The organism is Rhodococcus sp. 7Tela_A2, assembly GCF_049311045.1.
Classification (GTDB): Bacteria; Actinomycetota; Actinomycetes; order Mycobacteriales; family Mycobacteriaceae; genus Rhodococcus.
Genome location: NZ_JAXION010000010.1, coordinates 1 through 57,562, shown reverse-complemented (window position 1 = coordinate 57,562; position 57,562 = coordinate 1). Strand labels below are relative to the sequence as shown.

Sequence of the window (57,562 nt, the reverse complement as noted above, 5' to 3'; positions counted from 1 at the left end):
CCCCCCCGCGCGGGGGGGCGGGGGCGGGCCCGCCGCGCCCCCCCCCCCCCCCCCCCCCCCCCCCGCGCCGAACACGTGCTCTGGCCGCTACGCCGCCAAGAAGTCCAGTAACACCTTGTTGACCACCTCGGGACGCTCCAGGTACCCGTAGTGACCCGCGTCCGGAATCTCCTCGTACCGTGCGCCCGGAATCGCTTCCGCCACTTCCCGCGACAGATACGCCGGAATCATGCGGTCGTCGGCGAATCCCACCGCGAGGCATTGCTTCGTGATCGCCCGGTAGGCGGCACGGCGATCGAACTCGCGGTCCATTCCCAACTGGGCCCGCACCCCGGGCGACAGCTTCCCGCCACTGAACTCGAACACGTCGAGCCAGTCGCGTGCGGTGTTCTCGTCGGCGAGCGAGGCGGGCGACAGGTTCATCACCGCAGTCACCGCGGCCTGATACTTGGGCGGCAACTCCACACCGCTGTCGTACAACTGCCGCTCCCCCTCGGTGAGCGTCATCTGGAACCGGTCCATCCGTGCATGGCCGGCGAGGAACACCGCTTTGCGGACGAGTTCCGGACGCGCCAACGTCAGTTCCTGCGCGACGCGCGCACCCATCGACGTGCCGACGACATGCGCCGGGCCGCCGAGCAACTCGATCAGGCCCGCGGTGTCGGCAACGAGATCGTCGAGCGTCATCCCACTCAGGCTCTCCCCCGACGGCGCAATGCCACGGTTGTCGAACGTGGCCACGCGGTAGCCGGCCTGCACGAGCGCGGGCACCTGATGCAGGTCCCACACCCGGCCGGGGCTACCGGTTCCCATGACGAGAACTACGAGGTCGCCGGATCCCTTGACCTGGTAGTTCAGCGGGATTCCGTTGATCGTCGCAATGGGCATGGAGACCTTCCTCGAAGACTGCGGGGGACGAACGCGCACAGATCGACGAGCGCGGCGTTACGAGCCCTACGGTACCGCGAGGGCCCCGGCCATGATCGATCCAGCACCCGGCGGGTGGCGCCCCGGTGTCCCACTCTCCTAGAGTCGAGGCAGATGCATGCTCGCGCCGAGCAGCTACCCGGGAGGAACACATGACCGCGGACCCCACCACGCCCGACGTTCTCGCCGACGACGATCTCGAACCTGTCGCCGACGAGACCGCCCGACAGGCACAGCGCGTCGTCGCCGCCTACGCCGAGACTGCGGACGAGTGCCGCATGCTGCTGTCGATGCTGGGCATCGGCCCGGCCGAAAAGTACTGACGAGATCCATCGGACCGGCACCTCGAGAGGACACGACGTGACAGCAGGCGGCGCGGATGCGACCGAAGAATCCGAGTCGATCACCCCGTCCGATTTCGTCGTCGTCGCGAATCGCCTGCCGGTGGATCTCGAACGCCTGCCGGACGGCACGACCCGGTGGAAGCGCAGCCCCGGCGGTCTCGTCACCGCCCTCGAGCCGATCCTGCGTTCCAACCACGGAGCGTGGGTCGGCTGGGCCGGGGTGGCCGACGCCGATGCCGGCGTCATCGTCGAGGACGACCTCACGCTGTACTCGGTTCCCCTGAGCACTCAGGAGATCGCCGACTACTACGAGGGGTTCTCCAACGCGACGCTGTGGCCGCTCTACCACGACGTCATCGTCCGCCCGGAATACCGGCGCGAATGGTGGAACGTCTACGTCGAGGTCAACCGGCGCTTCGCGGAAGAAGCGGCCAAGGCCGCAGCACCGAACGCCACCGTCTGGATCCAGGACTACCAACTCCAGTTGGTGCCGAAGATGCTGCGGATGCTGCGGCCCGACCTCACGATCGGGTTCTTCCTGCACATTCCGTTCCCGCCGGTCGAGTTGTTCATGCAGATGCCCTGGCGCACCGAGATCGTCGAAGGACTCCTCGGCGCCGACCTCATCGGGTTCCATCTCCCCGGCGGCGCCCAGAACTTCCTCTACCTGGCGGGCAGGCTCGCCGGCCACCAGACCTCGCGCGGCAACATCGGTGTCCGCTCGAAGCTCGGTGTGGTCCAGGTCGGATTCCGCTCGGTGCGCGTCGGGGCCTTCCCCATCTCCATCGCGTCGGGCGAACTCGACGAACAGTCGCGTAGCAAGAAGATTCGCGACCGGGCCAAGGCGATCCGCAAAGAGCTGGGCAACCCGGACCACATCCTGCTCGGGGTCGACCGGCTGGACTACACCAAGGGCATCGACGTCCGGCTCGACGCCCTCAACGAACTCCTCGACGAGGGACGGGTCGATCCGGCCCGCACCGTCATGGTGCAACTCGCGACTCCCAGCCGCGAACGCGTCGAGTCGTATGTGCAGATGCGCGGCGAGATCGAGCGCATGGTCAGTCGCATCAACGGTGAGTACGCCGAGGTCGGCCGCCCGGTGGTCCACTACATCCACCGCCCGGTGCCTCGCGAGGAACTCATCGCCTTCTTCGTCGCCGCCGACGTAATGCTGGTGACGCCGTTGCGCGACGGGATGAACCTCGTCGCCAAGGAATACATCGCGTGCCGCAGCGATCTCGGTGGTTCGCTGGTGCTCAGCGAATTCACCGGCGCAGCAGCCGAACTGCGTCAGTCCTTCCTGTGCAATCCGCACGACCTGGAGGACGTCAAGGACAAGATGCAGGCTGCGATCGAGCAACCCCGCGACGTCGGACGCAAGACGATGCGTGCCCTCCGCCGTCAGGTCCTCACGCACGATGTCGACCGGTGGGCACGCTCGTTCCTCGAAGCGCTGTCGCACACCGGCGCTGCGGGACCTGCGCTGATCACACCGGGTGAAGGCAGCAACGGGAACAGCGGGTAGCGGGTCGGTCCCACTGAGTGGAACTGTGCCGCGGGACACAACCTGCGGGCATAACGTCTTGGTGTGACGACCGGAACCTTCCCCCATCTCCTTTCCCCCGGCACCATCGGGCCCGTGACGCTGCGGAATCGGGTCGTCCTGCCCGCCATGGACATGAATCTGTGTGACGACGGCGAGATCGAGCAGGGCGACATCGACCATTTCGTCGCCCGCGCCGAGGGCGGCACCGGGCTGATCATCACCGGATGCTGCGCTGTCGCCTATCCGCTCGGCTGCGCCAGCACCAAGGAACCCGGGCTGTCGGAGGACAGGTTCATCCCCGGTCTCACCGCACTCGCCGATGCTGTCCACGAGGCCGGTAGTGCTCTGTGCGTGCAGATGACGCACCACGGCAAGGTGGCACGGATCGACACCGTCAACGATCGGCCGCTGCTCGTCCCCTCGACCCCGAACTCGAGCCCCGACCTGAGCGCGCTCGCCGACAACACCGGTGAAGAACTCCAGAAGATGGCTGCGGTCACGAACGGCAAGCAGGCCGAATACCACGAAGCCACGCACGAGGACCTGGCATGGCTCGTGCGCTGCTTCGCGGACGCGGCGGGCCGGGTGAAAGCGGCAGGCGCGGACGCGGTCGAAATCCATTGTGCCCATGGCTATGTGCTCGGCGCCTTCCTCAGCCGCGCCGACAATCGGCGTACCGACGAATACGGTGGTTCGTTCGAGAACCGTGCGCGACTGGCGTGCGAGGTCATCCGCGCGGTGAAGGCCGAAGTCGGCGACTCCCTGGCGATTCTGGTGCGCGTCGCCGGACGCGAATTCGGCGAAGCCGACGGCCTGAGCACAGACGAGGCAGTGCGCGCTTCACAGTTGTTCGAAGCCGCGGGAGCCGACGCGATCCACGTGACCGGCTGGGGCCGAAACCCGTTCTCCAACTTCACCGACGGGCCGCTCCCGAACACTGTCGGCGCCTACACGGGTCTGGCAGCCTCGGTGAAAAAGGCCGTCGGCATCCCGGTGATCGCAGTCGGTCGCGTGCTGCCCGAGGTGGGCGAGAAGACCATCGCCGACGGCGACGCCGATTTCGTCGCGATGGGCCGCCAGTTGCTCGCGGATCCCTCCTTGGTCGGCAAGCTGGCCGCGGGCACACCGGAGCAGGTGCGGCCGTGCATCAACTGCTATGTCTGTGTTCAGGAGAATTTCTGGGACGACACCCCGATCTGCGCGGTGAATCCGGCGCTGGGCAACGAGACCCTGGTGCCGTTCACCCCCACGTCCGCGTCGAAGCACGTCGTCGTGGTCGGTGCCGGGCCGGGCGGGCTCGAAGTCGCGCGCGTCGCCTCCGAGCGAGGACACCGGGTGACGGTGCTCGACAAGTCGGATCGGCTCGGCGGCACACTCTGGTTCTCGACCCTCACCACCCCGGACAACGAGCAGTTGCTGAGGTGGCTCCGCTCCGAGATCGAACGCCTCGGCGTCGATGTCCGCCTGAACACCGAGGCCACCGCCCACTCCGTCGCCGCACTCGCACCCGATGCCGTCGTGATCGCCACCGGCGCGGTGCGCGGCCGACCCGATGTTCCCGGTGGCGATCTGCCACACGTGCACACCGGCGATACGCTGCGAGCCCTGATGACCGGGGCCGGCGACACGTCGGAACAACCGCTGTTCCTCCGCACCATGGGGCGCCTCGGCAAGCTGTCGGGAATCACCAAGAGCCCACAGGCGATTCGCGCCGTCACCCGCAAGTTCCTGCCCATGGGCAAAGACGTGGTCGTAGTCGGGGGCTCGCTCGTCGGTCTCGAACTGGCGGAGTTCCTCGCAGAACGTGGGCGCCGGGTGACCCTGCTCGAAGAGGGCGGACAACTGGGCGTGCCGATGGCCATGCCACGACGCTGGACGGCAGTTCGGCACGCCGGCGAAGTCGGCGTAACCATTCACCGGCGAGCACAGGTGCAGCGCATCACCGCCGACACCGTCGAATTCCGCGTCGGTGACGAAACCCTCACCGCCCCGGCCGATATGGTCGTCGTGGCGTCCGGAGTCTCGGCCGCGGCGCCGCTCGCCGACGAGCTCGAGGGCAGGGTACCGGAGATCCACGTGGTCGGTGACGCCGCGGACGTCGGCTACATCGAAGGAGCGATCCACTCCGCGTGGAACGTCGCCACAGTGCTCTGACAGGAACACGGTGCTCTGACAGAAACACCGTGCTGACGGGAACACGATGCTGTTGAGGGAGCGACCCCCCGGAGCCTAGATCGGTGTCAGCCGGCTGACGAGCCAGCGGTCGTCGTGTTTTTCGAGTTCGACTCGCACACGACTGCCGCTGCTCACGGCTTCCGGATTCTCGGAACTCGTGGTGATCTGGTTGAGGAACAGCAGGGTCACGGCGCTGTCGGCATCGGCGGATACCACCGACGATCCCTGCACGCTCACCTGCACGCTGATGGCCTTCTCCTTGGCCCCCGGCGCGATGACGTTCTTCATCAGATTCGTGTACTCGTCACGGAAGTCCCCGGTGAGACCCTCGCCCGCCACGGCGATCTGATCGTCCACCTCGCCGTGGGTGTAGGCGAGCATCGCGACGGCCTGCTCCTCTGCTGCCACACGGGCTTCGGTACGGGCAGCCTCGGCAGCCGAGTCGGCCCGCGCTCCGTACGCGAGCCAGCCCACGACGACCGCGAACACGAGTACGAGCACCGACAGCCCGATCGCGACGTGCCGCAGGTACGACTGCGAGGACGGTGCTGTGTCCACGGGCGCGGGTGCGGTGTCCGCGGGTGCCGGAGCGGTGTCTGCGGAATTCACGACCGTGTCCGTGGAGTCCGGAGCGGTGTCTGCGGCTGCGGTATCCCCGGGTGAGGAAGCCGTCGCGGCCGCGGTCTCACCGGATGTGGTGTCGCCGGTCGTGTTCGTCTCGCCGGTCGTGTTCGTCTCGCCGGCCGTATCCGTCCGGCTGTTCGTGTCCGCCTGGCTGTCCGTGTTCACTGACGTCACCTGCTTGTCTTTCCGGTCTTCACTCACGGCACGAACTCCACCTTCGACGCCAGCAGTCTGCCGTTCTCGTCACAGATCGTCACGCGCAGACGGAAATCGCGTGGTTCCGGCTCGGTCTGGTCGGCATTGCTCACCATCGCACGCGACGCGACGAGCGACGACGCGCACGTACCGTCCTCGTTCTGGATTCCGGCCTCGAGCACCTCCCCCATCGTCGTGACGCCGGCTTGTTGCACGACCTCGACGAACGGACCTTCCCGCCCTTCGAATTCGGCCTTGAAGTCGCCGGTGGCCCCGTCGATCAGCCGCTGCACGTCGGCGTCTGCGGAGTCGGCGCGGATCGTCGTCAGGTTCAGCACGGTCTGACGCGCAGCCTGGACGAACGCCGCTCGTCGCTCGTCACGCTCGTCGGCCGACCGCTGGTCGATGATCAGCCAGACACCGGCGGCCACAACGGCGATCAGCAGAATCGATGCGACCACGACCACCCGTTTGGGCCATGTCGGCGCCGCCGGTGCCGCGGAGGCAGCCGGTGCCGTGTCGCTGCCCCCGGTATCGGTCGCACTCGTCGGCGTGGTGCTCTCGTCGGGAACCGTATCGGGCTCGACGGTGGGACCGTCTTTGTCGTGTTCGTTCGCCATCAGCCCTGCTGTGCCTTCATGAAAGTCTCCAAACTCCGGTCGTCTCCCAGTTGGGCGTGGGTGTACACGGTGCCGTCGGGACCGATATACGTCCCCGTCTGCGGATCGATCCGGCGCGCGGTGACGCCAGCCGGTGCCGCAGCACCGTTGCCTTCGGTGTATGACGCAGGCGTCGGCACGACATTGTCGGACCCTACCGGCGTAGGTGGACCCTGCCACGGATTGTCGGAGTATTTCGGTGTGTAGCCGGTACGGCACTGATCGGGCGTCGGTGCACGGCGGCCCGGATACTCCATGCACGGCAGGTTCCGGGCACCGCGCTGGGCGTTCGGATAGTCCTGCGGCAACTGGCAGAACACATCCCCCGGCGTGTCGACCATCGTGGTGTCGGCGGGGCTGCGCCACTGATCCGGCGGGACGAACCCGGAAAGACAGGGCGGCGGGTCGTGAAGCTGGAGATGGAAGTCGACGACCGCACCGTCCTCCGGCGGTCCGGACCCGGCCGCCGTGATCAGCGCGGTCGTCATCGGCGGATACAGCACGAGGATCTGCTCGATCCCGGAGTTGTAGATGACACCGACTTCACCGACGCTCACCAGGTTCGCGAGCAGGAGCGGAAGTGTCGGGCGGAGATCCTGCAGCAGCACTTCGGCTTCGGCCGCGGCCGACGGACCGGTCTCCAGCAGTGTCCGCAGATCGGGGTCGCTCTCGCGCAAGCGATCGGTGAAGGTCACCATGTCCCGCGTCCACGACCGGATGGCGTCGCTGGTGACCGTCTGAGTGTCGAGCAGTGGCCCCACCTCGTCGATGAGCCGGCGGGTTTCGGCGCTGTTCCCCGATGCCTCCTGCACGAACAGGCGGGTCGAGTCGATCAGGTCCTGCAATTCGGGACCGGATCCGTTGAACGCCTCGAAGGCTTCGTCCACGAGTGCCTGCAGTCGCGTGTCGCCGATGCTGGCGAGCAACACGTCCGCCTGGTCCAGCAGGGCACCGACCTCTTGCGGGACGGTAGCGCGCTCCACCGGCACCACGTCGCCGTCCGCGAGATACCCACCACTCGAACCCCCTTCGCGGGGAACGAGATCGACATACTGCTCACCTATGGCGGACACGCTCCGAACGGCCGCGTCCACATCGGCAGGAATCTTGTAGTCGCTGCCGATCGACAGCGTCGCGTCGACGCCTGCGGGCGAGAGCGCGACCGACTGGACCGTTCCGACGTTGATACCCCGGTAGGTCACGTTCGAGTGCGGATACAGGCCGCCGGTGGACGGAAGTTCCACGGTGAGCGTGTACTGGCCGACCCCCAGCAGCGCCGGCAGACGCACGTACTGCAGCGTCATCACGACGAGACCGATCACGGTGAGCACAGCGAAGATCGAGAGCTGGATGCGAACGAATCGTGAAAGCATCATGGTCCGAACACCCCCTCGGGAAGTCCGGGAATCGTGATCTCGCCGATTCCGGGGATCGAGAGTGTGCCGGCAGGTCCCGGGGCAGGTTGTGCGGGCGGCGGCGCGAGCGGCGCCTGGAACGGATCGACGGCCTGGGCGGCGAGTCCGGCGTCCCTGCCGAGAATTCCCTCCGGTCCGGCCAATCGGCCCGCCAGTGGGGTTCCGGTCAGGAAGTTCAGGTCGAGCCGATCGAGGGTCAGGTCGATCGTCATGGCGAGGTTCGCGTAATCACCCCGGATGACGTTGTTGATCCCGTTCTGAGGGAAGGGGTACGTCAGGAGTACGCCGAGGACTTCGGTGAGCGCGCTACCCGAGTCGGCCAGCGCCCGCAACGTCGGTGCCAGCCCCTGCAGGTTCGCTTTGAGATCGTCGTTGGAGCTTTCGACGACACGACTCGCCACCGTGCTCATCTCACCGAGCGAGGACATCGCCGACGTGAGGTTCTGCCGCTGGTCCACGAGGACTTCGAGCGCGGGCGGTAGTTCCTCCAGTGCCCGCACGAGGGTCTCGTTCTGGTTGTTCACCGTGACCGCGAGCCGGTCCATCCCTTCGAGCGCGGACACGATATCGCCGCGCTGGGTGTCGAGCGCGGACACGAGTTCGTCGAGACGCGGGAGCAGGTTGCGGACGGAATCCTCCCGCCCGACCAACGCGGCGTTGAGTTCGGTGGTGATGTCGTTGATCTGCGCCAGACCGCCGCCGTTGAGTACCAGCGACAACGACGAGAGCGTCTGCTCCGTCGTCGGATAGACACCCGCACGCTCGAGGGGAATGCGGTCGCCGTCCGCGAGCCGTCCACGCGCGGGTTCGCCGACGGGGGCGAGCAACTCGAGGTGCTGCGAACCGAGCAGGCTCGTCTGGCCGATCTTGGCCGTCGCGTTGGCGGGCACCACGGTGTCCTTGTCGAGCGCCACCGTGACGAGAGCGTGCCATCCGTCCACTTCGATCGCGGCAATCGAACCGACGGTGACATCGTCTACGCGGACCGGTGAGTTCTGGGTCAGCGTCGTGACATTGGGCATCTCGATCTCGACGCGGTAGGCACCTTCACCGCGTCCGGCGGTGCCCGGCATGGGAACCGAGTTGAGCCCGTCCCATTCACAGCCCGTCAGCGCCAGCGTTGCCGCCAGCACGGCCGCGGCCGCGGTGATGCGCCGTCCATTCGACAGGATCATCGTCCCCCTCCCGGCTGCAGCAGTGTTCCCAGGTCCTGCGGGACCGCGACGTTCGGTAATCCGCCCAGCAGTCCGTCGAGCGGCGTGGGTGCGGGCGCCGCCTGCGGCGGTGCGGTCCCTCGTCCCGCGGACGCACCTTCGAGCCATGGTTCGCTGTAGACGATGTCCCCGGGGAACGCCTGCACACTGGCGAGCGGGTTGGCCAGTGCCGGCAGGTAGTTGGCGCTCATCGAGGCCAGGACCGGACCGAGTTGCTGACGGCACAACTCTTCGCTTCGTTCGGATGTCGCGTTCGCGGCGGCAGCGACCGACCCACACATCCACTCCACAGGGTTGGCGAGGTTGTTGATGGCGAGGGCGCCGGTCAGCGACCCCTGTGCCGGCTTGTAGATGTTGTAGAAGTTGGCCAGCGACGTCGGGCCCGAGTGCAGAATCCGCTCGATCTCCGGTCGCTTGCGCGCGAGCACTTCGGTGGCGTCGGCGAGGCGCTCGACCGACTCGGTCAGTCCGGCACGGTTGTCCTCGACGAAACGCTGCACGTCGCCGACCGCGATGCCGAGGTCGGTGAGCGAGACCCCGAGTTGGTCGGAACTCTGTGCGAGCACATTCGAGACGGAGGCCAGCCGTCCACCGAACTGCACGATCTGCTCGTTGCTCGACGACAGCACCGAGACGAAGGTCTGGAGGTTCCGGATCGTCGAGAACAGATCGGTGCGTCCCTCCGACAGCGTATGCATGGTCGCGGACAGCTCTCGCAGTGTGGAGCGGATGGTCTGCCCGTTTCCGTCGAGGTTCTCCGCGGCGGTGTCGATGAACCGGCCGAGCGAGCCCTGTGGATCGAGTTCTTCCGGCCCGAGCGCCTCGGACAGACGCATGAGTTCGGTCTTGATCTGATCCCATTCGACGGGCGACGCGGTGCGCTGCGGAGGAATCGTCGCGCCGTCCTCGAGGGCGGCGCCGCCGGAGTAGACGGGGGTGAGCTGGACGAAGCGGGCAGAGACGAGGCTCTGCGCGATGACGACGGCAGCGGCGTCGGCCGGCACGTCGACCGCGTCGTCGATCGACATGGTCACCCGAACCAGGTCGTCGCCGGGCTCGATATCGGTGATGCGCCCGACCGACACACCCAGCACGCGTACGTCGTCACCTTCGTACAACCCACTGGTCGAGACGAATTCGGCATAGACCGTCCGCTTGCCGAGGCCGGGCAGCACGAACCACACGAAGCCCGCGACCAGCGCAAGGACGACGGCGGCCGCGATACCGATCAGCAACCGGCGCGGAAGTCGGGAGTTCTTCGGAGGCGCCGGTTCGTGGTTGTCCACCGGCATGGTGTCGGTACTCATTCGCCATCCCTCGTGATCGACGGCGGCTCTTGGGGAATCACGTTCTGGAGATCCTCGGGGAGAAGGTCGGGGGCAACCTGGCTGTCCACGATGGCTTTCCACCACGGCGCCGGCAGGATATTCGACACGTAGGCGTTGAAGAACGGCCCGCTGGCCACAGACTCACCGAGAGCGCTGATGTATGGTCCGAGACCGTCGAGCGCCCCAGCGATGTTGTCCTTGTTCGCCTGCAGGTTCGCGGTGACCGCGTTGAGCTTCTCGAGCGTCGGCCCCATCTGGCTCTGGTTGTCCTGGACGAGGCCGGTGAGCTGGCGCGAGACCGCGGAAATGTTCGCGATGAGTTCGGTGATGGCGTCTCGGCGAAGGTTCAGCTCGCCGAACAAGGCGTTGGCGTCGACGATCAGCGCGTTGACCTGATCGCTGCGCTCGGAGAGGATCGCGGTCACGTCCTCGGCCCGGTCGAGCAACTGCAGCAGGGACTCGTCCCGCGAGTTGATCGACTGGGACAACCGGGTCATGCCCTCGAGGGCACCGCGTATCTCCGGCGGAGTGTCCTGCAGCGAATCCGACAGGGCATCGAGCGACTCGTTGATCTGTCCGGTATCGAGTTCGGACACGGTGGTCGTGAGGTCGCCGAGCGCGTCGGTCAGCGAGTACGGCGAGTTGGTTCGGTCGATCTCGATGATCGTGCCCGGACGCATCACGCCGGAGCCTCCCGGACGCACTGCGAGCGACTTGCGGCCCAGCACGGTGTTGGTCTTGATGTCGGCGCCGGTGCCGTCGCCGAGGCCGATGCCGTCCTGGATCGTGAAGTTCACGAGTACGGTCTGGCCGTCGAGCTTCACGTCGGTCACGTCGCCGACCGTGACACCCGAGAGCATCACCTCGTCTCCGGCGACGAGTCCACCCGCGTCCTCGAATCGAGCCGAATAGCTCAGCCCGCCCGAGAGGAACTGGAGCTGGTCGTACTGCAACCCGGCGAGGACGATGGCGGCGGACACACCCAAACCGACGATGCCGATCTGGAGATGACTGCGTTCGCGCGGTGCACTCATTCGACCTTCGCACACCTTCCCGTGTCGTGGTTCGCCGTCGTGTACCTGACGGTGGTGCCGTCGGGTCCGGAGAACTTGAAGGTGTTGGCGCAGAGGAAGAACTGGAAGAAGTTGCCGTAGGCGCCCACCCGGATGAGTTTCTTGTAATCCGACGGGAGACGTTCGAGTGTGCGGTTGATGTCGTCCTCACCCAGATCGAGTTGTGTCATGGACCGATTGGTTTCGGCGATCACGGACTGCAGGTCGGGTCGGTTGTTCTGCAGCAGCGCTGCCAGATCCGCAGTGCCCCCGGCGATCTCCGGGATCGCGGCGCCGATCGGGTCGCGGTCTGCGGCCAGCCCACCGGCGAGGGCACTCAATTGGTCGATGGTCTCGGCGAACTCGCGATCGTGGTCGTCGATGGTGCCGAGAACACCGTTCAGATTGTCGATCACGTCGCCGATCAACCGGTCGCGATCCGCGAGTGAATTGGTGAACGAATTCGTGTTGCCCAGCAAGGAGACCAGCGTCTGGCCCTGCCCCTGGAACACTTGCAGCAACGCGCCGGACAGGTCGTTGACCTGCTGGGAATCGAGCCCTTGCAGCAGTGGCTTGAACCCTCCCAGCAGCAGGTCGAGGTCGAGAGCAGGTTCGGTCTGCTCGATCGGGATGCTTCCGCCCGGCTGGAGAACGTCGACGCTGCCGGCTCCCTCGAGCAGTTCCAGATACCGGTCTCCCACCAGGTTCTCGTAGCGGACGGTCGCGCGAGTGCCGGTGAAGAGCGTGTACTTCGAATCGACGCCGAATTCGATTTCCGCGTGGTTGCCGTCCCCGATGTCGACCCCGTCGACCGACCCCACCTGGACACCGGCGATACGCACCTTGTCGCCGGATTTCAGTCCGGAGACGTCGGTGAAGGCCGCGTGGTAGGTCTCTTTTCCGGTGAACCGGGCCTGGCTGAACACCACTGCGAGGCCGGCGAACACGAGCACCATCGTGAGCGTGAAGATCAGGAATTTGATCGTGGTGGGCCGCATCGTCACTGCCCTGCCGCGAGTTGGTCACCGAACAGGTACTGGAAGATCGTCGGGTAACGCACCCATGCCTCCGTGGCCGGTTTGTACGGCGTGGTCCCGGTATCGGTCACCACGAACTTCGCGTTCCCGTCGCGTCGCGGATCGTAGTCCGGCATGCCCCAGCAGTTCGGGCCGCCGGAGGCCCCGACGACGGGCAGGTCCTGGGCCGCGTTGTACGGCGTGGCACCACCCATGAAGCTCGTGCTCAGCGTGAGCGCGGCATATTCACCCGTTCCGGCCATCGGTTCGAAGGCGATGCGAGCATCGTTGAGACCGATGATGAAGCACGTGAGTTCGGGCGAGTACTCGCCGAGGAGCCCGGTGGTGTACGACAAGCTGTCGAGAGCGGTGACCACTTGGTTCTCGTTCTCCCCCAGAACGTTACGACCGGTATCGGCCAGACCGGTGAGATTCATGAGCAACAGGTCGAGTTGCGACTGTTCGTCGACGATCGTGTTACCGACCTCGGTGACGTTGCCGATCGTGGTCATCAGATCCGGCACGGTGTCCGCATAGAGATTGGCGACGTCGGCAGCAGCTCCCAGGTCGTATTGCAACTGCGGGAGCGAGGGGTTCATCTCGGCCAGGTAGGCGTCCGCGTCCGCGAGGGTGGCCCCGAGCGCATCGCCGCGACCGTTGAGCGCCTCCGAGAGCGCACCGAGCGTGGCGTTGAGCTTCTCGGGCTGCACCTGCGTCAGCACCTCGGACAGATGCTCGAAGACCGTATTGAACTCGACCGTCACACTGTCGGCCGCAATCACCGCGCCCTCTTGCAGCGGTACCGGTGACGGATCCTCCGGGACCACGAGGTTGACGAACTTGGCACCGAACACGGTGGTCGACTCGATCGACACGCGCGTATCGGACGGAATGAGATGCATCTGTCCGGGCTGCATCGCGAGCCGCAGCACGGCACCATCAGGGGTGTGCTCGATGGACGAGACCCTGCCGACCTCGACGCCGCGCAGTTTGACCTTCGCGTCGGGTTCCATCACCAGGCCCGATCGCTGCGCGGTGACGGTGACGGGCGTGGTGGAGGTGAATCCGGCGGCAAACATCGTCAGGGCCACGAAGACGATCACGGCGAGCCCGCCCACCAGCACGAACGCCGCGAGCTTTTTCTTCCACGAGGGAGTGTCCATGTGGCGCCCTATCCCGACAAGTTGAAGTTGCCGGTCGCGCCGTACACGGCGAGAGAGATGAGCAGGGTGACGGTGACGACCGCGACGAGCGACGCGCGCACCGCGTTGCCGACGGCCACGCCGACACCGACGGGTCCGCCGCCGGCGGTGAACCCGTAGTAGGTGTGGATGAGCATGACGGCGATCGCCATCACGATCGCTTGGACGAACGACCAGAGTATGTCGGTGGGTATGAGAAACGTCGTGAAGTAGTGGTCGTAGACGCCGGCCGACTGGCCGTAGATGACGACGGTCGCGAATCGGCTGGCGACGAACGATGCGATCACCGCGAGCGAGTACAGCGGGACGATGGCGATCATTCCCGCCAGGACCCGGGTGGAGACGAGGTACGGGATCGACGGGATGGCCATGGTCTCGAGTGCGTCGATCTCCTCGGACACACGCATCGCACCGAGTTGCGCCGTGGACCCTGCGCCGATGGTGGCGGCCAGGCCGATCCCGGCGATGGTGGGTGCCGCGATGCGGACGTTGATGAACGCCGCGAAGAACCCTGTGAGTGCTTCGACGCCGATGTTGCCGAGGGAACTGAACCCCTGCACCGCGATGATGCCGCCGGTGAACAGGGTGAGGAATCCGACGATGACGACGGTGCCGCCGATCACGGCGAGGGCACCCGTCCCCATGCTGATTTCGGCGACAAGCCGGAGGGTTTCCTTCGGGTACTGCCGGAGCGCGCGAGGGATCGTCGCGAGCGCTTTGCCGTAGAACAGGGCCTGCTCACCCAAACGGTCGATCGACGTCGAGGCGCGGGAGAACCGTCGCACGGCCCTCGGGAATCGCCCGGAGATCACTGCCATGGTGTGTCCTCCGCGTTTCTCATCCGGCCGTCAGCTTGATGCCGACGGCGGTGACGAGGAGGTTGACGACGAACAGGGCCATGAACGCGAAGACGACCGTCTGATTGACGGCGTCCCCGACGCTCTTGGGGCCACCTTTGACGTTGAGTCCGAGGTAGGAGGCGACGAGGCCTGCGATCATGCCGAACAATCCTGCCTTGACCTGGGAGATCATGAGTTCACCGAAGCCGGTGAGAAGCGTGATGCCGTTGATGAAGGCTCCGGGGTTCACGTCCTGGAGGAAGACGGAGAACACGAAGCCACCGAGGATGCCGATCGTGCAGACGAGCCCGTTGAGCAGCAGCGCGACGACGGTGGACGCGAGTACGCGCGGGACGACGAGCCGATGGATCGGGTTGATGCCGAGCACCCGCATCGCATCGATCTCCTCGCGGATGGTGCGGGCTGCAAGATCCGCACAGATCGCGGTGGCTCCGGCACCGGCCACGATCAGCACCGTGACCATCGGCCCGACCTGCGTGACGGCTCCGAGCGCGGCCCCGGCACCGCTGAGGTCCGCCGCACCGATCTCGCGGAGCAGGATGTTCAGGGTGAAGCTCACCAGGACGGTGAAGGGAATGGCCACGAGAACGGTCGGCACGAGAGACACCCGCGCGACGAACCACGCCTGGTCGACGAATTCACGTCTCTGGAAGGGCCTGGTGAACACCGCCCTTGCGGTGTCGCCGGTCATTGCGAAGAGGCCGCCGACGGCGCGCAGTGGAACCTCGAGGAGATCTACCACCGTCTCCCCTTTCGTTCGCCGGCCCGACCGAAATCCGACCGTGCGCAGAAATCTGCTGTGACCCGCGTCATAGTAACTAGAACGTGTTCACGTGTCAAAGAAACATCCTGTAGACAATTCATCCGTGTTTTCCGCGGCCGCACTCTCCGCGCCCCCACTCTCGTTAATACGGACATAAGGCGCATTGATCAGCCGTTTTTCCGTGGATTCGGCACTACTCTCCCGCTCGCCCCAACCGCGGAAGACGATTCAACACAGTTGAATATTGAAATTGAACGGAGATAAAACTAGAACAGGTGTCCTTTGCCGCCGACGCGCGGCGCACTGCCGACGCGGAACCGGCCGGTCGGCGTGATACGTACCCTTCGCCCAGGATACGTGTCACGCAGGGTTGCAGAGAGTTCCGGCTCGGGCGAGTCGGAAGCGTTCACAGTTTCAGTGCGTCGGACGCGGAGAACGTCGCAGCCGGATCGCGGTCCGCGAAGTAACCCCCCAGTTCGGCCGCGAGGGCGTCCGGTGTCCACTGCACGTCCGCGTCGAACCGTTGCTCCACGACCGGCGCGGCCATGAGTGCGACCATCGGCCCGTACACGATGAAGACCTGCCCACTGATGTGGTCTGCGGCGGGCGAGGCCAGGTAGGCAACCAGATTCGCCACATGGTCGGGCGAGAGTGGATCGACCTCACCGTCCGGCGGGGCGCCGAAGACCGATTCGGTCATCGCCGTGCGGGCGCGGGGGCAGATCGCGTTTGCTCGCACGCCGTAGCGCGCCAGCCCCCGCGCGGCCGACACCGTCAATGCCGTGATGCCGGCTTTCGCGGCACCGTAGTTCGCCTGCCCCTCCGGCCCGAGCAGCCCCGCCTCCGACGACGTGTTCACGATGCGCCCGTAGACGGGCCCGCCGGCCTCCTTGGACTTGCCCCGCCAGTACGCGGCGGCGTTGCGGCACAACAGGAAGTGGCCGCGCAGGTGAACCGCGACGACCGAGTCCCACTCGTCGTCGGACATGTTCGGCAGCATCCGGTCACGCGTGATGCCCGCATTGTTGACCACGATGTCCACTCCACCGAACTCCTTCTCGGCGGCGTGAACCATCGCATCGGCGGTCGCGCGCTCGGCGACGCTTCCCGGCACGAACGCCGCACCGGGTCCGATGGCGCGGATCTGCGCGAGAGTGTCCTCCACGGAGTCGTTGGCGACGAGATCGTTGACAACCACCGACGCGCCGGCGCGAGCCAACGCGATCGCTTCGGCCCGCCCGAGGCCCGCACCCGCGCCGGTGACCACGGCGACCTTGCCTTCGAGGGACACACCGCTGCCGACAGAACTCATCCACGCACTCCTTGCGATTCGGGCCGGCCGGACGGCCACACCCCGGTGGACGTCCCCGGCACCACATCGGGACAGTCCAGAGAATGTAGAACGTGTTCCTGTTTATGACAAGACGCGACGGGGTCCCAGTTCACCCTTCGGACAGGGCTGCCCTGGGGCACTGCGCAATTGCCTCACGCACGTTCGCCTCACTACCCTCGGGAACCGGGTGCTTCACGAGCAACTCGTCGTCGTCGTTGAGATCGAACACCTCGGGCGCCACCCCGACACACACGCCGTTCGCCTCGCAGCGGTCGAAGTCGACCTTGACATCCATGACCCGAACCCCGTTTCACTTTCGTACCGACCCGACCGCCTCAGGCTAGAACGCGTTCCATTTCTGTGCAATGATTCGCGCTAATCCCGCAGCGGCGAAGTGGAGCGTTCGTGGACATCAGCTATACCTCCGAGCAACAAGCGCTACGTGAGGAATTGCGACACTATTTCACCCATCTCATGACTCCGGAACGGCGTGAGGCCCTCGCCGCGACGACCGGCGAGTACGGGGCCGGCAACGTCTACCGCGAGATCGTGCAGCAGATGGGCAAGGACGGCTGGCTCACGCTGGGCTGGCCCGAGGAGTACGGCGGCCAGAACCGCTCCGCGATGGACCAGCTGATCTTCACCGACGAAGCCGCGATCGCAGGCGCACCGGTCCCGTTCCTCACCATCGATTCGGTGGCGCCGACGATCATGCATTACGGCACCGCGGAGCAGAAGGAGTATTTCCTCCCGCGCATCTCCGCGGGCGAACTGCACTTCTCCATCGGTTACTCCGAGCCCGAAGCCGGCACGGATCTCGCGTCGTTGCGCACCACGGCCGTGCGCGACGGCGACGAGTGGGTGATCAACGGTCAGAAGATGTGGACGAGCCTGATCGCGTACGCCGACTACGTGTGGCTTGCGGTGCGGACCGACCCGGATGCGAAGAAACACAAGGGCATCAGCGTTCTCATCGTGCCCACCGACGCGGAGGGGTTCTCGTATACCCCGGTCCACACCATGGCCGGTCCGGACACGAGCGCCACCTATTTCGAGAACGTCCGTGTCCCCGCGTCCGCTCTGGTGGGCGAGGAGAACGCCGGATGGTCCCTGATCACCAACCAGCTCAACCACGAGCGTGTCGCGCTCACGTCCGCCGGACCGGTGCTCACCGCGCTCGGCGAGGTGCGCCGCTGGGCGCAGCAGACGAGGCTGCCCGACGGACGCCGCGTCGTGGACCAGGAATGGGTGCAGGTGGGCCTGGCGCGGGTGCACGCCCGTGCGGAATACCTCCAGTTGATGAACTGGGATATCGCGTCGAGTTCCGGCAAGACGCCGCTCGGGCCCGGGCCGGCGTCGGCGAACAAGGTGTTCGGTACCGAATTCGCCACCGAGGCCTACCGTGTGCTCATGGAGATTCTGGGACCCGCGTCGACGATCCGTCAGAACTCTCCGGGCGCGCTGCTGCGCGGACGGATCGAACGTATGCACCGCAGTTCCCTCATTCTCACCTTCGGCGGAGGCACCAACGAGGTCCAGCGCGACATCATCGCGATGGCCGCCCTCGGCCAGCCTCCCGCCAAGCGCTAACGAAGGATCCTCCACCGTGGACTTCACCCTCACCGAGGCTCAACAGGACCTGTCGAGCCTGACCCGCAGCATCGTCACCGACATCGTCACCAACGACCATCTGCGCGTGCTCGACTCGCTCGACGACCGGATCGACCGGACCTTGTGGGACCTGCTCGCCTCCTCGGGAATCCTCGGCGCGGCATTGCCGGAGTCGGTGGGCGGCGACGGGTACGGGCCGCTCGAGCAGGCAAGCATCCTGCTCGAACTCGGCCGCGGCGTTGCCGCCGTCCCGTATCTGACGTCGATCGCGGTGTGTGCCTCCGTCATCGGTGAATTCGGTACGCCGCAACAGGTGTCGGAGTGGGGCAGGCCGGCTGCCGCCGGTGGGACGATCCTCACCGCCGCACTGTCCGAAGAACTCGACGACGACCCGGTGGCCCCCACCACCCGAGCACACGCCGTGGACGACGGGTACGTGCTCGACGGCACCAAGACGGTCGTCGACGCCGCACCGGTCGCCGACGGATTCCTGGTCCCGGCGTCGCTGGAGGACTCCGTCGTGGTCTTCCTCGTGCGGTCCGACGACCCGGGTGCCGGGGTCACCCGCCAGGCAACGACCGACCGCGGAAGCAGAGGCATCCTCACGCTGGACGGGGTGAGGCTCGACGCCGGCCGGGTGCTCGGCACGGACGGCGCAGCCGTGGCCGCCCGGCTGCGGGATCGGACCCTGCTCGGGTCGGCCGCCTACCAGTGCGGAGTGCTCGACCGCGCACTCGAACTCACCGCGCAGTACGCCCGCGAACGCATCCAGTTCGACAGGCCGATCGGCAGTTTCCAGGCTGTCGCGCAGCGACTCGCGGACGCCTACATCGACACCAAGGCGGTCCGCCTGACCTTGTGGCAGGCCGCCCACCGGATGGCCTCCGGCGAACCGCACGACGAGGAACTCCGCAGTGCCGCATTCTGGGCGGCGGATGCGGGACACCGCGTGGCACATACCGCGATCCACGTGCACGGCGGCGTCGGCCTCGACGAGGACCATCCCGTCCACCGATACTTCCTCGCCGCCAAACAGCACGAGTTCCTCCTCGGTTCGGCCACCGCACAACTGCGTGCGCTCGGCCGGGTACTCGCCGACACCCCCGCCTGACCGGACGACGAGGACTGCCATGACCGCCGATCCCACTGTGACCTCGCTGCTCACACGCCTGTCCGACATCGACGACCGCGGCATGGCCTTCGAGGACACCCGTATCTCGTGGCGGGAACACGTCCGCGCCTCGCACGACCGCGCGGCGTTGCTGCGCGACCTGCTCGACGAGAACGCTCCCCCGCACATCGGGGTGCTGATGGACAACGTGACCGAGTTCTCCCTGCTGCTCGGTGCCGCCGCACTGTCCGGATCAGTGGTCGCGGGCCTGAACACCACCCGTCGAGGCGAGGCGCTCGCCCGCGACATCGCGCTCACCGACTGCCGCGTGGTCTTCACCGAATCCGCTCACCTGCCACTGCTCGACGGTCTCGACCTTCCCGGCGTGCGGGTGATCGACGTCGACTCCGCCGACTGGCCGGAGATGCTCGCTCCGTTCGCAGGCTCGGCCCCGGTGGTCGCGCAGACGAAGCCCGACGACTTGTTCATGCTCATCTTCACTTCGGGGACGAGCGGAGATCCGAAAGCGGTGCGCTGCACCCACGGGAAGGTGACCGGCCCGGGACTCATGCTCGCGGAGCGGTTCGGCCTCGGGCCGGATGACGTGGTCTACCTGTCGATGCCGATGTTCCACTCCAACGCGATCATGGCCGGCTGGGGCGTGGCGCTGGCAGCCGAGAGCGGTGTGGCACTGCGGCGCCGGTTCTCGGCATCCGGGTTCGTCACCGATCTCCGGAAGTTCGGTGTCACCTACGCGAACTACGTCGGCAAACCCTTGTCGTACATCGTCGCGACACCGGAGCGCGCGGACGACGCCGACAATCGTCTGCGCATCATGTACGGCAACGAAGGCACGGCGCCCGCGGTCGCGGAGTTCACCCGGCGGTTCGGCGCCCGGGTCGTGGACGGCTTCGGTTCCACCGAGGGCGGCGTCTCCATCGCCGCCACCCCCGGTGCGCCGCCCGGGGCACTCGGAACGCTCCCCGACGGCATCGACATCCTCCATCCGGAAACCGGGAAGCCGTGTCCTCCCGCCGAATTCGACAGTGACGGCCGGATCGTCAACGCCGACGACGCCACCGGCGAGTTGGTCAACACTCGTGGAGCCGGAATGTTCAGCGGCTACTACAACAATCCCGAAGCCGACGCCGAACGTCTCCGCGACGGGAAGTACCACAGCGGAGACCTCGGTTACCGGGACGCGGACGGGTTCGTCTATTTCGCCGGCCGCAGTTCCGGTTGGCTCCGTGTCGACGGCGAGAACCTCGGCGCCGCGCCCATCGAGCGAGTCTTGATGCGATACCCGGGTTTCGCCCAGGTGTCCGTGTACGGAGTCCCCGACCGGCACGTGGGTGATCGCGTGATGGCGGCCGTCATACCCACTGTCGCCGAGGAATTCGACGCGAAGAGATTCGCCCTCTTTCTCACCGAGCAGACCGATCTCGGCCCCAAGCAGGTGCCCACACTCGTGCGCGTCTGCCGCGAGTTCCCCCGGACCGCGACGTTCAAGATCCTCACCCGATCGCTCGCTGCAGAACGATGGCACTGCGCCGATCCGGTCTGGGTCCGCGAGCGCGGCGACGCCGAATTCGTGCCCTTGTCGCCGGAAACGACACACCTCCTCGAACCTCTCACAACGACATCGGGACACCGATAACGTCTAGCCGAACGCCAGGAAGACCCGTGGGAGAAGCGAGGATCGATGGGATCGGTGCCCGGTACCGCAGCGCGCGCCCTCGGGAGTTTCTACGCGTTGTCGCTCGACGCATTCGTGAGTGCGTTCCGGGGCCCGTTCCAGTGGCGTGAGTTCCTCTCGCAGTTCTGGTTCATCGCGCGCGTGTCCCTCGTCCCGACCGTCCTCATGTCCATCCCGTTCACCGTCCTGGTGGTCTTCACCCTCAATTCGCTGCTGCTGGAGATCGGCGCGGGTGATCTCAGCGGTGCGGGCGCCGGCCTCGGCGCGATCACACAAATCGGTCCCCTGGTGACGGTTCTCGTCGTGGCCGGAGCAGGCGCCACAGCCATCGCAGCGGATCTCGGATCGCGCACCATCCGTGAGGAGATCGCTGCCCTCGAAGTCCTCGGTATCGATCCCGCGGCGCGCCTGGTGCTGCCGCGCGCGCTCGCGTCGACGGCCGTCGCGGTGACGCTCAACGGGGCGGTGTGCGCGATCGGGCTCACCGGCGGATTCTTGTTCTCGGTGACCTTCCAGAACATCGACCCGGGCGCCTACGCCGCGGGCGTCACCTTGCTCGTGGGGCCGGGAGAACTCCTGCTGTCGGAACTCAAGGCGGCCGTCTTCGGGCTGCTCGCAGGTCTCATCGCATGTCACCGCGGCCTGTCCGTCACCGGCGGACCGAAGAGTGTCGGCGAAGCGGTCAACGAGACCGTGGTGTTCGCGTTCGTCGCCCTGTTCCTCGCGAACATGCTGCTCACCTCGATCGGGATCGCGGTGATGGGTCGGTGAGCGTGCCACGGCCCACCGGCGGGCGGGTCGCGCACGCTGCGCGCCGGACCGGTCACGGTCTCGACCGCGCGGTCGACACCGTCGGCCGTCAGGTGGTCTTCTCGATCGGTGCACTCGCCTCGACCGGACGGGCCGCCCGCCACTATCCACGCGAAACACTGCGCGTGGTCTCCGAGATCGGGCTCGGGACCGGCATTCTCGCGATGATCGGTGGGAGCGTCGCGATCATGGGGTTCCTCACCCTGTTCGCCGGTGCGACGGTCGCGGTGCAGGGGTTCACGTCTCTGGGCAATATCGGGGTCGAAGCGCTCACCGGGTTCCTGTCCGCCTACGTCAACGTGCGGGTCGTCGCGCCCGTGACCGCCGGAGTGGGCCTGGCCGCGACCATCGGCGCGGGCACCACCGCACAACTCGGCGCGATGCGCATCAGTGAAGAGATCGACGCCCTCGAAGTCATGGCCATCCGCTCGGTGCCGTACCTGGTGGGTACCCGCATCCTGGCCGGCCTGATCGCGGTGATTCCGCTCTACGCGCTGTCCGTGCTCGCCGCGTTTCTGTCGAGCCGTATCGCCACCGTGGTCGTTCTCGGTCAGTCCCCGGGGGTGTACGACCACTATTTCTCCACGTTCCTGCGCCCGGCCGACGTGGCGTGGTCGTTCTTCCAGGCGGTCGCGATGGCACTCGTCGTCATGACCGTGCACAGCTACTACGGATTCACCGCGAGCGGTGGTCCTTCCGGTGTGGGTGTCGCAACGGGCCGCGCAGTGCGCATGTCCCTCATCGCCGTCGTGACGATCACCCTGCTCATTTCGCTGGTCCTCTACGGCAGCGCCCGCCAGCTGCATCTGGCCGGGTGAGAGCGGTGCGGGCAGGACGGATGCGGAGCACCGGGTTGCACAGACTGGCCACAGCGGGCTTCGTCGTCGTCGCCGCGGTAGTGCTGGTCGTGGTCGGACTCGCCTTCCGGGGAGCGTTCGCTTCGGGGGTGACCGTCACGGTGGATACCGGCCGGGCGGGGCTGATGCTCGAGCGCGGCGCGATGGTCAAGGCGCACGGTGTGCAGGTCGGCACCGTGACCGAAGTCCGGCACACTCCTGCCGGGGCCGAGGTAGTCATTCGCCTCGACCCCGCCGACGCGGCGCGCATCCCGTCCACCGCGGAGGCCGAGATCCTGGCGACGACAGTGTTCGGCGCCAAGTACGTCTCCCTCACCGGCACCGGATCGACCGGCACTCCCGGGTTGTCCGACGGCGCGGTGTTGCAGGCTTCGAGCGTGACGGTGGAGACGCAGACCGTGTTCGAGTCGCTGTCCGGGGTGCTGCAGGCCGTCGACCCCGCGAAGCTCAACCGGACCCTCGGCGCGTTGGCGTCCGCCCTGCGCGGCCGGGGCGAGACACTCGGCGCGGCTCTGTCGGACACCGATGCCGTGCTCTCGCGACTCGAGCCGCGCATCGAGGTGATTCGACGCGACCTCACCGCTGCCGAAGCCACCGCGGACATCTACACGCCGGTGACCGACGAGGTGACGGAGTCGCTCGGCAACCTGACGGTGACCGGAGCAACGATCGTCGAGCGCGTCGACGATCTCGACCGGTTGCTGCTCGCCACCATCGGGATGGGCGACGCCGGGCGGCGCGTCGTGGAACCGAACACCGAACAGATCATCGACGTGCTCGATCTCCTGCGCCCCACCGCGTCGCTGCTCGAGGAGTACTCCCCTGTTCTGCCGTGCTTCTTCCAGGGTGCCGACCGTGCCCGGCAACTCGCCGAACCGGCGTCCGGCGGCAACGGATCGTCGATGATGCTCAATTCGACGCTGCTGCTCGGTGTCGATCCGTACGAGTATCCGCGCAACCTTCCGGTGGTCGCCGCGACGGGCGGTCCGCGGTGCGGCGCACTGCCGATCGTCACCCTCGACGAAACACCTGCGCCTTACGTGGTCGCTCGCACCGGGGCCGATCCGTTCGAGAGACGGAACACCACACCGGTATTCGTACCGGACTCCCTGTTCGAACTGCTGGGCGGAGGAGTCGGATGACGCGTACCGCGATCGCGGCCGGCATCTACGCCCTCGTCATGACGCTGATCCTCGCCGGGTTGTTCGTCGTCTTCGGTCAGGTGCGCTTCGGCGACTACACCCGGTATCACGCTGTGTTCGAGGACGTGTCGGGACTCGAGCCGGGTCAGTTCGTCCGGGTGTCCGGCGTGGAAGTGGGACGGGTGGAGAAGGTCGAGTTCGCCGACGGAAACCGCATCGACGTCGTCTTCGAGGTCGACTCCGTCTACACGCCGACCCGGGCGACCGTCGCGACGGTCCGTTACCTCAACCTCGTCGGCGACCGTTATCTCGAATTGTCCGATGGTCCGGGAGAACTCGTCCCGATGAGTGCCGGCGAGACGATCGGTCCCGAACGGACCCGCCCGGCACTGGACCTGGACGTGCTCGTCGGCAGTTTCACACCGCTGTTCCGCGCGCTCGACCCGGACCAGGTCAACCGGCTGTCCGCAGATCTCATCTCCGTACTGCAGGGCCAGGGCGGAACGGTGGAGTCGGTGCTTGCCCATGCCGCGTCCCTGACGTCGGCCATCGCCGACCGGGATCTCCTGGTCGGGCAGGTGATCACGAACCTGAACGCGGTGCTGGCCACTCTCGCTGCGCACCGCGACACGTTCGACGCCGCACTCGTGCGCGCGCAGGAACTGCTGTCGGGACTTGCGCAGGATTCGGTGATGCTGGGCGAGTCGGTCACCCGTCTCGATGCGGCGAGCGAATCCGTCGCGGACCTGCTCGGCCGGACGCGCTCCCCGCTTGCCGGTACGCTCCGCGAAACCGAACTCGTGGCGGCACAACTGGAGTCCCGCAGCGACACCATCGACAGCCTGGCGACACGCCTGCCCGATGCGTACGCCGCGCTCACCAGACTCGGCGCCTACGGCGGGTTCTTCAACTACTACCTGTGCGGAATGCTCATCAAGGTCAGCGACCCTTCCGGCAACACCGTCACCTCGCCCCTGTTCGGTCAGACGACGGGCAGGTGCGCTCCGGCATGACACAGTTCCGCGACATGAATCCCACCCGCGTGGGTGTGATCGGCACGGTCGTGCTGATCGTTCTCGTGCTGTGCGCCCTGAACATCCGGTCACTGCCGCTGTTCGACTCCGGGTCCACCTATCGCGCGCGTTTCGTCGACGCCGGCGGTCTGAACCCCGGGGACGCCGTGCAGGTGTCGGGCAAGGACGCCGGCCGTGTGCTCGACATCGTCATCGACCACGACGCCGTCGCCGTCACATTCACCGTCGACCAGCGGGTCACACTCGGCACCGACACGACCGTCGACATCGCGACCGCCACCGCACTGGGCGCACGGCACCTGCGCGTACGTCCGGCAGGTCCGGGGAGACTCGAACCGGGCAGCACGATGGACCTCGACCGGACCACCGCCCCGTACCAGCTCACGGACGCCCTGGGTGATCTCGCCGATACCGCAGCCGAACTCGACGCCGAACAGCTCCGTACCTCGATGCGCGTGCTGTCCGACACCCTGCGCGAGACACCCGACGACGTCGGTGCCGCCGTGGACGGGGTGATGCGCCTGTCCGAGACGGTGGCGAGCCGCGACGCCTCGTTGCGCGAACTGCTCACGCACGCGGAGCAGGTCACCGCGGTGCTCGCCGAGCGCAGCGACGCTATCGACTCGCTCATCGTCGACGCCGACCTCGTGCTCGGCGAACTCGACCGCCGTCGCGCAGCACTCGACACGTTGTTCGCCAACGTCGACGCGTTGTCCGTGGAGATCTCGAACCTGGTCGCAGACAACGAGGCCCAGCTGACGCCCACACTGGCCAGGGTCAACGCGGTTCTTGCCGTCCTCGAACGCAACCGCGACAACATCGCGCTCGCCATCGACAGGCTCGGTCCGTACGCGACCGAACTCGGCGAGGCGGTCGCGTCGGGCCCGTTCTTCAACTCCTACATCCAGAATCTGCTGCCGATGCAGATCATCGAACCGGCCCTCACGCGGGCGCTCGACGATGCCGGTATCACCGTTCCGGGAGGTACTCCGTGAAGCGGAGCACAGGGTTCCTGACGTGGGTGGTGCCCCTGCTCGTCCTGGCGGTGATCGCCGTCGTGTCGTTCACCGTCGCGCCCTGGCGTGCGACGGACGAGTACTCGGCGGAGTTCACGACTGCACGTGGCCTGTACGTCGGCGACGATGTGCGCATCATGGGGGTCGAGGTCGGACGGATCACCGGGATCGAACCGCGCGGCGACCGGGTGCGGGTGACATTCACCGTCGACGCCGCCCACCGCATCCCGGCCGCCGCAGAGGCCGCGCTCATGGCGCCGACACTGGTCTCGGCCCGCTTCCTCCAGATCACTCCGCCCTACACCGGCGGACCCGAACTCGCTCCCGGCTCGAGCATCACGCTCGACCGCACAGCGGTACCCGTCGAATGGGACGAGATCACCGCCCAACTGGCACGCCTCACCACCGAACTCGGTCCGACCGACGACGATGCGCGGGGGCCGCTCGGTGAGGTGCTCGACGTCGCCGCCGACAATGCCGAGGGGCACGGCCCCGCGGTTCGCGATTCTCTGCGGGAACTATCGGCAGCGATGCGCACCGTCTCGGACGGCCGTAGCGACCTCTTCGGCACGCTGGGCAACCTGCAGGTATTCGTCGACGCGCTGTCGGCGAGCGGCGACCAGATCGTGTCCTTCCACGACCGGCTTGCTGCGGTGACCGATGTTCTGGACGCGAACCGCGACGAGATGGGCGCTGCGCTGGCCGGACTCGACACCGTGCTCGTCGATGTCGAACGGTTCGTCCGCACCAATCGGGAAGAGATCGACACGACCGTGGATCGCACCGCTGTGCTCGCCGAGACGCTCGCGGCACAGCGTGACGGTATCGCCCAGGTGCTGCACGTCGCGCCGACCGCATTGTCGAACCTGCAGAACATCTATCAGCCCGCGCACAACACCGTCGTGTCGGCGCTCGCACTGACCAACTTTGCGAACCCGGCCCAGTTCATCTGCTCGGCACTGGCCGCCGCGGAACAGGTGGACGCCCACACCGGTTCCGAACTGTGCGTGCAGTACCTGGGCCCGATCCTGCCGCTGCTCGCGATGGAGTATCCGCCGGTCCGGATCAATCCCACCCGGGGTGTGGGCGCGCTGCCCGACCAACTCGTCTATACCGAACCGGATCTCGTGCCGGGCGCCCCGTCGCCCACCGACCTGACCGAACTCCTCTCGCCGGGGTCGCCGTGACTACGCGCCCGGCGGTAGCGGCAGGCATCCTCGCGTGTGTTCTCGTGGTGACCGGATGCGACTGGCAGGGGCTCAACTCGCTCGACCTGCCCGGCACGCGCGGGCACGGGGCCGACGCCTTCGAGGTCACCCTCGAGATGCCGGATGTGACGACACTGGAACGTAATTCGCGCGTACGCGTGGGTGACGTGACGGTCGGTCGCGTGTCGGGGCTTCGGTTGAGCAACGGGCATGCCGAGGTGACGGTGATGCTGGACGGCTCCACCGTGCTGCCCGCCAACGCGAGTGCCGCAATCGGTCAGACGAGCCTGCTCGGCTCCGCACACGTCGAACTGTCACCGCCGGTGGGCGAACCCGCACGCGGCCGTCTCGTGGACGGCGACGTCATCCCTCTGGAACGGTCGGGTGCTTTTCCCACCACCGAGCAGACGCTTTCGTCGCTCTCCCTGGTCCTCAGCGGCGGCGGGCTCGCCCAGGCTCAGGAGATCTCCCTCGAGCTCAACCGCGCGCTGGACGGACGGCAAGAATCGACGCGTGCAGTGCTCGTCCGGCTCGACGCCGTACTGAGCGGACTCGATGCCCAGCGGAACGGGATCGTGAGCGCGATGGAGTCCATCGACGCACTGGCCGCGGAGGTTGCCGTGCACAACGACCGGATCGCCGCGGCCGCGGATCAACTCGCACCTGCGCTCGAGGTGCTGGCGGCTCAGCGCGCGGAACTGACCCGTGCCGCCGATTCCCTCGGGCAGTTCGGGCGGGGCGCCCCGGGGGGGGGGGGGGCGCGGGGCGACGACGTGGTGGCGAATCTGCGAGATCTCGAGCCGATCCTGTCGTCACTGGCCGCGTCCGGCGACTCACTGACCGAATCGCTGCGGTACCTGCTGACCTTCCCGTTCCCGATCGACACGTATCGCAACGCGGTTCGGGGCGACTACGCGAACGGCACCGTCATTCTCGATCTCACCCTGCCCACGCTCGAGAACGCGTTGCTGCTCGGCACTCCGTTCGAGGGTGCGCTCACCGGCGCTGCCGCTCCCCTCCCCGACCTGGTGTCGTTGCTCGTTCCCCCGACCGGGGAGGGCCCGCGATGAGTCCTACCGCAGCATTGCGAACCCGGCTGCTCGCATTCTTCGCGATCGGACTCGCTGCCGTCCTCGTCGTCGCCCTCTGGGTCGTGGAGGTGCCTCGCCTGGTCGGCATCGGCCGCTACGACGTCCGGCTGGAACTCACCGACGGAGCGGGTCTGTACCCGTCGGCCAACGTGACCTACCGCGGAGTCGAGATCGGGCGCGTGACCGCTGTGACGATGACGATCGGCGGTGCGGAAGCCGTGCTGTCCCTCGATTCGGGCGTCCCCGTCCCCGCGGACGCCGCGGTGCAGGTCCGGAGCATGTCGGCCATCGGCGAGCAGTACGTCGAGTTCCTGCCTGCCGGCGCCGGCGCGCCGTACCTGGGCGACGGTGACGTCGTCGGGTCCGACCGTGTGTCGGTGCCCGAGCCCATCGGGCGGGCACTGGACCAACTCGACAGCACCTTGCAGTCGGTCGGGACCGACCGTCTGTCCGTGCTGCTCGACGAAACCCACTCCGCTGTCGCCGATTCGGACGACGCGTTGCGGACGCTCATCGAGTCTGCGGCGGCAGTGAGCGGTGAGGCAGCCGCGAGCATCGACAGCACGGCGACCCTGCTGGATCAGGTCGGGCCGCTGCTCGAGACACAGGTGGCATCCTCGGACGCCATCACCCGATGGGCGTCGTCACTCGCCGGCACGACCGGGCAACTCCGTGACTCCGACACGGATATCCGCACCCTGCTCGGGGTCGGCGCGCCTGCCGCCGCGCAGGTGCAGGCATTGTTCGAGGACGCCGAACCCACCCTGCCCCTGCTCCTGGCGAACCTCATCACGGTCGAGCAGGTCGCGGCGGTGTATCAACCGTCGCTCGAGCAGATACTCGTGCTCTTCCCCTCGATCATGGCGTCGACACAGTCCGCCGGCCTGCCCAACGTCGACAACCCGGCGCAGAACACGTATTTCGTCAATTCGTACAACGATCCGCCGCCGTGTATCAGCGGGTTCCTGCCACCGGAGCAACGCCGGTCGCCCACCGAACTCGACGTTCCGGAAACCCCGCCGGATCTGTACTGCACGTTGCCGGCCGATTCGCCGGTCGCGGTGCGCGGGGCACGGAACATGCCGTGCATCGAGTACCCGGGACGACGGGCACCGACCGTGCAATTGTGTCGCGACGGTGGATACCCGGCCACCGGGCTGGAAGATCTGCTGACGCCGACGGGCTGAGCAGGAGCCGGGAGCGGCACTGCGCAAGAGCGCGGGCAGAACACGACCGCGGGCAGCCGGCGAACGAACGGTGGCCGCCGCGCCGGAGCGCAGCGGCCACGTGATCGTCCCGGTCAGGCGCTCGCGGCCTCGTTCAGCCGCTCGAGCGTGCCGGTCGCGTCAAGGTACTCCTGCACCCACCGCTCGATGACCGCGGAGGTCTTCTCGACCTTCGAGAACTGGCCGACGACCTGCCCGACGGGGTTGAACGCGACGTCGACGGAATCGTCCGGGTACTTGTGCGTCGCAGCGACGGCCATGCCCGAGACCATGTACTGCAGAGGCATTCCCAAGGGCTCCGGGGTGTCGTCCTGCTCCCACGCCTCGGTCCAGTCGTTGCGGAGCATCCGGCAGGGCTTGCCCGTGAACGAGCGGCTGCGCACGGTGTCGCGACTGGTGGCGTTGACGTAGGCCGCCTGCTGCACGGCGGTGTTCTCGGCCTCTTCGACCATCAGCCACTGGGAACCGGACCAGGTGCCCTGCGTGCCCAGCGCCAGGGCGGCCGCGATCTGCTGGCCGCTGCCGATACCGCCCGCTGCCAGGACAGGTACCGGCGCAACCTCTTTGACCACCTGTGGCCACAACACGATCGAGCCGACTTCGCCGCAGTGTCCGCCACCTTCTCCGCCCTGGGCGATGATGATGTCGACTCCGGCGTCGGCGTGCTTGCGCGCCTGATAGGGGGATCCGCACAGGGCGGCGACCTTGCGCCCGGATTCGTGGATGTGCGCGATCATGTCCGCCGGAGGCGTCCCGAGTGCGTTGGCGATGAGCGTGACCTTCGGATGCTGGAGCGCAACGTCGACCTGCGGGGTGGCCGTTGCCTCCGTCCAGCCGAGAAGCTGCAACGCGTTATCGTCTCCTTCGGGCAGCGGCACACCGTGGTCGGTGAGAATCTTGCGCCCGAAATCGAGGGTTTCCTGCGGCACCATCGACTGCAGCATCTTGGTGAGTTCTTCGGCCGAGAGGTCGGTGTCCATACCCTCGTACTTGTTCGGAATCACGATGTCCACGCCGTACGGACGGTCGCCGATGTGCTCATCGATCCAGTTCAGCTCCACTTCGAGCTGCTCGGGGGTGAACCCGACGGCGCCGAGGACACCGAACCCGCCCGCCTTCGACACGGCGACGACAACGTCACGGCAGTGGGTGAAGGCGAAGATGGGGAACTCGATGCCGAGTTCGTCGCAAAGGGGCGTGTGCATTCGGCACTCCTCGGGAGACAGTGGAAGACTGGAACAGGTTCCACTTTAGAGTGCGCGCGGCGGATTGAACATGCCCAGCGGCGTCTCGCCCGAACTCAGATGATCCCGCGCTCGCGGAGCGCGTCCTGCTCGGCCTCGGCGAGTCCGAGGATGTCGCCGTAGACGGCGGCATTGTCGTAACCGGCGATCGGTGCGCCCGCCATGCGAACCGATCCGGGTGTGCCGGCGAGGACCGGCACGACACCAGGCCCGAGCACGTCGCGGCCCGTGCGCTCGTCGTGGTGCGGCACAAGCATTCCGCGGGCCTGGAACTGCGGATCGCGCACCACTTCCGCGACCGTGTTGACCGGACCGGCGACGACGCCCGCCGCAGACAGGTGTGCGAGCAGGTCGTCGAGCGTCCAGGTCGCCGCCCATCGCCCGATCAGTGCGTCGAGTTCGTCCTGGTTGGTGCCGCGGGAAAGGTGGTCGGCGAAACGCGGGTCGTCTGCGAGTTCCGGGGAGTCCATCGCAGCGCACAGCCTCCGGAAGACGGTGTCCTGGTTGGCGGCGATGACGATCCACATGTCGTCGGCTGTCCGGTAGAGATTCGACGGGGCGATCCCCTCGAGGCGGGTGCCGGACGGGCCCCGTACCACGCCGGCGGCGTCGTAGTCGGGCACCACGGATTCCTGGACCGCGAAGCACGCTTCCGTCAATGCGACGTCCACGATCTGTCCACGTCCCGTGCGTTCACGGCTGAGCAGCGCGGCGAGCACCCCCTGGACGGCGAACATGCCACCGAGGGTGTCGCCGAGGGACAGCGCGAGTCGCGGCGGGGCCTGCCCGGGATAGCCGTTGAGGTGCCGCAGACCGCTCTCGGCCTCGGCGACCGACGCGTAACCCGCGTGCCCGGCCTTGGGACCGGTCTGCCCGTACCCGGACACGCGGGCCAGGACGAGGCCCGGATTGATCTCGGACAGCACGTCGTACCCGAGTCCCCACTTCTCGAGGGTGCCCGGCCGGAAGTTCTCGACGATGACGTCCGATTCGGCGACCAGGCGCCGGAACAGTTCCTGACCGTCTGGAGCGCGCAGATCGAGAGTGATGCAGCGCTTGTTGCGGGCGTGCACCGTCCAGAAGAATCGGTGCCCGTCCCGCTCGCCCTGTCCCCATGTACGCAGCGGGTCGGGACGAGCGGGATCCTCGATCTTGATGACGTCTGCGCCCATGTCGCCGAGCAGGCGTCCGGCGAACGGACCCGCGATCAGGGTGCCCAGTTCGAGCACCCTGATGTCCGCGAGCGCACCGGTGCCTGCCGTCGTCTGCGCCGAATCACCCTGCGTACCTGCGTTACCGGATTGCACTGTGTTGCCTGTTCCTTCGGTCAGTAACCGAGGTGAACCGTCTTCTCCTCGGTGAACGCTTCGAGGCCGCTGCGGCCCAGTTCGCGGCCGATACCGCTGGCGTCGCGCCCGCCCCAGGGTAGCGCCGGGTCGGGCACTCCCCAGCCGTTGACCCACACCGTTCCGACCCGCAACTGCGGGATGACGCTGTGCACCGTGGAGAGGTTCTGGCTGAAGATGAAGGCGTTGAGGCCGTACTTGGTGGTGTTCGCGAGCCGGACCGCCTCGTCGGTGGTCTTGAACGTGATGACCGTGGCAACCGGGCCGAAGATCTCGTCCTGCGCGATGGTGAGGTCGTTCGTGCCGCGGAACACGGTGGGTTCGACGAAGAAACCGCGGTCGCCGATGCGGGATCCTCCGGTGACGAGCTGGGCGCCCTCACTGCGCCCCTTCTCGATGTAGCCGAGGATGCGATCGAGTTGCTTGCGATTGACGATCGTGCCCTGGGTGCTGGCCGGGTCGAAGGGGTCGCCGACGACCGCGTTGCGGGCGAACTCGACGAGCCCTTCCACCACCTGGTCGGCCATCGACTCGTGCACGATCACCCTCGTACCCGCCGCGCACACCTGGCCCTGGTGGTAGAAGTTGCCCATCGCGATCCACGGCAGCGACGCGTCGAGATCGGCGTCCGGGAAGATCAACTGCGGGGCCTTACCACCCAGCTCGAGGGTGACCTTCCGGAACTTCTCGCCCGCAAGCGAGGTGATGGTCTTTCCGACCGCGGGGCTCCCCGTGAAGGTGATCTTGTCGATGCCGGTGTGCGCGGCGAGCGCAGCACCGGCCTCGGGACCGAGCCCGGGAACGACGTTGAACGCACCGTCGGGCACACCGGCTTCGGCGAGCAGGTCGGCCAGCCTGAGCGTCGCCAGCGATGCGTCCTCCGCGGGTTTGACCACCACCGAGCATCCGGCTGCGAGCGCGGGTGCGATCTTCCACGCCGCAACCACGGTCGGGTTGTTCCACGGTGTGATCGCACCGACCACGCCGAGAGGCTGCCGCAGCGTGAATCCGAATCGGTGCTGGGGGCCGACATCCGGAAGGATCATCGCCTCGCCGGCAATCTTGTCGGCCCAGCCGGCGTAATGACGGAACGACGCGGCGGCAGCGGGAATGTCACCGGCCACGGTGTCGGCGTAGAGCTTTCCCATCTCCGCTGTCTCGAGCGCGGACAACTCGGGCGCGTGCTGTTCGAGGAGATCCGCCACGTGCGTGAGGATTCGCCCACGCTCGGCGCCGGGCATGCGCGACCACACTCCGGACTCGAAGGTGTCGCGGGCCGCGTCGACGGCGGCGTCGATGTCTGCGGCGCCGCCCGCTGCCACTTCGGCGACGACTTCTTCGGTCGCCGGATTGATCGACGAGAAGTGTGCACCGGACTGCGCCGGGACGGTCCGCCCTCCGATACGCAGGCCGGAGTCGGGAATTGTGACGGGGGCGGGGACGGGGGTGGAGAGGTCGGTCATCGGGACTCCTCAGGAAGAAGGCGGGGTGAAGCGACGGATGAGCCCGGACCACGACGCGTCGTAGTCCGTCTGACGGTGCGCACAGCGGTAGGCGGCGTCGGTCACGGTGAGCGCCGATCGCGTCTCGAACATGAACGAGAGGGTGTTCTCGAGCTTGACCGGTACCAGGTCGGCCGCGGTGGCAAGGTCGAACGTCTCCGCATCGGGACCGTGCGCGCCCCACTGGTTGTGGAGGGACGCACCGCCGGGTACGAACCCCTCGGCCTTCGAATCGTGGCGCCCGCGTACGAGTCCCATGAACTCGGTCATGACGTTGCGGTGGAAATGCGGTGGCCGGAAGGTGCGCTCGGCAACCACCCACCGGTCGGGGAAGACACAGAAATCGACGTTCGCCTGGCCCGGTATCGGCGTCGGGGAGGTGAGCACGGTGAAGATCGACGGGTCGGGATGGTCCCACCCCGCGGTGGTCATCGCGTTGAACCTGCCGAGGTCGTACTTGTAGGCACCGTGCGTGCCGTGCCAGGCGACCACGTCGAGTGGGGAATGATCCAGCTCGGTCGCCCAGAGCTGTCCACCGAACTTGTTCACCAGTTCGACAGGTCCGTTCCGGTCCTCGTACCAGGCGGTGGGATAGAGGAAGTCGCGTGCGTGTGCGAGACCGTTCGCCCCGATGGGGCCGAGTTCGGGCAGCGCATAGGCAGACCCGTAATTCTCACAGACGTAGCCCGACGCCCGTTCCCCCAGCAGCTCGACGCGGAAGCGCACGCCACGGCCGATCACCGCGATCTCGCCCGGACCGACCGCGAGGCGCCCGAACTCGGTGCAGAGCAGCAGTTCCCCGTCCTGGGGGACGAACAGCAGTTCCCCGTCGGAGTCGACGAAGTACCGGTCGGTCATCGACGACGACATGGAATAGAGGTGTACGGCTATGCCGGTGCGGGCGTGGACGTCGCCGTTGACGGCGTAGGTGATGATCCCGTCCACGAAATCCGTCCCGGGTGCCGGTGGAGGCAGCGGATCCCACCGAATCCGGTTGGGGGTGAGCACGCCTCCGGACACCGGCGCCGACACCCAGCCACGGCTGTCCACGCGCTCGAACGGCCCGTGCGCGGCAGACGGCATGATCCGGTAGGTCCATGTTCTGCGGTTGTGTTCGCGTGGTTCGGTGAACGCGGTCGCCGAGTGCTGCTCCGCGTACAAACCGTACGGCGCACGCTGGGGGGAATTCTGCCCCCACGGCAGCGCACCCTCGACGGCCTCGCTGTGATGCTCGTTGCCGAATCCCCGCAGATAGGAAAGACCCGGCGGATCGTCGACCTCCACGCGACCGTCGCTGCCTCCGCTCACGTGAGCGCGACCATCTCGTGCAGTGTGGTCCCCGTACGGACGTACTCCTCGCCATCGACCGTGACCGTCATCGTGAAATCCGACCGGAATCGGAAGTACCCCGGGCGGCCGATGAGTCGATTGACGATCGGCTTCACCAGCGCGCTCGAGGCGAGCGGTACGTCTTCGAGAAGATTGTGGGCGTGCACGATGTCGCGGACGGTGAGCGTCAGATCGAGCGAGCCCGGAACACGGATCCGCAGCCACGACGGATAGGTGCGGTCGGCGACCGGGTCGAAGACCGCGGGGCCCTCGGTCATCTCGACCTCGCCGTTGCTGAGCACGATCCGGTCGTCCCGGGCGATCATCACCGGCTGCGACCAGTGGGCACCGTATTTCTTCTGGGTGTGCACCATCGCGTACACGAGGGAGAAGTCGTCGGTGTACAGCCGGCCCCAGTACCACTTGTCGATGACACGCTTCATGTCACCGACACCCCAGTTGTGGTCGTGGTAGCCGCGACCGGTGACCTCGGTGGTGACGCCGTCGACCGTCACGGTGCCGACGACAGAGGCCCGAGGCGCGCCCACGACCCAGGCGAAGAACTCGCGGTCGTTGTAACTCGTCCGGCCCCTGCCCGGCATCCACGGCGGAATCAGGGCGGTGAACGTCAGATCGAATCCGAGGCCGCCCTCGGAGACGGCGACACGGTAGATCGGCTTGCCCTCGTCCTCTCCGACGAGACGTGCCGTGTTGTGCGCGACCCGCACGTCGCAGCGTTCCTCCGACACCGTGAGGTCCGAGTCACGGTACTGCCGGATCTCCTCCCTGCGCTGCCCGTCGGGCGAGTAGATGTGGATCTCCACTCCGGGTCTGCGGTGCACCAGTTCCCGCGTCTGCACCATCGCGACGACGATCCGGCCGTCGTCGAGATGCGCGTCGAAATACCAGTGTTCGAAGGCGTGTTTCTCGCTGGAAGGATGAGCGGCATTGTCTTTCGGTCCGACGACGGTGATCTCGCCGTCACGGCGTCCCGGTCCGTTCCAGGCTTCGACGATCTGTAGAGCGGGCATGGGTTGTCTCCAAGAGTTCGGGTGTCGGCGGGGTAGTTGTCACACTGTGCGGTCGAGCCGCCCGCTCGATCGCATGTCCGATCAACGACGCAGCGCACCGCTGGCGTCGAATTGTGCTTCGCGGCCGTCCATTTGGGCTCGGTACCAGTTCTCCCGGTGGACGACCATGATCTTCTCGTGCAGCGTGCCCACGCCCGGCACGAATCGCCGGGCGAGTTCCATGAGCGTGATCAGCGGGAACCGCACAACCGGGATGAGGATCCACGGCAGCACCTTCGGCATCGAGTATTTCCGCCGGGTGCCGGGCGACATGAACATCGCCGAGTACACCGAGTTGATGCGGAAATTGTATTTCGCACGGAGCAGGGCGAGACCACGTTGCCCTTCTCGCGGAGCGAACGCCTGTGGATACGACTCGATGAGTTCCTTGCCGTACTCCCCCGAGTCGTACGACCGCGACACGACGGTGGTGAGCAACGTCCGCACGCTGTCGCCGATCGTCTCGGGGTACCAGGTCGTCCGCACACCGAGGAGGTAGCCCATGTACTTCTGGAAGTGGATGAGCGCCCGTATTTCTCGCGGTGTGGTGTGGTAGCCGAGAGTCCACAGTGCCAGCCCCGGAGTCACGCTGCCCGCGATGAGCGTGAGCAGCATGTAGGTCTGGCTGATGGGAAGTCCCCATTTGGCGGCGTCCCATTCGGGGTGCCCGGCCACGCGGGCACGTACGGAGACATGCATGATCCGCACCTTCAGCGCCGTGGCCCGGCCGCGCGATCCGGCGGCGAGAAGCGCGCCGGGCTCGGACACGTCGATCCAGAACCGCGAGGTTTCGAGGAATCGGCGCAGAGCGTTGTCGCCCGCGTAACCGCCGGCGAGCGAGAGCGGTGTCGCGACAGCGGATTCCGTATAGATTTCGAGAGTTTCCGCACCTGCGAAGCTGAACAGCATCGTGCCCCAGCGCCGCCAGATCTCGGCGCCCTGTTCCACGAGTTCCGGCTGCACCCATTCGGGGACGGTCTCGAACTCGTCGAACAGCGCCTTCATCGCGTCGGGTGCCTCGGGAACGGAGTCGATGCCCTCCGTCAGGGCCCGCTCGAGCAGTGCGCGGGCCGCCTGGGGGCCGAGGTCACCGTGGTAGACCTCGTCCACGAAGCGCTCCGCGGTGGGGTCGCCACTGTAGAGGTCGTTGCACAGTGCGCGAGCCTGCTCGTCGGTGGGAAGGATGTCGAAGCCCGTCACGGCGCGAATCAGTCCCCGTACCCGCCGGACACCGGGCCGGGCCTTCGCCTGCCAGTAGGGGAACGCGCTCGGGCAGCGGTCCGGGGTATCCGATTCCCCGGATGCGCGTGTTTCCAGTGTTCCGGTCATGCCGACGCCTCCTCGGCTCGGTCGTCTGTCACCGTGCGGCGGATCCATCCGGTCAGGCGGCTCACGACGTCATCGAGGCCACCCGGTTGGTCCACCAGGTAATGGTTGAGGTTGCGCATCTCGATCAGTTCCGCCTCTCCCGGCAGGGCATCACGCATGAGACGCGAATCCTCGGCGAAAGCGGCCTGGTCGCCGAGCAGGCTCATCACGAGCGCCGGCGCAGTGACGTTGCTCAGATCGGTCAGTGCGTCGGCGTGCGTGTGGTCGACGCTCCAGGTGCTGAGCCAACTGCGCACCGTTACGAATCGGGCGAGTCCTCCGGCGGCGGTGTTCGCGGCGGCCGGATCGCCGTACATGCTGCCGGCCTCCCGGTCCGACGGGTCGAGGGTGGTATCCACGAACCGCGGGTCTCCGACGGTGCGATGCACCACGAACCCACGGTCGGACGCGCCCATCCGGTTCAGTTCGTCGAGTTGCCCGAGAGCCCACGCGTCGATGCGGCGCATCCGGGCGAGTTGCGCGTCGCGGTAGCGGGCGACCCACTCGCGGTCGAGCGGTACCGTCCGGCCCGGCGCGTACAGGTCGAGGTCGGGATCGGTCGCATACGGGTCGGCCTCGTCGACGACGGCGCCGTCGATCCAGTGCCGCAGCACCCGCGCCCGTCCGGGGTGAGCTCCGACGAGCAGCAGTCCGTCGGCGGGGCGCAGTTTCGCGTCGGCGAACCGGGCGGGATCGCCGGCGGGGGTCTGCGTGACCGTGGGGTTCTCCGCCTGCGACTGGTAGAACGAGGCCAGCGAGCCCCCGCCGCTGAACCCGAGCAGCACCACCTTCTCGAAACCGAGTTCGTCCGTCATCCATCGCACGCCGGTACCGAGGTCGAACGCCGCGCGCTCCATGATGAGAGCGGGTTCGTTGGATGCGTACCGGGTGTTGAGGCCCATCGCCGGGATGCCGGCGCCGGCGAACGCGCGAAGCAGGAAGTGACTGAGGAAGTTCGACGCCGGATGGCACATGATCACGCCGACCTCGCGTGAGTATCCGGGTGCCGCTACGAGGTTGCCGTGGAGCGTCGGATAGTGGCGGCTCAGACCGGAGTGCATCTCGACGCGGCCGTCCGTCGCCGGTTCGTAGGGAATGCGCTGGAAGTGGTCGCGGGGTTCGGGGCCTGTCGTGGGGTTCATCGCACCGTCCGATACTCGAGCATCATGTCGTGGTCTTCGTGGTCGAGGACGTGGCAGTGCCACACGTAGCCCTGCAACCGGTGGTCGTCCCGGTGTTCCTTGTGTTCGTGGTGCCCGGCACTCTCGGTCGTTGCGGTGCCGACCGCAGCCGGGAACGTCGCGTCGGGATCGAAGCCCAGTTCGTCGGCGGTCGGGAAGTAGGCGACGATGCGGGTCACCGAATTCGGATCACAGATCACGGTGTCCTTGTATCCGGTCTCCCACGGCTCGGGGCCACGCAGTGGTTCCACGACGAACGGATCGGCGTCGGGGGTCCACTTGGTGCCGATCGGCGGCTGCGGTTGCCGCGCGCACATCGCGAGGGTGTCGATCGCCTGGCGTCCCACGACGCGAAAGTGCACGAGGTGCAGGTGGATCGGGTGCGGGTCGGGTGTCGCGTTGACGATGTTCCACTGCTCGACGGTGCCCTGCCGGGGCATCTCGATATCGTCGCTGTGGAATCTGAGATTGTTGAGCGACATGATCGACGGGGGTAGCCGTACGTCCGACGGCTGACTCAGCGACACGTTGCGAATGTGCGCGGGTTCCGGCGTGGCTCCCACGATCGGCGGTTGCCCGGTGCCGCCGCGCAGTCGGTCCGGTACCGGTCCGGTGAAGCCGCGCGCGGCCTCGGCCCGGAAACGCAGAAACATCGGCATGTGCACGGCACCGATCTGGGCGGCTTGGGGTGCGGCCGATTCGGTGTTGCGGAGTTCGACGGTGGCGCCGGGTTCGAGCATGCCGAAATCCACCAGCAGGTCTACGCGTTCGCCCGGTGCCAGCCGTACGTGGGTGGTCGGTGCGGGAGCGTCGAGCAGTCCGCCTTCCATCCCGATGACCCAGAACGGCATGCCGTTGGAAAAACGCAGATCCCACACACTGAAGGACGCGGCATTGACCAACCGCAGTCGGTAGAGGCCCCGTGCCACCCGCGCCTCGGGCCAGATCTTGCCGTTGACGACGCCGACGTCACCGACCGCGCCGCCTTCCCACCTACCCTGCGGAACGATCGGGGTGGAGCGGATGCTCTGGCGTCCGTCGCCGTGGACGATCTTCTCCTGCAGTACCAGTTCGAGTTCGAACTCACCGGCCGGCAGTCCGAGCGGGTTGCCGCGTTCTCCGGTGTCGTAGTCGTCGCGGAGCAGGTACACACCCGCCAGCCCGGCATAGACGTTCAGGCGCGTAACAGCCATGGCGTGGTCGTGGTACCAGAGCCCGGCCGCATCCTGCCTGTTCGGGAAGCGGTACGTCGATCCCTCTCCCGGTCGCGCGATCTTCTGAGGGTGACCGTCGAATTCGGGAGGCGTCACGCCGCCATGCAGGTGCATCGATGTGGGCACCTCGGTGCGGTCCCGCTCGCTCAGCCCGTGCAGGGTGGTGTCGACGTCGGCAGCAAACGGATGCACAGTGATCCGGTTCCGGTATTCGATCGCCGTTTCCTGTCCGCGGTGCGCGGTGATCACCGGACCGAGATACGTGCTGTCTCCGTAGGCCAGGGTCGGACCGGGCGCGAGGTCGCGGTGGAAGCTGTGTGTCGCGCTCACCGCGTCGATCGTCAGCGACGAGCCCTCGAGCCTCGGGAGGATGGGAAGGTCGTCGACGAACGGCGTCAGCCGGGGCGACGGGAAAAGCATAGGACGGGGCAGGTCGGGGCTGTCGGCGACCGCACGACCGCCGACCAGCGCGCTTGCGCCGGCGCCGGCTGCGATTCCGGCGAGAAGAGTTCTGCGACTGATATTCCGCATGGACCAGGCTTCCGTTTTCACGCGACCGCAGCCGAGAAGGGAGCACATTTCGTGACTGCCGTCACAATACCATACGGTATGGTGTGGTCAACGTTCCGTCCTGGCCGCGATCGCTGTAGTCGACATGATGATCTGTATTACAGTGTGCCGGAAGGCCGTTCGATACCCTCCCGGGGTGCGCGGTATCGCTCGCCCACCTTCTCTTTTCCCGCGACATGTACGCTCGACGCGTACAGCGAGAGACAAGAGGTGACGACCCCGTGGCGCAGCAACCGACGAAGGACGGCTCGCGGTCCGGGCGGCGCCCCCGGCTTTCCCTCGACGACTGGACCGCGGCCGGGTTGCAGTTGCTCGTCACCGAAGGCCGCACTGCCGTGAAGATCTCCAGATTGTGCGACGAACTCGGCGTCACCAAGGGCAGTTTCTATTGGCACTTCACCGACATCGACGACCTGATGAAGGCCATCGCCACCCGGTACACCTCACAAGACAACGACGCTGCCCGCGGCCTGACGAGCGTCGAAGAACTGCCCGTCCGGGAACGGCTGACGCGCATGGGCACGATGCTCGTCGACGACCGCGCCTGGGAGGCCGAGGTGGCGGTGCGCGAGTGGGCGCGGAGCGACCCGCAGGTCGCCGAATCCGTGCGCGCCCTCGATCAGAGAATCATGACGGTGGTCGAGAACGCGTTCCTCGAACTCGGTTTCGACAAGGACGAGGCACGGGTCCGCGCCGGGACACTGGTGTACGCGGGGATCGGATTCGTGTACGGCCGCGACGGATTGCCCTCCCCCACGGTCGAGCAGATTCAGGCGCTGCTCACGATTCTGGTCCGCAAGTAGAAGACAGAGCGCAGTCCACGTCGGGCCGGCCCAGCCCCGTCGCCGGACGGCAACCCATCGGAATCCTCGCATCCGTCGAATCGCGGATCACCGGAGCCCGCCCGCGCGCTCACGCTCGGCCTCGAGGGATACACGACAGAGTGTCGTGTCACCGCAACTCGGAGCGGTTCAATTCCTTACGCAATGCCGCTATCTCTGCAGCCAAATCCGAAACCTGCGACCGCGTGGCGGCCTGGTTCAGCTCGTCCTGCTCCGCGACTCGCTCGACGAGCCAGGATGCAAGCGTCGCGGTGATGACGCCCAACAAGGCCATTCCCGCGATCATCAACGCCACGGCGATCAGCCGTCCGGTACTCGTCGCCGGGGAGAAATCCCCGTAGCCCACCGTGGTAACCGTCACCGCCGACCACCACAACGCCTCGGGGTAGGTCTCGATCGAAGCTTCGGGGGCGCCCCGTTCGGCGTCGAGCATCGCAAGCGACGAAATAATCAGCAGCAGTATCGTCGACCCTGCTGCGTAGGCGACCACCTGCCCTCGAACAGCCGTGCCGGCAGAGCGTTGCATCACGCCCAGCAACGTCAGGAGACGAAGCAGACGCAACGGGCGGAACATCGGAAGAACGACCATCGCCAATTCGTGAAGATGCCGTAGAAGCCACCGCGCCGGTTGATCTGCCAGGAACAACCGCACCACGAAGTCAGCGGCGAACAGCGCCCATGTACTCCACATCACGAACTCTGCAATCCCGGCCGACGCACCGACAGGTCTGCCGACAACCGTCCATGCGTACGCGCCCAGGAACGCGAGAGCTGTCACCATCAAGGGCCATTCGGACATTCGTTGCCAGCGTTGTTCGGTCATCGGCCCATAATGTCCCTCACAGCCGGACCGGGGTGGGGAGGCCCGGCGGTGAAGCGTGCCGCCGGTCGCCTCCGCTCCGGGGCGGCCGTAGTCGGACATGACTGTGCCCGGGGGGATTCACCTCCCGGGCACAGTTCCATCCCCCCGGACTATCGGGCTTCGTTCAGACGATCGACCGCCTGGTCGTAGCCGGTGACAAGTTCGTTCATGATGTCGGCGACGGGACGGATGTCGTTCATTCGGCCCACCACCTGACCCACCGGCATTGCGACGACCTCGGGGTCGTTCGCGGCCGAAATGCGCTGGTGTGCCTCGCTGACGAGAATGTTCTGGAGCGGCATAGGCAGCGGCGACGGTGCGTCCGGCCGCGACCACGCCTCGGTCCACTTGGTCTTGAGCAGTCGCGCCGGCTTGCCCGAATAGATGCGCGACCGCACCGTGTCGGACGACGTCGCACCGAGCAGCGCCCGCTGGATCGACGACGGGCCGTCGGCCGCGGAGCCGAGTTTGTATTCCGCGGCGGTGAGCCAGTACGAACCCATCCAGACCCCGCCGGCCCCCAGCGCCAATGCGGCCGCAACCTGCCTGCCGGACCCGACGCCGCCCGCGGCAAGTACCGACGCGGAATCGCCGACGGCATCGACGATCTCGGGCCAGAGCACCATCGACGCCACCTCACCGGTGTGCCCTCCGGCCTCGTATCCCTGGGCGATCACGATGTCGACACCGTTCTCGACGTGCCGGCGCGCGTGCTCCACCGCCCCCGCCAATGCCGCGACCGGCACTCCCTTCTCGTGAGCGAGGTCGATGACATCCTTCGGGGGCGAACCCAGAGCATTCGCGATCAGCGAAATCCTGTGCCCCAGAGCGATGTCGACGTGGGAGCGCGCTACCGAATGCAGCCAGCCGAGTACACCGCTCGCCTGCTCGACGTCATCGGACAGTGGAGGAACACCGAGTTCGGCGAGGGTCCGGTCGACGAACGCGCGGTGTTCCGCCGGGATCAGTTTGTCGAGATCGACCGCGGTGCCCTCGGTGGGCACCTTGGCCGGCATCACGATGTCCACGCCGTACGGCTTGCCGTCGGTGTTCTCGTCCATCCAGGTCAGGACGGCGTCGAGTTCCTCCGCGTCGTTGAAGCGCACGCATCCGAGGACACCGAGTCCGCCGGCCCGACTGATGGCCGCGGCGACGTGTTCGGAGGGAGTGAACCCGAAGATCGGATAGTCGATTCCGAGCTTCCGGCCGAGGCTGGTCTGCATCTCCCTGCCTCTCAGCCCACCGCGCCGGAAGCGCTCGGGGTGCAGTGCTCGTCGGCGGGGCGCCCTTCGGTCTGCTCGTGGGCCCACCGGTAGTCGGGCTTGCCCGCCGGCGAGCGCTTGATCTCGTCGACGAACCATGCGCTGCGCGGCACCTTGTAGCCCGCGATCTTGGTGCGGGCGCTCGCGACCAATTCGTCGAGAGTCGCGGTGTGGCCCTGCCGAAGCGCGATCACCGCGGCGACCCGTTCGCCGAACCGATCGTCGGGCACGCCGACCACGAGCACGTCGAAGACAGCCGGGTGCTGCTTGAGCGCGCCCTCGACCTCTTCGGGGTAGATCTTCTCGCCGCCGCTGTTGATCGAGACCGAACCGCGCCCGAGCATCGTGACGGTGCCGTCCTCCTCGACCCGGGCGTAGTCGCCGGGGATCGAGTAACGGACGCCGTTGTACTCGCGGAACGTCGCCTTCGTCTTCTCTTCGTCCTTGTAGTAGCCCAGGGGGATGTTTCCCTTGCGCGCGATCAGGCCGACCTGCCCCGAGCCGGGAGCGATGGGGTTGCCGTCTTCGTCGAGCACCGTGGTCGACTCGTCGATCTTCACCGTGGGGCCGCCGCCGCGGGTCTTGCCCTTCTCCACGATTCCGAGACCGCCGAACCCGCTCTCGGACGAGCCGATCGAGTCGGTGAGCACCTTGCCGGGAAGCAGCTCCAGGAAGCGGTCCTTGAGGGAAGGAGAGAACAGCGCGGCACTCGACGCCATCGCGAAGAGGGTCGAAAGGTCGTACGGCTGACCCGTCTTCGGGTTGCCCTCTTCGAGTGCGTCCAGCATCGGGCGGCCCATCGCGTCACCGGTGATGAAGATGACGTTGACCTTGTGTTCGTCGATGATTCGCCATACCTCGTGGCCCGAGAACTCGGGGTGCATGACGACCTTGCCGCCGCTGAACAGCGACTGGAACAGCGCCCACTGCGCGCCGCCGTGGATCATGGGGGGAATGGGATACCGCACGAGCCCGGGGTTCTCGGCACCCTGCTTGGCGAGTTCCCACTCGTCTTTCACCCACTCGCCGGTCATGAAGTTGATGCCGCCACCGAGCACGCGCCAGACATCCTCGTGGCGCCACATGACGCCCTTGGGATGGCCGGTGGTGCCGCCGGTGTAGAGCATGTACAGGTCGTCGGGGCTGCGCTCACCGAAGTTGCGCTCGGCCGAACTCCCGGCCAGCGCGGTCTCGTACTCGACCCCTCCGTACGACGAGAAGTCGCCGTCGGTGCCGTCCTCGATCACCACGACGGTCTGGACCAGCGGCGTGGACGGCAGAACGTTGGCGACCTTGTCCGAGTACCGGCGCTCGTGAATGAGGGCGACCGTATCGGAATTGTCGAACAAGTACTGCAACTCGTTCTCGACATACCGGTAATTGATGTTGACCATGACGGCCCGGATCTTGAACACCGCGACCATCGCCTCGACGGCCTCGATGGTGTTGCGGGAGTAGATCCCGACTTTGTCACCGGGCTGGACACCCTGTTCGGCCAGGTAGTTGGCGAGTCGGTTGGCTCGTTCCTCCAATTGTCCGTAGGTGACCTCCCTGCCGTCCGAGGCCAGTGCGACACGGTCGGGAACGAGGTCGATTGCGTGCTCGACGAGGTCTGCGATGTTAAGGGGCACGCCACAAAAGTAGAACGTGTTACCGTTATTGACAAGACTTTACTGAGACCTATTTCACAACACCCGCCAGGAGTCCCCAGTGTCCTCTCCCGCAGCCCCCGGCGCAGCCGATTCGGACATTTCGTCCCGCGCTCCCCACTGCCTCGTGGAGCAACGCGGTCACGTTCTCATCGTGACGCTCAACCGGCCGGAGGCACGCAACGCGCTGTCGGGCGAAATGATGGCGATCATGTCCGACGCCTGGGATCGAGTCGACAGCGATCCCGAGATCCGCGTCGCGATCCTCACCGGTGCCGGCGGCGCTTTCTGCGCAGGCGCCGACCTCAAGGCGATGAACCAGTCGGCACCGGGTGACAAGTTCGAGGGCGGTGGCTGGGACCTGTCCCGCTTACCCGCCCTCCTCAAAGGCCGCCGGCTGACCAAGCCCCTCATTGCCGCAGTCGAAGGCGCGGCCATCGCGGGTGGCACCGAAATCCTGCAGGGCACCGACATCCGGGTCGCCGGCGAAAGCGCCAAATTCGGCGTCTCCGAAGCGAAGTGGGGACTGTTCCCCCTCGGCGGTTCCGCCGTGCGCCTCGTCCGCCAGATTCCGTACACGATCGCAGCGGACATCCTGCTCACCGGCCGGCACATCAAGGCGCCCGAAGCCAAGGAGATCGGGCTCATCGGTTACGTGGTCCCCGACGGCACCGCACTCGACAAGGCACTCGAGATCGCGGAGACCATCGCGAACAACGGTCCGGTCGCCGTCCAGGCCATCCTGCGCACGATTCGCGATTCCGAGGGCCTCCACGAGGAAGAGGCGTTCCGGATCGACGCCGAACTCGGTGCCGCGGTCTTCAAGAGTGCCGACGCAAAAGAAGGTCCCCGTGCCTTCGCCGAGAAACGGCCCCCGAAGTTCACCGGAGCCTGATTCCCCATCGAACCGGCGACGCGCCCCGCGCACAACTTCGTGCGCGGGCGCGCTCGTCTGCGCGGCCTTACGAGCATGTGAGACCTGGACCACACCGACATCCCGGCCTCTGCTACGTTCCGTTGTGATCCAGGACACAGGCCTGCACTGTTCGTGCAGGCGGTAAGGAGCCCCATGTACCCCGGCGTCCACGCGCGCAACACACCCGACAAAATCGCTGTCGTTCTCGCCGACAGCGACCGCAGCCTGAGCTATCGCGAATTGGACGACCGTTCGGCGGCATTGGCACGGGTACTGCACGACGCGGGACTCCGGCCGGGCGACGTCGTCGCATTGCTCACGGACAACCGGGTCGAAGCCTTCGAGGTCTTCTGGGCAGCACTGCGTTCGGGCCTCTACATCACGGCGGTCAACAGCCATCTCACTGCCGGTGAAGTCGCCTACATCGTCGAGGACAGCGGCGCGAAGGCGCTCGTCGTCTCGGCGACTCTCGGCGACCTGGCCGAACACGTCGGAGACACGGTTGCCGCCCGGTCGGCCCGGCTCGCCTTCGGCGGCGCGGTTCGCGGCTTCGAGTCGTACGAGGATGCGATCGCGAGCGCCGGACCACGACTCGACGAGGAACCGTCCGGCGCGATCATGCTCTACTCGTCGGGCACCACCGGATTTCCCAAGGGGATCCAGCCGCCGTTGCCCGACCGCCGCGTGGACGAACCGGGTGAATCGCTGGTGATGGTGGCGCAGTACATGTTCGGCATCAGCGACGCCGACGTCTATTACTCCCCCGCACCGATCTACCATGCCGCGCCCCTGCGTTGGGGTGCGGCGGTCCACGCGCTCGGCGGCACGGTGGTGCTCGCGTCGAAGTTCGACCCCGAGACCGCGCTGCGCCACATCGAGGAGTACTCCGTGACCGCGGGGCAGATGGTCCCGACGATGTTCGTGCGCATGCTCAAACTCGACCCGCAGATCCGGGTCCGCCACGACCTCTCGAGCCTGCGGGTACTCATCCATGCCGCAGCGCCGTGCCCACCCGACGTCAAGCGCGCCATGATCGACTGGCTCGGCCCCGTGATCTACGAGTACTACAGCTCGACCGAAGCGAACGGCATCACGTTCATCAACAGCCAGGAATGGCTCGACCATCCCGGCTCGGTGGGCAAGAGCGTCATCGGCCCTGCCCACATCTGCGACGACGCCGGCACGGTGCTGTCGGCCGGCGACATCGGAACGATCTACTTCGAAGCCGATCACGTGCCCTTCACCTACCACAACGATCCCGAGAAGACCTCGACCGCACAGCATCCCGAGCATCCGACGTGGACGACGGTGGGGGATCTCGGGTACCTCGACGAGGACGGGTTCCTGTACCTGACCGACCGCAAGTCCTTCACCATCATCTCGGGCGGCGTGAACATCTATCCGCAGGAGATCGAGAACGTCCTCGCGCTTCACCCCGCCATCGACGACGTCGCCGTCATCGGCGTCCCCCACCCGGAGATGGGTGAGGAGGTCAAGGCGGTGGTGGAACTGTCCCCGGATGCCACCGAATCCCCGGAGCTCGCCGAGGAACTGCTCTCGTATGTTCGAGAGCGGGTCGCGCACTTCAAGGTGCCGAGGTCGGTGGACTTCGTCGACCGGCTTCCCCGCACTCCCACGGGCAAGCTCGTGAAGGGGAAGCTGAAGGCGGCCTACTCGTCCTGAGGTGCGTGCGCGACAGCCGCCCCGGTCACTGCAGCACGGCCGAGGCCAGCTCCTTGATCTGGGCGGCGTCGCGGCACGAGACGAGCAACATGGTGACGCCGGCGTCCTCCCACCTGCGCACCCCCTCGCGCACCTCTGCCAGGTCACCGACGATCATCGTCTCGGTCACCATCTCGTCCGGAATCGCCGCGGCTGCTTCGTCTTTGCGGCCGGCGCGGAAAAGTTCGGTGACCTCGTCGACGACGTCGCCGTACCCCATGCGCCGGTACACCTGCGCGTGAAAGTTCAGCTCGGGCGCTCCCATCCCTCCGACATACAACGCCGTCACCGGTTTCATCGCGGCGACGGTGCCCTCACGGTCGTCGGTCACCACCACCTGGCACGTCGCGGCGATCTCGAAGTCCTCGCGCGTGCGACGTGCGCCGGCACGGGCGAACCCTTCGTCGAGCCATTCGTTGTACATCGGTGCGAGCCGCGGCGTGTAGTAGATGGCGAGCCACCCGTCGGCGATCTCCGCGGTGAGTGCGACATTCATGGGACCCTCGGCGCCCAGCCAGATGGGTATGTCCGAACGCAACGGGTGGGTGATGGGCTTGAGCGGTTTCCCGAGTCCGGTGGCTCCGGCTCCGGTGTACGGGAGCGGGTAGTGCGGCCCCGGACTCGTGACCGGCGCTTCACGGGCCAGCACCTGACGGATGATCGAGACGTACTCCCTGGTTCGCGCGAGCGGCTTCTCGAACGGCGCGCCGTACCAGCCCTCGACCACCTGTGGACCGGATACACCGAGACCGAGGATGTGCCGGCCGCCCGAGAGGTGATCGAGTGTCAGCGCGTGCATCGCGCAACTGGTCGGCGTACGCGCCGAGATCTGGACGACGGAGGTACCCAGCCGCACCCGGTCGGTCGCCGACCCCCACCATGCGAGCGGGGTGAACGCATCCGAGCCCCACGACTCGGCTGCGAACACCGCATCGAACCCCTCGGCTTCGGCTGCTGCAACGAGTTCCGGTCCGTTGCCCGGTGGTTGCGCACCCCAGTATCCCAGTTGCAGTCCCAGTTTCATTGCACGCCTTTCGGGTCGGACCAAGCGCGGCAAGGTGCAGATCACACGGTACCCTTGCCAGCAACACTAGAACCTGTTCTACTCGAACTTGTGAGCCTGGGAAAGAGTGCGGTCGCCGAGCCACCGCTGAGTGCACCGCTGAATCTGAAGTTCGACTACACACGATCCACCGGGCCGACCGTGGGCGCGTTCGTCACCGGACTGCGCGACGGTCGCATCGTCGGTGCGCGCGGATCCGACGGCAGGATCTTCGTCCCGCCCCCGGAATACGACCCCGTCACCCATGAACCGCTCACCGATTTCGTCGAGGTGGGCCTGACGGGAACCGTCGTCAGCTGGACGTGGAATGCGGACCCGTTGCCGGGCCAGCCCTTCGACCGGCCTTTCGCATGGGCTCTCGTCCGCCTCGACGGTGCCGACACCTCGATGCTCCACGCAGTGGACGTCGCCTCCCCCGACGACATCGACACCGGCATGCGCGTCCGGGTCCGCTGGGCCTCCGAACGCGCCGGCGGAATCCACGACATCGCGGCCTTCGAGCCCGGTGAAGCGACCGCGGACACACCGTCCGAGCCCGGCGAGCCCGTCTCGATGATCACCACTCCCGTCGACCTGGACTACCGGCACAGCGCGTCACCCGAAGAATCCTGGTATCTCCGGGGATTGAAGGAAGGCAAGATCATCGGCGGCCGCACGGGTCCCGGTGAGAAGGTGTACGTGCCGCCGCGCGGGGCGAGCCCCACCGACGGCGTCCCCACCAAGGAACCGGTCGAGTTACCCGACAAGGGCACCGTCACGACGTTCTGCATCGTCAACGTGCCGTTCATGGGCCAGCAGATCAAGCCTCCCTACGTCGCCGCATATGTGCTGCTCGACGGTGCCGACATCCCGTTCCTCCACCTCATCCTCGAGTGCGAGGCCACCGACGTGCGCATGGGAATGCGTGTCGAGGCCAAGTGGCGACCGCGGGAAGAGTGGGACCACACGCTGCGCAACATCGAATACTTCCGCCCGACCGGCGAGCCCGACGCCGAGTTCGACACCTTCAAACACCACCTCTAGGAGCGTCGAGCACCATGACAGACATTGCAGTCGTCGGCTTCGCGCACGCCCCCCACGTGCGCGAGACATTCGGCACCACCAACGGTGTCGAGATGCTCGTCCCCTGTTTCCAGGAGCTCTACGACAAGCTCGGCATCACGAAGTCCGATATCGGCTTCTGGTGCTCCGGGTCTTCGGATTACCTGGCCGGGCGCGCCTTCTCGTTCATCTCGGCCATCGACGCCATCGGCGCCGTCCCGCCCATCAACGAGTCACACGTCGAGATGGACGCCGCATGGGCGCTCTACGAGGCGTGGGTCAAACTCATCACCGGCGAAGTGGACACCGCACTGGTCTACGGCTTCGGCAAGTCGTCGGCCGGCACCCTGCGGCGGACACTCTCGCTGCAACTCGATCCGTATCTCGTCGCGCCGCTCGGCGTCGACTCCGTCTCCCTCGCCGGCCTGCAGGCCCGGATGGGTCTCGAATCCGGGAAGTGGACGGATCGGGAGATGGCCGAAGTAGCCGTGCGCTCTCTCGCCGCAGCGAAGAACAACCCGAAGGCCCAGCTCTCCGGCGACCTCGACATCGACGAACTCCTGTCCCGCCCGTACATCGCCGACCCGCTCCGGAAGCACGACTGCGCTCCCGTCACCGACGGCGCCGCCGCAATCGTTCTGGCCACAGGAGACCGCGCACGCGAACTGTGCGAGAACCCCGCCTGGATCACCGGAATCGAGCATCGGATCGACTCGCCGAACTTCGGCGCCGCCGACCTCACCACCGCGCCGTCCGCGCGTGCCGCGGCACGCGCCGTGACGGGCGGCGACACCGCGTTCGACGTCGCCGAACTGCACGCCCCGTTCACCCATCAGGAACTCATCCTGCGCGAGGAGATCGGACTCGGCGACGACACCGCCGTCAATCCGTCGGGCGGTCCGCTCAGCGGCAACGCGATGTTCTCCGGCGGCCTCGAGCGAATCGGTTACGCCGCACAAGCGATCATGAACGGGACAGCGGGTCGCGCGCTGGCCCACGCGACGAGTGGCGCACTGCTGCAACAGAATCTGGTAGCTGTCCTGGAGGGACGTAACTGATGGCCAAGCAACCCGCAGCTGTCCTGGGCACCGGGCAGACCCATTACGTCGCCAAGCGTCACGACGTATCGATGTCCGGCCTGGTGCGCGAGGCGATCGACCGCGCCATGCTCGACGCCCAGGTGGGCTGGGACGACATCGACGCCGTCATCATCGGCAAGGCACCCGACCTGTTCGAGGGCGTCATGATGCCCGAGTTGTCGATGGTCGATGCGATCGGCGCCACCGGCAAACCGATGCTGCGCGTACACACGGCGGGATCGGTGGGAGGATCCACCGCCAACGTCGCGGCGAGCATGGTGCAGTCCGGCGTCCACCGCCGAGTCCTCGCGGTGGCGTGGGAGAAGCAGTCCGAATCCAACGCGATGTGGGCGCTGTCGACACCGGTGCCGTTCACGATGCCGGTCGGTGCGGGCGCGGGCGGCTACTTCGCCCCGCACGTCCGCTCCTACATCCGCAGGTCCGGCGCCCCGGAGCACGTGGGCGCGATGGTGGCGGTCAAAGACCGGCTCAACGGTGCGAAGAACCCGTACGCACACCTCAGGCAGCCCGACATCACCCTGGAGAAGGTTCAGGCATCGCAGATGCTGTGGGACCCCATCCGCTACGACGAAACCTGCCCGTCGTCGGACGGCGCGTGTGCCGTGGTGATCGGTGATGCCGACAGCGCCGCCGCGGCAGAGGCCGCCGGGCGCCCGGTGGCATGGATCCACGCCACCGCGATGCGGACCGAACCCACGACGTACGCGGGCCGCGACCAGGTCGACCCCCAGGCCGGCCGGGACGCGGCAGCGGCATTGTGGAAGCAGGCGGGCATCACCGATCCGCTCACCGAAATCGACTGCGCCGAAATCTACGTCCCCTTTTCCTGGTTCGAGCCGATGTGGCTCGAGAACCTCGGATTCACTCCGCAGGGATCGGGCTGGAAGCTGACCGAGTCCGGTGAAACCGCCATCGGGGGACAACTGCCGATCAACATGTCCGGCGGTGTGCTCTGCTCCAACCCCATCGGCGCATCCGGGATGATCCGTTTCGCCGAGGCCGCGATCCAGGTGATGGGCAAGGCCGGAGATCACCAGGTCGACGGTGCCCGCAAAGCACTCGGTCACGCGTACGGTGGCGGCTCCCAGTACTTCTCGATGTGGGTGGTCTCTTCCGACCGCCCCACCAACTAGGAGCGTCACATGGTGGATTTCACCGTCGGGGTCGCAATGACGCCGCTCGATCAGTTGAGCGGTATCGCGCGCACCGCGGAGGAGTGCGGGTTCTCGTCGATCGCCCTTCCCGACTCACTGTTCTACATGGAGAAGCAGACCGTCGACTATCCGTACACCCCGGACGGGTCGCGGATGTGGACGGCGGACACGCCGTGGGTGGATCCGCTGATCGCCGCGGCCGCGATGGGCGCAGCGACCTCGACCATCCGGTTCTATACCCAGGTGCTGAAGCTGGGGTCGCGCAACCCCGTCCTGCTCGCTCGCCAGGTCGGGTCCGTCGCCAACCTGACGGGAGACCGGTTCGGTCTCGGTGTCGGCATCGGCTGGGCACCGGAAGAATTCGAGTGGTGCGGCGTCCCATATGCCCGGCGCGGCAAGCGCGTCGACGAAATGATCGATGTGCTGAAGCTGATTCTCGGTGGCGGCATGGTCGAGCATCACGGCGAGTTCTTCGAATTCGACCGGCTTCAGATGAGTCCGGCTCCCAGTACCCCGGTGCCGCTCTACGTGGGTGGGCACACCGATATCGCGCTGCGTCGTGCCGCACGGGTCGGTGACGGCTGGACGTCGGCCATGATCGGGTTCGACGACCTGGTGGCGGTCATCGACCGGCTGCGGGTCCTGCGCGACGAATACGGGCGGTCCGACGTGCCGTTCGAGATCCAGGCTGTGTGTGTCGATCGGTTCGGTTCGTCCGGTTACGCCGAGCTGGCCGATGCGGGCGTCACCGACATCATCGTGGTGCCGTGGATCTTCGACGGCCACGGGTTCGACTCCCCCCTCGAGGCGAAACAGGAATCGCTGCGGAAGTTCGCAGACAAGTACATCCACGGAAAGGATGCGGCATGAGCGAGGAACACCCCGCACGGGTGGCGGCGCGCGCGTCGCAAACGGCAGCCAGCGGCAAACGCAAGGACGAGTGGCTCGCGGTCTTCGCAGACGACGCGTGCGTCGAAGACCCGGTGGGGCCGTCGGGATTCGACCCGGAAGGCAAGGGGCACACGGGCCGCGATGCCATCGCCGCGTTCTACGACATGACGATCGCCAACACCGACAAGCTCGAGTTCCTCATCGACGACGTGCTGGTGTGCGGTGACGAGTGCGTCAATATCGGCACCATTCGCACCACGATGGCCGGGAACATCATCGATGCCGAGGGGGCCTTCGTCTACCGGGTGAACGGCGACGGCAAGATCGTGTCGCTGCGGGCGTTCTGGGAGATGGACCGAGCCATGAAGACGGTACGTCCGGCCCCGTAGGGCCGGTCCCTCGTAGAGTCGGGGGATGAGCACCGCCGGAATCGTTCTCGCAGCAGGGGACGGCTCGCGATTGGGTGGGCGCGCGAAAGCGCTCCTGCCCCACCGCGGCCGTCCCCTGCTGCATACCGTGACCACCGCGCTCGCCGACGGCGGGTGCGACGAGGTGATCGTGGTGCTCGGTGCGTACGCCGACGAGGTCGCCGCGGCGTGTCCGCCGGATAGCACCGTGGTGGTCAATCCGGAGTGGAGCACCGGGATGTCGACGTCGCTGCGCCGCGGCGTCGACGCTGCTGGCGGTCACGCCACGGTGGCGCTCACCGTCGTGGACTTCCCCGGCATCACCGCCGAACTGGTCCGGCACGTACTGGGCGAACACCACGGCGGAACGGTGACGCTGCCGGTGTTCGACGACCGGCCCGGTCATCCGGTCGTGTTCGACCGTGCCGACGCGGTCGCAGCGGCCCGGCAGGCCACCGCGGACGAGGGCGCCCGCAGTTACCTTGCGCACCACCGCGACCGGGTACGGCGTCTGGACTGCACCACCCTCGCGGATGCCGGAGACGTCGACACGGTGGACGATCTGCACCGGCTCGAGCCCTGAACACGCGACGGCCGCCGGACATTCCCGTCTCTGACCACCGCGCCCTGACCATCCCTCAGGTGGCCCGGACGAGGCGGCCCCCCGCACCTGAAGGTGTGGGGGCCCGCGACACTGCCGTGTGTCAGTGCTTCACCGGGCATCCACCCGACGTCTTGTAGTCCACCTCGAAGTCCTTGATTCCGTTGAGCCACCCGGACCGCAGGCGACGCGGATCACCGATCTTCGTGATGTCGGGAATGTGGTCGGCGATCGCTCCGAAGATCAGATCGACCTCCATGCGCGCGAGGTTCGCGCCGAGGCAGTAGTGCGCACCTGTGCCGCCGAACGCCAGATGCGGATTCGGGTCGCGCAGAATGTCGAACTCACGCGGCTTCTCGAAGACTTCTTCGTCGTTGTTCGCCGACGCGTACAGCATCACGACGCGGTCGCCCTTGCGGATCGCCTGCCCGCCGAGTTCGGTGTCCTCGAGTGCGGTGCGCTGGAAGGACGTGACCGGCGTGGCCCAGCGGATGATCTCGTCGGCAGCGGTCTTCGGGCGGTCGCGCTTGAAGATCTCCCACTGCTCGGGATTGTCGAGGAACGCCGCCATGCCGTGCGTGATCGCGTTGCGGGTGGTCTCGTTGCCGGCAACAGCGAGCACGATGAAGAAGAAGCCGAACTCCTCGGGAGCGAGTTCGTCGCCGTCGATGTCGGCCTCGATCAAGGCGGTGACGATGTCGTCCGCCGGGTTCGCCTTGCGGTCGGCCGCCATCTGGTAGGCGTAGCCGAGCACCTCCATCGACGCCGCCGCCGGGTCGGCGGTGTTGTCGGGATCGTCGTAGCCCGTCATCTGGTTGGACCATTCGAAGATCTTCGAGCGGTCTTCCTGCGGGACACCGATGAGGTCCGCGATGGCCTGCAGGGGCAGTTCCGCGGCGATTTGGGTGACGAAGTCGCCCTGACCGGCGGTGCACGCATCCTGGACGATGGACTTCGCGCGGCGGTCGAGTTCGTCGCGCAGACCGTTGATGGCGCGCGGGGTGAAGCCACGGGCAACGAGCTTGCGGAGCTTGGTGTGCTCGGGCGCGTCCTTGTTCAGCAGGACGTGGCGCTGCAGTTCGATAGCCTCTCGGGGCATGTCGTCGTTGAACCGCGGGATCGCGGTGTTCTCCCAGTTGGAGAACACGTCGCTCCGGCGGGAGACCTCACGGACCTCCTCGTGGCGGGAAACCACCCAGAACCCGTCGTCGTGGAATCCCCCCTTGTCGGGCGACTTCTTGTTCCACCACACCGGTGCCGTCTTCCGGAGTTCGGCGAACTCTTCGAAGGGCATGCGGTCTGCATACAAGTCGGGATCGGTGAAGTCGATTCCCTCGGGGATGTTCGGCTGCGCCACTTATCTCTCCTGCCTGGCGAGTACCGCTCGCGTGATGTGTAACACGTTCTAAAACCATTCAAACACAGGCGCGGCCCGTGACCAAGAGATCAGCACGTCCCGACCGATTCACACCCTTGCCGCCGCCGACGGCAACCTGTTCTACTTTGCAGAGAGCATTTAGAGTGCAGAGAACTGCAGAGAAAGGAGCCCGCCGTGGGCACCCCAGTCATCGTCGAGGCCGTCCGCACCCCGATCGGCAAGCGGGGTGGATGGCTCGCGGGCCTGCACGCTGCGGAAATCCTCGGTGCCGCCCAGAGCGGAGTCGTCGAGCGCGCCGGGATCGATCCGGCCCTCGTCGAACAGGTCATCGGCGGCTGCGTCACCCAGGCCGGCGCGCAGTCGAACAACATCACGCGCACCGCGTGGCTGAACGCCGGCCTCCCCTGGCAGGTGGGCGCCACGACCATCGACTGCCAGTGCGGCTCGGCTCAGCAGGCCAACCACCTCATCGCCGGTCTCATCGCCACCGGCGCCATCGATGCCGGAATCGCGTGCGGCATCGAGGCCATGAGCCAGGTTCCCCTCGGCGCCAATGTGGGCGACCAGGCCGGCCCGCGACGGCCCGAATCGTGGAACATCGACATGCCCAACCAGTTCGAGGCCGCGGAGCGTATCGCCCGCCGGCGCGGCATCACCCGCGAGGACATCGACGCGCTCGGCGTCCGGTCGCAGATGCTCGCCAAGCAGGCATGGGACGAGGGCCGCTTCGACCGCGAGGTGCTGCACGTCGTCGCACCGGTCGTCGACAAGCAGGGCAACCTCACCGGCGAGAAGCAGACCGTCACCCGGGACCAGGGCCTTCGCGACACGACGTCCGAGTCGCTGGCGAAGCTGAAGCCGGTGCTCGACGGCGGAATCCACACCGCGGGCACGTCGTCGCAGATCTCCGACGGCGCAGCCGCCGTCCTACTGATGGACGAGGACCGCGCCAAGGCCCTCGGTCTGAAGCCCCGTGCCCGCATCGTCGCGCAGGCGCTGGTCGGTGCAGAGCCCGAGTTCCACCTCGACGGCCCCGTCCAGGCCACCGCGAAGGTGCTCGAGAAGTCGGGCATGAGCATCGGCGATCTCGACCTGTTCGAGGTCAACGAGGCATTCGCGTCGGTCCTGCTCTCGTGGGCGAACGTGCACGGCCCCGATATGGACAAGGTCAACGTGAACGGTGGAGCCATCGCGCTCGGACACCCCGTCGGATCCACGGGTTCGCGTCTGCTGACCACCGCGCTGCACGAACTGGAACGGCGTGACGGCTCGACCGCGTTGATCACCATGTGTGCGGGTGGCGCGCTCGCCACCGGAACCGTCATCGAGCGGATCTGACGTGGGAACGGACACCGCTCCCAAAGGACTGAACTCGAAGGCGACCATCCCGATCATGAAGTGGATGTCGCGCGTCAACGTCGCCGCCTACCGGGTCACCGGCGGCCGGGTCGGTGGCAAGTGGCGCGTCGGCAGTGCCTTTCCCTGGGGAATCCCGGTCTGCCTGGTCACCACGACCGGACGCAAGACAGGACAGCCCCGCACCGCTCCCCTGCTGTTCCTCGAGGACGGCGACAAGGTGGTCCTGGTCGCCTCGCAGGGCGGAATGGCCAAACACCCGTTGTGGTTCCGCAATATCCAGGCGAATCCGGAGGTCACCGTCCAGATCAAGTCGCGGGTGCGGAAGATGCACGCGCGGGTCGCGACGGACACCGAGCGCGCGGCGTACTGGCCCCGGCTGGTCGAGATGTACCCGGATTTCGACAATTACCAGTCGTGGACCGACCGCGTCATCCCCGTGGTGGTCTGTGAGTAGGACGGCGACCCGCGGCAATACCGGAATGCGGGAATACTGGCACCGGTAGTTACACGCTTTCGAGAAGGGATGTCGCGATGGCAACCACGAACCACGACCAGGTCCTCGACCGACGGGAGATCGCAGCGGCGCTGCTGCGTGCTCTGGAACAACGTCACGAGGTACTCGATGCCATCGTCGAGAGCGCCGACCGAGCGGAGGCGGTGACCGCAATCGCCGCGCTGCTCGAGACGAGTGAGTTCTGCGCGGAGGCAGTGCTCAACCTCCCGTTCCGCCGCTTGACCAAGGCCGAGCGCAAGAAGATCCGGGAAGAACTCGAAGATCTCGACGCCGTAGTCCACTGGACGACGGCGGCACGGCCCTACGCGACGGGCGCGCATTTCCGCGTGCGTCCGATCTCGGACACGGCGACCGACCTGGAGTTGCTCGAGGCCAGGTGTGCCGACCAGCTGGGCGACAACAGCGCCGAAAGCGTCGCCGCCGAGCAGGCGCGCGGAAACGCGTTGATGAAGGACGAATCCGGGATGTGGCTCGGCGCCGAAGATCTTTGCGGCGGCCAGCCCCCCCCGGGCGGCTTCG

General features: G+C 66.8%; 52 protein-coding genes. 26 read left to right on the top strand and 26 right to left on the bottom strand.

All coding sequences use genetic code 11. The annotated features are described in order from the left end of the window. Positions 1-87: 87 nt before the first annotated feature. Positions 88-888: an alpha/beta fold hydrolase gene (locus tag TVH25_RS03690; RefSeq protein WP_422423383.1), complete on the bottom strand. Its 801-nt coding sequence runs from the start codon at positions 886-888 to the stop codon at positions 88-90. 191 nt (positions 889-1,079) lie between these two features. On the opposite strand from TVH25_RS03690, the gene TVH25_RS03685 reads away from it, so the two are divergent. The 3 genes from TVH25_RS03685 to TVH25_RS03675 all read left to right on the top strand — a co-directional run bounded on the left by TVH25_RS03685 (position 1,080) and on the right by TVH25_RS03675 (position 4,974). Beyond that, positions 1,080-1,250 (top strand): hypothetical protein, encoded by a 171-nt coding sequence (locus TVH25_RS03685; RefSeq protein WP_169621356.1) that lies wholly within the window; start codon positions 1,080-1,082, stop codon positions 1,248-1,250. A gap of 37 nt (positions 1,251-1,287) precedes the next feature. Further along, a complete protein-coding gene (locus tag TVH25_RS03680; RefSeq protein ID WP_296549150.1) occupies positions 1,288-2,799 on the top strand; it encodes an alpha,alpha-trehalose-phosphate synthase (UDP-forming) in 1,512 nt (503 codons plus the stop codon). A 63-nt stretch (positions 2,800-2,862) separates the two neighbouring features. After that, positions 2,863-4,974 (top strand): FAD-dependent oxidoreductase, encoded by a 2,112-nt coding sequence (locus TVH25_RS03675; protein WP_296549149.1) that lies wholly within the window; start codon positions 2,863-2,865, stop codon positions 4,972-4,974. A gap of 75 nt (positions 4,975-5,049) precedes the next feature. Here TVH25_RS03675 and TVH25_RS03670 read toward each other — a convergent pair whose 3' ends face one another. The 12 genes from TVH25_RS03670 to TVH25_RS03615 all read right to left on the bottom strand — a co-directional run bounded on the left by TVH25_RS03670 (position 5,050) and on the right by TVH25_RS03615 (position 16,951). Then, positions 5,050-5,553: a twin-arginine translocation pathway signal gene (locus tag TVH25_RS03670; RefSeq protein WP_422423386.1), complete on the bottom strand. Its 504-nt coding sequence runs from the start codon at positions 5,551-5,553 to the stop codon at positions 5,050-5,052. A gap of 263 nt (positions 5,554-5,816) precedes the next feature. Then, on the bottom strand, positions 5,817-6,434 hold the full coding sequence (locus TVH25_RS03665) for a hypothetical protein (protein ID WP_206036971.1): 618 nt from the start codon (positions 6,432-6,434) through the stop codon (positions 5,817-5,819). After that, entirely contained in the window at positions 6,434-7,849 is a 1,416-nt protein-coding gene (locus TVH25_RS03660) for an MCE family protein (protein WP_422423382.1), read from the bottom strand. Before TVH25_RS03660 ends, TVH25_RS03665 begins: the two co-directional genes overlap by 1 nt. After that, positions 7,846-9,063 (bottom strand): MCE family protein, encoded by a 1,218-nt coding sequence (locus TVH25_RS03655; RefSeq protein WP_296549146.1) that lies wholly within the window; start codon positions 9,061-9,063, stop codon positions 7,846-7,848. Before TVH25_RS03655 ends, TVH25_RS03660 begins: the two co-directional genes overlap by 4 nt. After that, positions 9,060-10,409: an MCE family protein gene (locus tag TVH25_RS03650; RefSeq protein ID WP_422423381.1), complete on the bottom strand. Its 1,350-nt coding sequence runs from the start codon at positions 10,407-10,409 to the stop codon at positions 9,060-9,062. The genes TVH25_RS03655 and TVH25_RS03650 overlap by 4 nt, the downstream gene beginning before the upstream one ends. Continuing rightward, positions 10,406-11,464 (bottom strand): MCE family protein, encoded by a 1,059-nt coding sequence (locus TVH25_RS03645; protein ID WP_422423380.1) that lies wholly within the window; start codon positions 11,462-11,464, stop codon positions 10,406-10,408. The genes TVH25_RS03650 and TVH25_RS03645 overlap by 4 nt, the downstream gene beginning before the upstream one ends. Continuing rightward, positions 11,461-12,480 (bottom strand): MCE family protein, encoded by a 1,020-nt coding sequence (locus TVH25_RS03640; protein WP_169621362.1) that lies wholly within the window; start codon positions 12,478-12,480, stop codon positions 11,461-11,463. The genes TVH25_RS03645 and TVH25_RS03640 overlap by 4 nt, the downstream gene beginning before the upstream one ends. Positions 12,481-12,482: 2 nt before the next feature. Beyond that, complete coding sequence (locus tag TVH25_RS03635) at positions 12,483-13,661, bottom strand: MCE family protein (RefSeq protein ID WP_169621363.1); 1,179 nt, start codon at positions 13,659-13,661, stop codon at positions 12,483-12,485. A gap of 8 nt (positions 13,662-13,669) precedes the next feature. Then, the gene (locus tag TVH25_RS03630; protein ID WP_422423379.1) at positions 13,670-14,518 is read right to left on the bottom strand and encodes an MlaE family ABC transporter permease; all 849 of its coding nucleotides are present in this window, start codon (positions 14,516-14,518) and stop codon (positions 13,670-13,672) included. A 19-nt stretch (positions 14,519-14,537) separates the two neighbouring features. Next, entirely contained in the window at positions 14,538-15,302 is a 765-nt protein-coding gene (locus tag TVH25_RS03625) for an MlaE family ABC transporter permease (RefSeq protein ID WP_169621365.1), read from the bottom strand. A gap of 427 nt (positions 15,303-15,729) precedes the next feature. Continuing rightward, positions 15,730-16,635 (bottom strand): 3-oxoacyl-ACP reductase, encoded by a 906-nt coding sequence (locus tag TVH25_RS03620; RefSeq protein ID WP_169651997.1) that lies wholly within the window; start codon positions 16,633-16,635, stop codon positions 15,730-15,732. 130 nt (positions 16,636-16,765) lie between these two features. Next, on the bottom strand, positions 16,766-16,951 hold the full coding sequence (locus tag TVH25_RS03615) for a ferredoxin (protein ID WP_169621367.1): 186 nt from the start codon (positions 16,949-16,951) through the stop codon (positions 16,766-16,768). Positions 16,952-17,061: 110 nt separating this feature from the next. Here TVH25_RS03615 and TVH25_RS03610 point away from each other — a divergent pair, with 110 nt between their 5' ends. From TVH25_RS03610 to TVH25_RS03560, 11 genes are read left to right on the top strand one after another with little or no spacing between them, the layout of a single operon-like run. Then, complete coding sequence (locus tag TVH25_RS03610) at positions 17,062-18,246, top strand: acyl-CoA dehydrogenase family protein (protein WP_169621368.1); 1,185 nt, start codon at positions 17,062-17,064, stop codon at positions 18,244-18,246. A 16-nt stretch (positions 18,247-18,262) separates the two neighbouring features. Continuing rightward, positions 18,263-19,378, top strand: coding sequence for an acyl-CoA dehydrogenase family protein (locus tag TVH25_RS03605; protein ID WP_422423378.1), 1,116 nt, complete (start codon positions 18,263-18,265; stop codon positions 19,376-19,378). Between the two features lie 19 nt (positions 19,379-19,397). Further along, positions 19,398-21,035: a long-chain-fatty-acid--CoA ligase gene (locus tag TVH25_RS03600; RefSeq protein WP_422423377.1), complete on the top strand. Its 1,638-nt coding sequence runs from the start codon at positions 19,398-19,400 to the stop codon at positions 21,033-21,035. A 45-nt stretch (positions 21,036-21,080) separates the two neighbouring features. Next, complete coding sequence (locus tag TVH25_RS03595) at positions 21,081-21,845, top strand: MlaE family ABC transporter permease (protein WP_169621371.1); 765 nt, start codon at positions 21,081-21,083, stop codon at positions 21,843-21,845. Positions 21,846-21,847: 2 nt separating this feature from the next. After that, positions 21,848-22,702, top strand: coding sequence for an MlaE family ABC transporter permease (locus tag TVH25_RS03590; RefSeq protein ID WP_378528473.1), 855 nt, complete (start codon positions 21,848-21,850; stop codon positions 22,700-22,702). Positions 22,703-22,722: 20 nt separating this feature from the next. Then, on the top strand, positions 22,723-23,883 hold the full coding sequence (locus TVH25_RS03585) for an MCE family protein (RefSeq protein WP_422423376.1): 1,161 nt from the start codon (positions 22,723-22,725) through the stop codon (positions 23,881-23,883). Then, entirely contained in the window at positions 23,880-24,896 is a 1,017-nt protein-coding gene (locus tag TVH25_RS03580; RefSeq protein ID WP_422423375.1) for an MCE family protein, read from the top strand. The genes TVH25_RS03585 and TVH25_RS03580 overlap by 4 nt, the downstream gene beginning before the upstream one ends. Then, entirely contained in the window at positions 24,893-25,912 is a 1,020-nt protein-coding gene (locus tag TVH25_RS03575) for an MCE family protein (RefSeq protein ID WP_422423374.1), read from the top strand. Before TVH25_RS03580 ends, TVH25_RS03575 begins: the two co-directional genes overlap by 4 nt. Beyond that, positions 25,909-27,120 (top strand): MCE family protein, encoded by a 1,212-nt coding sequence (locus TVH25_RS03570; protein ID WP_422423372.1) that lies wholly within the window; start codon positions 25,909-25,911, stop codon positions 27,118-27,120. Before TVH25_RS03575 ends, TVH25_RS03570 begins: the two co-directional genes overlap by 4 nt. Next, positions 27,117-28,211 carry an MCE family protein gene (locus TVH25_RS03565; protein ID WP_422423371.1) on the top strand — a complete coding sequence of 365 codons (1,095 nt, stop codon included), beginning with the start codon at positions 27,117-27,119 and terminating at the stop codon, positions 28,209-28,211. The genes TVH25_RS03570 and TVH25_RS03565 overlap by 4 nt, the downstream gene beginning before the upstream one ends. Next, positions 28,208-29,419 carry an MCE family protein gene (locus TVH25_RS03560; protein ID WP_296549120.1) on the top strand — a complete coding sequence of 404 codons (1,212 nt, stop codon included), beginning with the start codon at positions 28,208-28,210 and terminating at the stop codon, positions 29,417-29,419. Before TVH25_RS03565 ends, TVH25_RS03560 begins: the two co-directional genes overlap by 4 nt. Before the next feature lie 113 nt (positions 29,420-29,532). Here TVH25_RS03560 and TVH25_RS03555 read toward each other — a convergent pair whose 3' ends face one another. From TVH25_RS03555 to TVH25_RS03520, 8 genes are all read right to left on the bottom strand, one after another. Continuing rightward, positions 29,533-30,663, bottom strand: a complete 1,131-nt coding sequence (locus TVH25_RS03555; RefSeq protein ID WP_169652004.1) for a nitronate monooxygenase — start codon at positions 30,661-30,663, stop codon at positions 29,533-29,535. Between the two features lie 95 nt (positions 30,664-30,758). Next, positions 30,759-32,009, bottom strand: coding sequence for a CaiB/BaiF CoA transferase family protein (locus TVH25_RS03550; RefSeq protein ID WP_169652005.1), 1,251 nt, complete (start codon positions 32,007-32,009; stop codon positions 30,759-30,761). A gap of 20 nt (positions 32,010-32,029) precedes the next feature. Then, positions 32,030-33,511 (bottom strand): aldehyde dehydrogenase family protein, encoded by a 1,482-nt coding sequence (locus tag TVH25_RS03545; protein ID WP_422423370.1) that lies wholly within the window; start codon positions 33,509-33,511, stop codon positions 32,030-32,032. A 9-nt stretch (positions 33,512-33,520) separates the two neighbouring features. After that, positions 33,521-34,858 (bottom strand): homogentisate 1,2-dioxygenase, encoded by a 1,338-nt coding sequence (hmgA, locus tag TVH25_RS03540; protein ID WP_367113024.1) that lies wholly within the window; start codon positions 34,856-34,858, stop codon positions 33,521-33,523. After that, on the bottom strand, positions 34,855-35,910 hold the full coding sequence (locus tag TVH25_RS03535; protein WP_422423369.1) for a lipocalin-like domain-containing protein: 1,056 nt from the start codon (positions 35,908-35,910) through the stop codon (positions 34,855-34,857). The genes hmgA and TVH25_RS03535 overlap by 4 nt, the downstream gene beginning before the upstream one ends. 81 nt (positions 35,911-35,991) lie before the next feature. Next, on the bottom strand, positions 35,992-37,278 hold the full coding sequence (locus TVH25_RS03530) for an oxygenase MpaB family protein (RefSeq protein ID WP_296549117.1): 1,287 nt from the start codon (positions 37,276-37,278) through the stop codon (positions 35,992-35,994). Further along, positions 37,275-38,459 carry an alpha/beta hydrolase gene (locus tag TVH25_RS03525; protein WP_296549116.1) on the bottom strand — a complete coding sequence of 395 codons (1,185 nt, stop codon included), beginning with the start codon at positions 38,457-38,459 and terminating at the stop codon, positions 37,275-37,277. Before TVH25_RS03525 ends, TVH25_RS03530 begins: the two co-directional genes overlap by 4 nt. Next, complete coding sequence (locus tag TVH25_RS03520) at positions 38,456-40,243, bottom strand: multicopper oxidase family protein (RefSeq protein ID WP_296549115.1); 1,788 nt, start codon at positions 40,241-40,243, stop codon at positions 38,456-38,458. The genes TVH25_RS03525 and TVH25_RS03520 overlap by 4 nt, the downstream gene beginning before the upstream one ends. Before the next feature lie 260 nt (positions 40,244-40,503). On the opposite strand from TVH25_RS03520, the gene TVH25_RS03515 reads away from it, so the two are divergent. Beyond that, on the top strand, positions 40,504-41,085 hold the full coding sequence (locus TVH25_RS03515; protein WP_296549114.1) for a TetR/AcrR family transcriptional regulator: 582 nt from the start codon (positions 40,504-40,506) through the stop codon (positions 41,083-41,085). Between the two features lie 148 nt (positions 41,086-41,233). Here the strand turns inward: TVH25_RS03515 and TVH25_RS03510 are convergent, their stop codons facing one another. The 3 genes from TVH25_RS03510 to TVH25_RS03500 all read right to left on the bottom strand — a co-directional run bounded on the left by TVH25_RS03510 (position 41,234) and on the right by TVH25_RS03500 (position 44,879). After that, the gene (locus tag TVH25_RS03510) at positions 41,234-41,947 is read right to left on the bottom strand and encodes a potassium channel family protein (protein ID WP_422423368.1); all 714 of its coding nucleotides are present in this window, start codon (positions 41,945-41,947) and stop codon (positions 41,234-41,236) included. A gap of 149 nt (positions 41,948-42,096) precedes the next feature. Further along, entirely contained in the window at positions 42,097-43,209 is a 1,113-nt protein-coding gene (locus TVH25_RS03505) for an NAD(P)H-dependent flavin oxidoreductase (RefSeq protein ID WP_422423366.1), read from the bottom strand. A gap of 11 nt (positions 43,210-43,220) precedes the next feature. Continuing rightward, positions 43,221-44,879, bottom strand: coding sequence for an acyl-CoA synthetase (locus TVH25_RS03500; RefSeq protein WP_169652011.1), 1,659 nt, complete (start codon positions 44,877-44,879; stop codon positions 43,221-43,223). A gap of 79 nt (positions 44,880-44,958) precedes the next feature. On the opposite strand from TVH25_RS03500, the gene TVH25_RS03495 reads away from it, so the two are divergent. Then, positions 44,959-45,792, top strand: coding sequence for a crotonase/enoyl-CoA hydratase family protein (locus TVH25_RS03495; RefSeq protein WP_169652012.1), 834 nt, complete (start codon positions 44,959-44,961; stop codon positions 45,790-45,792). A gap of 174 nt (positions 45,793-45,966) precedes the next feature. Continuing rightward, positions 45,967-47,496, top strand: coding sequence for an AMP-binding protein (locus tag TVH25_RS03490; protein WP_422423365.1), 1,530 nt, complete (start codon positions 45,967-45,969; stop codon positions 47,494-47,496). A gap of 25 nt (positions 47,497-47,521) precedes the next feature. On the opposite strand, the gene TVH25_RS03485 is transcribed toward TVH25_RS03490, so the two are convergent. Then, a complete protein-coding gene (locus TVH25_RS03485) occupies positions 47,522-48,559 on the bottom strand; it encodes an LLM class F420-dependent oxidoreductase (protein WP_422423364.1) in 1,038 nt (345 codons plus the stop codon). Between the two features lie 90 nt (positions 48,560-48,649). On the opposite strand from TVH25_RS03485, the gene TVH25_RS03480 reads away from it, so the two are divergent. Genes TVH25_RS03480 through TVH25_RS03455 form a run of 6 tightly spaced genes read left to right on the top strand, consistent with a single transcriptional unit; the run spans position 48,650 to position 53,774 of the window. Continuing rightward, positions 48,650-49,621, top strand: a complete 972-nt coding sequence (locus TVH25_RS03480) for a Zn-ribbon domain-containing OB-fold protein (protein ID WP_422423363.1) — start codon at positions 48,650-48,652, stop codon at positions 49,619-49,621. 14 nt (positions 49,622-49,635) lie between these two features. Then, positions 49,636-50,697 carry a thiolase domain-containing protein gene (locus TVH25_RS03475; protein WP_169621390.1) on the top strand — a complete coding sequence of 354 codons (1,062 nt, stop codon included), beginning with the start codon at positions 49,636-49,638 and terminating at the stop codon, positions 50,695-50,697. Continuing rightward, positions 50,697-51,872 carry a thiolase domain-containing protein gene (locus TVH25_RS03470; RefSeq protein ID WP_296549109.1) on the top strand — a complete coding sequence of 392 codons (1,176 nt, stop codon included), beginning with the start codon at positions 50,697-50,699 and terminating at the stop codon, positions 51,870-51,872. The genes TVH25_RS03475 and TVH25_RS03470 overlap by 1 nt, the downstream gene beginning before the upstream one ends. A gap of 12 nt (positions 51,873-51,884) precedes the next feature. Continuing rightward, positions 51,885-52,763, top strand: a complete 879-nt coding sequence (locus TVH25_RS03465) for a TIGR03619 family F420-dependent LLM class oxidoreductase (protein ID WP_422423385.1) — start codon at positions 51,885-51,887, stop codon at positions 52,761-52,763. Continuing rightward, the gene (locus tag TVH25_RS03460; protein ID WP_169621393.1) at positions 52,760-53,173 is read left to right on the top strand and encodes a nuclear transport factor 2 family protein; all 414 of its coding nucleotides are present in this window, start codon (positions 52,760-52,762) and stop codon (positions 53,171-53,173) included. Before TVH25_RS03465 ends, TVH25_RS03460 begins: the two co-directional genes overlap by 4 nt. 25 nt (positions 53,174-53,198) lie before the next feature. Continuing rightward, a complete protein-coding gene (locus tag TVH25_RS03455; RefSeq protein ID WP_422423362.1) occupies positions 53,199-53,774 on the top strand; it encodes a nucleotidyltransferase family protein in 576 nt (191 codons plus the stop codon). Positions 53,775-53,895: 121 nt separating this feature from the next. Here the strand turns inward: TVH25_RS03455 and TVH25_RS03450 are convergent, their stop codons facing one another. Beyond that, the gene (locus TVH25_RS03450) at positions 53,896-55,149 is read right to left on the bottom strand and encodes a cytochrome P450 (protein ID WP_169652018.1); all 1,254 of its coding nucleotides are present in this window, start codon (positions 55,147-55,149) and stop codon (positions 53,896-53,898) included. A gap of 195 nt (positions 55,150-55,344) precedes the next feature. Between TVH25_RS03450 and TVH25_RS03445 the strand changes: the two genes are divergently transcribed. The 3 genes from TVH25_RS03445 to TVH25_RS03435 form a co-directional block, all read left to right on the top strand. Continuing rightward, positions 55,345-56,508 carry a steroid 3-ketoacyl-CoA thiolase gene (locus TVH25_RS03445; protein ID WP_169623126.1) on the top strand — a complete coding sequence of 388 codons (1,164 nt, stop codon included), beginning with the start codon at positions 55,345-55,347 and terminating at the stop codon, positions 56,506-56,508. A gap of 55 nt (positions 56,509-56,563) precedes the next feature. Further along, the gene (locus TVH25_RS03440; protein ID WP_422423384.1) at positions 56,564-56,983 is read left to right on the top strand and encodes a nitroreductase family deazaflavin-dependent oxidoreductase; all 420 of its coding nucleotides are present in this window, start codon (positions 56,564-56,566) and stop codon (positions 56,981-56,983) included. A 77-nt stretch (positions 56,984-57,060) separates the two neighbouring features. Further along, positions 57,061-57,562: GNAT family N-acetyltransferase (locus TVH25_RS03435; RefSeq protein WP_422423361.1), on the top strand; the 502-nt coding region annotated here is incomplete at its 3' end.

Bases quoted from the DNA above. Each gene is read 5' to 3' on its own strand.
- TVH25_RS03690 (WP_422423383.1), bottom strand. From the start codon at position 888: ATGCCCATTGCGACGATCAACGGAATCCCGCTGAACTACCAGGTCAAG.
- TVH25_RS03685 (WP_169621356.1), top strand. From the start codon at position 1,080: ATGACCGCGGACCCCACCACGCCCGACGTTCTCGCCGACGACGATCTC.
- TVH25_RS03665 (WP_206036971.1), bottom strand. From the start codon at position 6,434: ATGGCGAACGAACACGACAAAGACGGTCCCACCGTCGAGCCCGATACG.
- TVH25_RS03660 (WP_422423382.1), bottom strand. From the start codon at position 7,849: ATGATGCTTTCACGATTCGTTCGCATCCAGCTCTCGATCTTCGCTGTG.
- TVH25_RS03655 (WP_296549146.1), bottom strand. From the start codon at position 9,063: ATGATCCTGTCGAATGGACGGCGCATCACCGCGGCCGCGGCCGTGCTG.
- TVH25_RS03650 (WP_422423381.1), bottom strand. From the start codon at position 10,409: ATGAGTACCGACACCATGCCGGTGGACAACCACGAACCGGCGCCTCCG.
- TVH25_RS03645 (WP_422423380.1), bottom strand. From the start codon at position 11,464: ATGAGTGCACCGCGCGAACGCAGTCATCTCCAGATCGGCATCGTCGGT.
- TVH25_RS03640 (WP_169621362.1), bottom strand. From the start codon at position 12,480: ATGCGGCCCACCACGATCAAATTCCTGATCTTCACGCTCACGATGGTG.
- TVH25_RS03635 (WP_169621363.1), bottom strand. From the start codon at position 13,661: ATGGACACTCCCTCGTGGAAGAAAAAGCTCGCGGCGTTCGTGCTGGTG.
- TVH25_RS03630 (WP_422423379.1), bottom strand. From the start codon at position 14,518: ATGGCAGTGATCTCCGGGCGATTCCCGAGGGCCGTGCGACGGTTCTCC.
- TVH25_RS03620 (WP_169651997.1), bottom strand. From the start codon at position 16,635: ATGAGTTCTGTCGGCAGCGGTGTGTCCCTCGAAGGCAAGGTCGCCGTG.
- TVH25_RS03615 (WP_169621367.1), bottom strand. From the start codon at position 16,951: ATGGATGTCAAGGTCGACTTCGACCGCTGCGAGGCGAACGGCGTGTGT.
- TVH25_RS03600 (WP_422423377.1), top strand. From the start codon at position 19,398: ATGACCGCCGATCCCACTGTGACCTCGCTGCTCACACGCCTGTCCGAC.
- TVH25_RS03595 (WP_169621371.1), top strand. From the start codon at position 21,081: ATGGGATCGGTGCCCGGTACCGCAGCGCGCGCCCTCGGGAGTTTCTAC.
- TVH25_RS03585 (WP_422423376.1), top strand. From the start codon at position 22,723: ATGCGGAGCACCGGGTTGCACAGACTGGCCACAGCGGGCTTCGTCGTC.
- TVH25_RS03580 (WP_422423375.1), top strand. From the start codon at position 23,880: ATGACGCGTACCGCGATCGCGGCCGGCATCTACGCCCTCGTCATGACG.
- TVH25_RS03575 (WP_422423374.1), top strand. From the start codon at position 24,893: ATGACACAGTTCCGCGACATGAATCCCACCCGCGTGGGTGTGATCGGC.
- TVH25_RS03560 (WP_296549120.1), top strand. From the start codon at position 28,208: ATGAGTCCTACCGCAGCATTGCGAACCCGGCTGCTCGCATTCTTCGCG.
- TVH25_RS03555 (WP_169652004.1), bottom strand. From the start codon at position 30,663: ATGCACACGCCCCTTTGCGACGAACTCGGCATCGAGTTCCCCATCTTC.
- TVH25_RS03545 (WP_422423370.1), bottom strand. From the start codon at position 33,511: ATGACCGACCTCTCCACCCCCGTCCCCGCCCCCGTCACAATTCCCGAC.
- TVH25_RS03535 (WP_422423369.1), bottom strand. From the start codon at position 35,910: ATGCCCGCTCTACAGATCGTCGAAGCCTGGAACGGACCGGGACGCCGT.
- TVH25_RS03530 (WP_296549117.1), bottom strand. From the start codon at position 37,278: ATGACCGGAACACTGGAAACACGCGCATCCGGGGAATCGGATACCCCG.
- TVH25_RS03525 (WP_296549116.1), bottom strand. From the start codon at position 38,459: ATGAACCCCACGACAGGCCCCGAACCCCGCGACCACTTCCAGCGCATT.
- TVH25_RS03520 (WP_296549115.1), bottom strand. From the start codon at position 40,243: ATGCGGAATATCAGTCGCAGAACTCTTCTCGCCGGAATCGCAGCCGGC.
- TVH25_RS03510 (WP_422423368.1), bottom strand. From the start codon at position 41,947: ATGACCGAACAACGCTGGCAACGAATGTCCGAATGGCCCTTGATGGTG.
- TVH25_RS03505 (WP_422423366.1), bottom strand. From the start codon at position 43,209: ATGCAGACCAGCCTCGGCCGGAAGCTCGGAATCGACTATCCGATCTTC.
- TVH25_RS03490 (WP_422423365.1), top strand. From the start codon at position 45,967: ATGTACCCCGGCGTCCACGCGCGCAACACACCCGACAAAATCGCTGTC.
- TVH25_RS03485 (WP_422423364.1), bottom strand. From the start codon at position 48,559: ATGAAACTGGGACTGCAACTGGGATACTGGGGTGCGCAACCACCGGGC.
- TVH25_RS03475 (WP_169621390.1), top strand. From the start codon at position 49,636: ATGACAGACATTGCAGTCGTCGGCTTCGCGCACGCCCCCCACGTGCGC.
- TVH25_RS03470 (WP_296549109.1), top strand. From the start codon at position 50,697: ATGGCCAAGCAACCCGCAGCTGTCCTGGGCACCGGGCAGACCCATTAC.
- TVH25_RS03460 (WP_169621393.1), top strand. From the start codon at position 52,760: ATGAGCGAGGAACACCCCGCACGGGTGGCGGCGCGCGCGTCGCAAACG.
- TVH25_RS03455 (WP_422423362.1), top strand. From the start codon at position 53,199: ATGAGCACCGCCGGAATCGTTCTCGCAGCAGGGGACGGCTCGCGATTG.
- TVH25_RS03440 (WP_422423384.1), top strand. From the start codon at position 56,564: ATGAAGTGGATGTCGCGCGTCAACGTCGCCGCCTACCGGGTCACCGGC.